This is a genomic window from Kitasatospora sp. NPDC053308 (genome assembly GCF_055585785.1).
This window is the reverse complement of record NZ_JBVJJY010000022.1, coordinates 57672-101758: the sequence shown is the minus strand read 5'-3', so window position 1 is coordinate 101758 and position 44087 is coordinate 57672. Positions and strand designations below refer to the sequence as shown.

General features: G+C 72.2%; 59 protein-coding genes and 1 pseudogene (1 of these 60 only partly in view). 7 read left to right on the top strand and 53 right to left on the bottom strand.

All coding sequences use genetic code 11. From position 1 onward, the window contains the following. Window positions 1–1141 (top strand): HEAT repeat domain-containing protein (locus ACZ6Y7_RS32950; RefSeq protein WP_465761609.1); only part of this gene is annotated, 1141 nt, incomplete at its 5' end. A gap of 315 nt (window positions 1142–1456) precedes the next feature. Next, window positions 1457–2239 carry an IS5 family transposase gene (locus ACZ6Y7_RS32945; protein ID WP_465761608.1) on the top strand — a complete coding sequence of 261 codons (783 nt, stop codon included), beginning with the start codon at window positions 1457–1459 and terminating at the stop codon, window positions 2237–2239. On the opposite strand, the gene ACZ6Y7_RS32940 is transcribed toward ACZ6Y7_RS32945, so the two are convergent. Both ACZ6Y7_RS32940 and ACZ6Y7_RS32935 read right to left on the bottom strand, forming a co-directional pair. Then, a complete protein-coding gene (locus tag ACZ6Y7_RS32940; RefSeq protein ID WP_465761607.1) occupies window positions 2205–2699 on the bottom strand; it encodes a hypothetical protein in 495 nt (164 codons plus the stop codon). The two genes, ACZ6Y7_RS32945 and ACZ6Y7_RS32940, sit on opposite strands and share 35 nt — an antisense overlap. A 417-nt stretch (window positions 2700–3116) precedes the next feature. After that, the gene (locus ACZ6Y7_RS32935; RefSeq protein WP_465761606.1) at window positions 3117–3659 is read right to left on the bottom strand and encodes a GNAT family N-acetyltransferase; all 543 of its coding nucleotides are present in this window, start codon (window positions 3657–3659) and stop codon (window positions 3117–3119) included. Between the two features lie 294 nt (window positions 3660–3953). Between ACZ6Y7_RS32935 and ACZ6Y7_RS32930 the strand changes: the two genes are divergently transcribed. Further along, window positions 3954–4661 carry an HNH endonuclease family protein gene (locus tag ACZ6Y7_RS32930; RefSeq protein WP_465761605.1) on the top strand — a complete coding sequence of 236 codons (708 nt, stop codon included), beginning with the start codon at window positions 3954–3956 and terminating at the stop codon, window positions 4659–4661. 57 nt (window positions 4662–4718) lie between these two features. Here the strand turns inward: ACZ6Y7_RS32930 and ACZ6Y7_RS32925 are convergent, their stop codons facing one another. The 6 genes from ACZ6Y7_RS32925 to ACZ6Y7_RS32900 form a co-directional block, all read right to left on the bottom strand. After that, on the bottom strand, window positions 4719–5135 hold the full coding sequence (locus tag ACZ6Y7_RS32925) for a sigma factor-like helix-turn-helix DNA-binding protein (RefSeq protein WP_465761604.1): 417 nt from the start codon (window positions 5133–5135) through the stop codon (window positions 4719–4721). 71 nt (window positions 5136–5206) lie between these two features. Continuing rightward, window positions 5207–6202 (bottom strand): helix-turn-helix domain-containing protein, encoded by a 996-nt coding sequence (locus tag ACZ6Y7_RS32920; RefSeq protein ID WP_465761603.1) that lies wholly within the window; start codon window positions 6200–6202, stop codon window positions 5207–5209. Between the two features lie 298 nt (window positions 6203–6500). Beyond that, window positions 6501–6662, bottom strand: a complete 162-nt coding sequence (locus ACZ6Y7_RS32915) for a hypothetical protein (RefSeq protein ID WP_465761602.1) — start codon at window positions 6660–6662, stop codon at window positions 6501–6503. An 867-nt stretch (window positions 6663–7529) separates the two neighbouring features. Beyond that, entirely contained in the window at window positions 7530–7781 is a 252-nt protein-coding gene (locus ACZ6Y7_RS32910) for a hypothetical protein (protein WP_465761601.1), read from the bottom strand. Between the two features lie 71 nt (window positions 7782–7852). Beyond that, window positions 7853–8569 (bottom strand): hypothetical protein, encoded by a 717-nt coding sequence (locus ACZ6Y7_RS32905; protein ID WP_465761600.1) that lies wholly within the window; start codon window positions 8567–8569, stop codon window positions 7853–7855. Next, window positions 8566–9171 (bottom strand): hypothetical protein, encoded by a 606-nt coding sequence (locus ACZ6Y7_RS32900; protein ID WP_465761599.1) that lies wholly within the window; start codon window positions 9169–9171, stop codon window positions 8566–8568. Before ACZ6Y7_RS32900 ends, ACZ6Y7_RS32905 begins: the two co-directional genes overlap by 4 nt. Before the next feature lie 100 nt (window positions 9172–9271). Between ACZ6Y7_RS32900 and ACZ6Y7_RS32895 the strand changes: the two genes are divergently transcribed. After that, on the top strand, window positions 9272–9472 hold the full coding sequence (locus tag ACZ6Y7_RS32895; protein WP_465761598.1) for a hypothetical protein: 201 nt from the start codon (window positions 9272–9274) through the stop codon (window positions 9470–9472). After that, window positions 9472–10425 carry an ATP-dependent DNA ligase gene (locus tag ACZ6Y7_RS32890; RefSeq protein WP_465761597.1) on the top strand — a complete coding sequence of 318 codons (954 nt, stop codon included), beginning with the start codon at window positions 9472–9474 and terminating at the stop codon, window positions 10423–10425. The genes ACZ6Y7_RS32895 and ACZ6Y7_RS32890 overlap by 1 nt, the downstream gene beginning before the upstream one ends. 13 nt (window positions 10426–10438) lie before the next feature. Here the strand turns inward: ACZ6Y7_RS32890 and ACZ6Y7_RS32885 are convergent, their stop codons facing one another. The 10 genes and pseudogenes from ACZ6Y7_RS32885 to ACZ6Y7_RS32840 form a co-directional block, all read right to left on the bottom strand. Further along, window positions 10439–10735, bottom strand: a complete 297-nt coding sequence (locus ACZ6Y7_RS32885) for a hypothetical protein (RefSeq protein ID WP_465761596.1) — start codon at window positions 10733–10735, stop codon at window positions 10439–10441. 60 nt (window positions 10736–10795) lie between these two features. Continuing rightward, entirely contained in the window at window positions 10796–11266 is a 471-nt protein-coding gene (locus ACZ6Y7_RS32880) for a hypothetical protein (RefSeq protein WP_465761595.1), read from the bottom strand. Between the two features lie 400 nt (window positions 11267–11666). Beyond that, window positions 11667–11774: pseudogene (locus tag ACZ6Y7_RS32875) on the bottom strand (dTDP-4-dehydrorhamnose reductase); the annotation flags it as partial. Between the two features lie 334 nt (window positions 11775–12108). Beyond that, window positions 12109–12570, bottom strand: coding sequence for a hypothetical protein (locus ACZ6Y7_RS32870; protein WP_465761594.1), 462 nt, complete (start codon window positions 12568–12570; stop codon window positions 12109–12111). 14 nt (window positions 12571–12584) lie between these two features. Then, on the bottom strand, window positions 12585–14186 hold the full coding sequence (locus ACZ6Y7_RS32865) for a restriction endonuclease fold toxin-2 domain-containing protein (protein WP_465761593.1): 1602 nt from the start codon (window positions 14184–14186) through the stop codon (window positions 12585–12587). A gap of 309 nt (window positions 14187–14495) precedes the next feature. Beyond that, window positions 14496–14930 carry a hypothetical protein gene (locus tag ACZ6Y7_RS32860; protein ID WP_465761592.1) on the bottom strand — a complete coding sequence of 145 codons (435 nt, stop codon included), beginning with the start codon at window positions 14928–14930 and terminating at the stop codon, window positions 14496–14498. A gap of 162 nt (window positions 14931–15092) precedes the next feature. After that, entirely contained in the window at window positions 15093–16124 is a 1032-nt protein-coding gene (locus ACZ6Y7_RS32855; protein WP_465761591.1) for a ParB/RepB/Spo0J family partition protein, read from the bottom strand. Further along, a complete protein-coding gene (locus ACZ6Y7_RS32850; protein WP_465761590.1) occupies window positions 16121–17275 on the bottom strand; it encodes a ParA family protein in 1155 nt (384 codons plus the stop codon). The genes ACZ6Y7_RS32855 and ACZ6Y7_RS32850 overlap by 4 nt, the downstream gene beginning before the upstream one ends. 262 nt (window positions 17276–17537) lie before the next feature. Then, window positions 17538–18401, bottom strand: coding sequence for an endonuclease/exonuclease/phosphatase family protein (locus tag ACZ6Y7_RS32845; protein WP_465761589.1), 864 nt, complete (start codon window positions 18399–18401; stop codon window positions 17538–17540). Window positions 18402–18493: 92 nt separating this feature from the next. Next, window positions 18494–19153 (bottom strand): ASCH domain-containing protein, encoded by a 660-nt coding sequence (locus ACZ6Y7_RS32840; RefSeq protein WP_465761588.1) that lies wholly within the window; start codon window positions 19151–19153, stop codon window positions 18494–18496. 125 nt (window positions 19154–19278) lie between these two features. Here ACZ6Y7_RS32840 and ACZ6Y7_RS32835 point away from each other — a divergent pair, with 125 nt between their 5' ends. Further along, window positions 19279–19854, top strand: coding sequence for an Imm21 family immunity protein (locus ACZ6Y7_RS32835; RefSeq protein ID WP_465761587.1), 576 nt, complete (start codon window positions 19279–19281; stop codon window positions 19852–19854). A gap of 44 nt (window positions 19855–19898) precedes the next feature. Here the strand turns inward: ACZ6Y7_RS32835 and ACZ6Y7_RS32830 are convergent, their stop codons facing one another. From ACZ6Y7_RS32830 to ACZ6Y7_RS32660, 35 genes are all read right to left on the bottom strand, one after another. Next, window positions 19899–20279 (bottom strand): hypothetical protein, encoded by a 381-nt coding sequence (locus tag ACZ6Y7_RS32830; RefSeq protein ID WP_465761586.1) that lies wholly within the window; start codon window positions 20277–20279, stop codon window positions 19899–19901. A gap of 85 nt (window positions 20280–20364) precedes the next feature. Continuing rightward, complete coding sequence (locus tag ACZ6Y7_RS32825; protein WP_465761585.1) at window positions 20365–20697, bottom strand: hypothetical protein; 333 nt, start codon at window positions 20695–20697, stop codon at window positions 20365–20367. A 734-nt stretch (window positions 20698–21431) separates the two neighbouring features. Further along, on the bottom strand, window positions 21432–21677 hold the full coding sequence (locus ACZ6Y7_RS32820) for a hypothetical protein (RefSeq protein ID WP_465761584.1): 246 nt from the start codon (window positions 21675–21677) through the stop codon (window positions 21432–21434). Between the two features lie 30 nt (window positions 21678–21707). Then, complete coding sequence (locus tag ACZ6Y7_RS32815; RefSeq protein WP_465761583.1) at window positions 21708–22241, bottom strand: hypothetical protein; 534 nt, start codon at window positions 22239–22241, stop codon at window positions 21708–21710. Window positions 22242–22313: 72 nt separating this feature from the next. Next, entirely contained in the window at window positions 22314–22592 is a 279-nt protein-coding gene (locus ACZ6Y7_RS32810) for a hypothetical protein (RefSeq protein WP_465761582.1), read from the bottom strand. Between the two features lie 83 nt (window positions 22593–22675). Further along, a complete protein-coding gene (locus tag ACZ6Y7_RS32805) occupies window positions 22676–23422 on the bottom strand; it encodes a hypothetical protein (RefSeq protein WP_465761581.1) in 747 nt (248 codons plus the stop codon). A 136-nt stretch (window positions 23423–23558) separates the two neighbouring features. Further along, window positions 23559–24041 (bottom strand): hypothetical protein, encoded by a 483-nt coding sequence (locus ACZ6Y7_RS32800; RefSeq protein ID WP_465761580.1) that lies wholly within the window; start codon window positions 24039–24041, stop codon window positions 23559–23561. 107 nt (window positions 24042–24148) lie between these two features. Then, window positions 24149–24760 (bottom strand): hypothetical protein, encoded by a 612-nt coding sequence (locus tag ACZ6Y7_RS32795; RefSeq protein WP_465761579.1) that lies wholly within the window; start codon window positions 24758–24760, stop codon window positions 24149–24151. A 46-nt stretch (window positions 24761–24806) separates the two neighbouring features. Then, a complete protein-coding gene (locus tag ACZ6Y7_RS32790) occupies window positions 24807–25055 on the bottom strand; it encodes a hypothetical protein (RefSeq protein ID WP_465761578.1) in 249 nt (82 codons plus the stop codon). Window positions 25056–25178: 123 nt separating this feature from the next. Further along, complete coding sequence (locus tag ACZ6Y7_RS32785) at window positions 25179–25562, bottom strand: RapZ C-terminal domain-containing protein (RefSeq protein ID WP_465761577.1); 384 nt, start codon at window positions 25560–25562, stop codon at window positions 25179–25181. 30 nt (window positions 25563–25592) lie between these two features. Further along, the gene (locus ACZ6Y7_RS32780; protein WP_465761576.1) at window positions 25593–26150 is read right to left on the bottom strand and encodes a hypothetical protein; all 558 of its coding nucleotides are present in this window, start codon (window positions 26148–26150) and stop codon (window positions 25593–25595) included. Between the two features lie 42 nt (window positions 26151–26192). Further along, entirely contained in the window at window positions 26193–26402 is a 210-nt protein-coding gene (locus ACZ6Y7_RS32775; protein ID WP_465761575.1) for a hypothetical protein, read from the bottom strand. Continuing rightward, window positions 26399–26731: a hypothetical protein gene (locus ACZ6Y7_RS32770; RefSeq protein ID WP_465761574.1), complete on the bottom strand. Its 333-nt coding sequence runs from the start codon at window positions 26729–26731 to the stop codon at window positions 26399–26401. The genes ACZ6Y7_RS32775 and ACZ6Y7_RS32770 overlap by 4 nt, the downstream gene beginning before the upstream one ends. 135 nt (window positions 26732–26866) lie before the next feature. After that, window positions 26867–27103: a hypothetical protein gene (locus ACZ6Y7_RS32765; RefSeq protein ID WP_465761573.1), complete on the bottom strand. Its 237-nt coding sequence runs from the start codon at window positions 27101–27103 to the stop codon at window positions 26867–26869. Between the two features lie 87 nt (window positions 27104–27190). Continuing rightward, on the bottom strand, window positions 27191–27943 hold the full coding sequence (locus ACZ6Y7_RS32760) for a hypothetical protein (RefSeq protein WP_465761572.1): 753 nt from the start codon (window positions 27941–27943) through the stop codon (window positions 27191–27193). A 99-nt stretch (window positions 27944–28042) separates the two neighbouring features. Further along, the gene (gene dnaN, locus ACZ6Y7_RS32755; protein ID WP_465761571.1) at window positions 28043–29239 is read right to left on the bottom strand and encodes a DNA polymerase III subunit beta; all 1197 of its coding nucleotides are present in this window, start codon (window positions 29237–29239) and stop codon (window positions 28043–28045) included. Window positions 29240–29309: 70 nt separating this feature from the next. Continuing rightward, window positions 29310–29843 carry a hypothetical protein gene (locus tag ACZ6Y7_RS32750; RefSeq protein ID WP_465761570.1) on the bottom strand — a complete coding sequence of 178 codons (534 nt, stop codon included), beginning with the start codon at window positions 29841–29843 and terminating at the stop codon, window positions 29310–29312. Window positions 29844–29985: 142 nt separating this feature from the next. Next, window positions 29986–30315 (bottom strand): hypothetical protein, encoded by a 330-nt coding sequence (locus tag ACZ6Y7_RS32745; RefSeq protein ID WP_465761569.1) that lies wholly within the window; start codon window positions 30313–30315, stop codon window positions 29986–29988. A 126-nt stretch (window positions 30316–30441) separates the two neighbouring features. Then, entirely contained in the window at window positions 30442–30804 is a 363-nt protein-coding gene (locus ACZ6Y7_RS32740) for a hypothetical protein (RefSeq protein ID WP_465761568.1), read from the bottom strand. A 123-nt stretch (window positions 30805–30927) separates the two neighbouring features. Continuing rightward, window positions 30928–31161, bottom strand: a complete 234-nt coding sequence (locus ACZ6Y7_RS32735; protein ID WP_465761567.1) for a hypothetical protein — start codon at window positions 31159–31161, stop codon at window positions 30928–30930. 26 nt (window positions 31162–31187) lie between these two features. Continuing rightward, window positions 31188–31826, bottom strand: coding sequence for a hypothetical protein (locus ACZ6Y7_RS32730; protein ID WP_465761566.1), 639 nt, complete (start codon window positions 31824–31826; stop codon window positions 31188–31190). A gap of 144 nt (window positions 31827–31970) precedes the next feature. Further along, the gene (locus tag ACZ6Y7_RS32725; protein ID WP_465761565.1) at window positions 31971–32462 is read right to left on the bottom strand and encodes an ATP-binding protein; all 492 of its coding nucleotides are present in this window, start codon (window positions 32460–32462) and stop codon (window positions 31971–31973) included. Window positions 32463–32550: 88 nt separating this feature from the next. After that, window positions 32551–34659, bottom strand: a complete 2109-nt coding sequence (locus tag ACZ6Y7_RS32720) for a hypothetical protein (protein ID WP_465761564.1) — start codon at window positions 34657–34659, stop codon at window positions 32551–32553. A gap of 24 nt (window positions 34660–34683) precedes the next feature. Then, window positions 34684–34836, bottom strand: coding sequence for a hypothetical protein (locus ACZ6Y7_RS32715; protein WP_465761563.1), 153 nt, complete (start codon window positions 34834–34836; stop codon window positions 34684–34686). A 57-nt stretch (window positions 34837–34893) separates the two neighbouring features. Then, on the bottom strand, window positions 34894–35268 hold the full coding sequence (locus ACZ6Y7_RS32710) for a hypothetical protein (RefSeq protein ID WP_402490347.1): 375 nt from the start codon (window positions 35266–35268) through the stop codon (window positions 34894–34896). Between the two features lie 38 nt (window positions 35269–35306). After that, window positions 35307–36443: a hypothetical protein gene (locus tag ACZ6Y7_RS32705; protein WP_465761562.1), complete on the bottom strand. Its 1137-nt coding sequence runs from the start codon at window positions 36441–36443 to the stop codon at window positions 35307–35309. Window positions 36444–36460: 17 nt separating this feature from the next. Then, entirely contained in the window at window positions 36461–37003 is a 543-nt protein-coding gene (locus tag ACZ6Y7_RS32700; RefSeq protein WP_465761561.1) for a hypothetical protein, read from the bottom strand. A gap of 217 nt (window positions 37004–37220) precedes the next feature. After that, a complete protein-coding gene (locus tag ACZ6Y7_RS32695; RefSeq protein ID WP_465761560.1) occupies window positions 37221–37490 on the bottom strand; it encodes a hypothetical protein in 270 nt (89 codons plus the stop codon). 218 nt (window positions 37491–37708) lie between these two features. After that, window positions 37709–39514 carry a DUF2637 domain-containing protein gene (locus ACZ6Y7_RS32690; RefSeq protein ID WP_465761559.1) on the bottom strand — a complete coding sequence of 602 codons (1806 nt, stop codon included), beginning with the start codon at window positions 39512–39514 and terminating at the stop codon, window positions 37709–37711. Window positions 39515–39546: 32 nt separating this feature from the next. Then, window positions 39547–40059 carry a hypothetical protein gene (locus tag ACZ6Y7_RS32685; protein ID WP_465761558.1) on the bottom strand — a complete coding sequence of 171 codons (513 nt, stop codon included), beginning with the start codon at window positions 40057–40059 and terminating at the stop codon, window positions 39547–39549. Between the two features lie 111 nt (window positions 40060–40170). Beyond that, window positions 40171–40431 carry a hypothetical protein gene (locus ACZ6Y7_RS32680; protein ID WP_465761557.1) on the bottom strand — a complete coding sequence of 87 codons (261 nt, stop codon included), beginning with the start codon at window positions 40429–40431 and terminating at the stop codon, window positions 40171–40173. Window positions 40432–40487: 56 nt separating this feature from the next. Then, window positions 40488–40739: a WhiB family transcriptional regulator gene (locus tag ACZ6Y7_RS32675; RefSeq protein WP_465761556.1), complete on the bottom strand. Its 252-nt coding sequence runs from the start codon at window positions 40737–40739 to the stop codon at window positions 40488–40490. Between the two features lie 123 nt (window positions 40740–40862). Beyond that, window positions 40863–41363: an ATP-binding protein gene (locus ACZ6Y7_RS32670; RefSeq protein ID WP_465761555.1), complete on the bottom strand. Its 501-nt coding sequence runs from the start codon at window positions 41361–41363 to the stop codon at window positions 40863–40865. Window positions 41364–41697: 334 nt separating this feature from the next. After that, window positions 41698–42105, bottom strand: a complete 408-nt coding sequence (locus tag ACZ6Y7_RS32665) for a hypothetical protein (RefSeq protein ID WP_465761554.1) — start codon at window positions 42103–42105, stop codon at window positions 41698–41700. A 137-nt stretch (window positions 42106–42242) separates the two neighbouring features. Continuing rightward, entirely contained in the window at window positions 42243–43100 is an 858-nt protein-coding gene (locus tag ACZ6Y7_RS32660; RefSeq protein ID WP_465761553.1) for a hypothetical protein, read from the bottom strand. A 335-nt stretch (window positions 43101–43435) separates the two neighbouring features. Here ACZ6Y7_RS32660 and ACZ6Y7_RS32655 point away from each other — a divergent pair, with 335 nt between their 5' ends. Further along, window positions 43436–44087 carry the 5' portion of a GntR family transcriptional regulator gene (locus ACZ6Y7_RS32655; RefSeq protein ID WP_465761552.1) on the top strand. 161 nt of this gene lie beyond the right edge of the window, so the window shows 652 of its 813 coding nt (coding positions 1–652); it begins with the start codon at window positions 43436–43438; its stop codon lies off the right edge, out of view.

The following is a 44087-nucleotide window of genomic DNA, read 5'->3' as shown; positions in this document are numbered from 1 at the left end:
GCGGTGGCCAGACCACCCGGACACCCACCACACCGTCCTGACCGCCACCACCGACACCACCCCGAACGTCCACAGTGCTGCCCTGCGAGTGCTGGCGGAGCGGTGGCCAGACCACCCGGACACCCACCACACCGTCCTGACCGCCACCACCGACACCACCCCGAACGTCCACAGTGCTGCCCTGCGAGTGCTGGGGGAGCGGTGGCCAGACCACCCGGACACCCACCACACCGTCCTGACCGCCACCACCGACACCCACCCATACGTCCGTGACACCGCCCTGCGAGTGCTCGGGGAGCTGTGGCCGGACCACCCGGACACCCGCAAAGCCGTCCTGACCGCCACCACCGACACCACCGACACCACGTACGTCCGCAGCACCGCCCTGCACCTACTGGCGGAGCGGTGGCCGGACCACCCGGACACCCGCAAAGCCGTCCTGACCGCCACCACCGACACCACCGACACCCACCCGGACGTCCGCAGCACCGCCCTGCGAGTGCTGGGGAAGCGGTGGCCGGACCACCCGGACACCCACCACACCGTCCTGACCGCCACCACCGACACCACCGACACCCACCCGGACGTCCGCGGCACCGCCCTGCACGTACTGGCGGAGCTGTGGCCGGACCACCCGGACACCCACCACACCGTCCTGACCGCCACCACCGACACCGCCCCGGACGTCCGAGACACCGCCCTGCACGTACTGGCGGAGCGGTGGCCGGACCACCCGGACACCCGCAAAGCCGTCCTGACCGCCACCACCGACACCACCCGGGACGTCCGAGACACCGCCCTGCGAGTGCTCGGGGAGCTGTGGCCGGACCACCCGGACACCCGCAAAGCCGTCCTGACCGCCACCACCGACACCACCCCGGACGTCCGCACCACCGCCCTACGAGTGCTCGCCGCGAACTTCCCCGACGTGGCATGGCCGCTGGTATGCGAGCATGCCAAGAGACGCTATCCAGCCGACATCAGGATCCAGGTGGTCAAGCTGCTCGCGTTGCTGTGGCCGGAGGAACCCGAAAGCCCTGCTCTCATCCGCGCCATGGAACAGCACGAGGACGAGGACGTGAAGCTAACGGCAGGGCAGGCCTTGACGCTGTTGGAGCGGCAAAGCTTCGTTCGCTTCTGACTCAAGTAACCGGGCCGGGTGGACACTGGGGACACGCTGTCTTAGTGGCCGTTGCTCTATCGATCTCGGTGAGCGTGAGTTCGACGTCGTCGACTCAGTTGGGTGATCTTCTGGCCGGCCAGGCATGAGAGTGGGGCCTCCCGCACAGCTCGTGGGTGTCGAATCCAACCGAGCAACAGGAGGCCCCTGGTGCTGCAGTCTTCCGCGCCCGTGCCCGAATCGTCCAACTCCACTGCCCTGACGTGTGATTGCCTCGCTCACCGGTTCGGGAATGCCGGGGACCGTCCGCACAGACGACCGAGGTATCCCTCCGACATGACCGACGCGGAGTGGGCCGTGGTGCGGAGCGCGATGCCGGTCCCGGGCTGGCTGGAGGGACGCGGCGGGCAGCCGGAGGGCTACTGTCACCGGCAGATGGTCGATGCGGTGCGCTACCTGGTCGCGGGCGGCATCGCCTGGCGGGCGATGCCCGCGGACTTCCCCGCCTGGGACCGCGTCTACGCCTTCTTCCGGCGCTGGCGGAACAAGGGCCTGGTCGCCGAGTTCCACGACCGGCTGCGCGACCGGGTCCGCGAGGCGGCGGGCCGCGACCGGGAACCGACCGCGGGCATCATCGACGCGCAGTCGGTGAAGGGGGCCACGTCGGTGCCGGCCGCCTCCCGGGGCTTCGACGGCGGAAAGAAGGTGAACGGCCGCAAACGGCACATCGTGGTGGACACCCTCGGCCTGCTGCTGGCGGTGATGGTCACCGCGGCGTCCGTCACCGACCGCGAGGCCGGCGGGACGCTGCTGGCACGGCTGCGGGAGCGGTACCGGCGCATCACGGTCGTGTGGGCCGACGGCGGCTACACCGGACGCCTGGTCGACCTCGCCCGTGATGCCTGGCGGATCACGCTGAGTGTGGTCAAACGCGGCGACGACACCACGGGCTTCGTCGTCCTGCCCAAGAGGTGGCTGGTCGAGCGGACGTTCGCGTGGCTGATGCGCTCACGCCGCCTCGCTCGCGACTACGAGACGCGCATCGACACCTCGGAGGCGGTGATCCGCTGGTCGATGAGCATGGTCATGAGCCGACGCCTCGCCCGGCGGGCACGCTGAACATCCCCGGCTTCCGCTCGTCCAGCCAGCCCCGCGCGGCCAGGCGTTTCGCCTTCGACCGCACCCCCTCGACCTTCCCGGGAACCACCTCCAGGCCAAGCGCCGCCGCGAGTTGGCGGCAGTCCATCGCCTCCCCGCCCACCCCGTTCCCGCCGACCAGGACATCCATGATCCGCCGGTAGTCCGGCGCCAGCGCCGTCGGAGCGAACCCCTCCCGCCAGTGCGGCACCACCAAACCGGGCACCGCCGCGGCGACCGGCCCCGGCCGCTCACCGTCCACCACGGCCCGCGGCACCTCCCCGCCTCCGGGAGATTCCGCCAGGACCTCGCCCACAGTCTCGCGGGCGATCACGAACCGCTCCCACACCGCCTGGGCCTCCCGCAGCTCGACCTGAAGGGCCTCCACCCGCTGCCGGGCGGCGCGTTCGCGCTCCTCCAACAACCCCATCACCGACGGCATCCCGGCACCTCCACCGAAGAGACGACACGACGCCTCCCCCCTGCCGCCGAAACACCGGCCCTATCCCTGACCAGCCACAACGCACCCGTCACTCTCGGAAAGACAACGGCTTCTTAGCCGCGCGGCTGGTCAGAGCTGAACCAGCGGGACCTCCTGGCGGCGTGCTCGGGATCGAGGAGGACCGGGGGCTCGCCGCCGCACGGGCGGTGGTTGCGGTGAAGCCGAAGGTGTTGCGCGCCGCCGCCGGAATCCGCAAGCGTCCGGGGTAGCGACGGCGGCGCTCGGGAACGGGGGGAACAGCGGAGCCAGCCGCTCCCATAGGTCATCCGGAACAAGATCAGCAGGAACCCGAACACACTGCCGACCACGATCGCCGGACGCAAGATCTGCGACCCAGCCGATATGTGGCCCCGAGCGCTACTCCGCGAGGACCACAGCAGTGACGGCCCAGCGCTCGTGGTCTCGCCATTCGCCATTGATGAGCTGGAATGCGGGCGAGTAGCCCTCTCGCTGGAAGCCGAGACGCTGGACGAGGTTGATTGAGGCGGTGTTGTCCGGCTGGATGTTCGCCTCCAGTCGGTGCAGGTCAAGCCGGTCGAAGGCGTGCTGGAGAACGAGCTTGAGACCGTCGGTCATGTAGCCGTGCCCGGTGGTTGAGGCGTAAGCGGTGTAGCCCAGAGAGCCGCTCTGGAGCGCGCCTCGGATGATGTGGCTGATGTTGGCGCTGCCGACGATAGCGCCGGTGCCGCGCAGGCAGATCACGAAGCTCTCGCGAGAGGGCTGCTCTGATTGCTCGATGTAGTGCTCGAACGCCTCTCGCGTGGTCTCGCGCGCACCGAACCAGCGGTGGAGCATCTCGGCGCTCTCACGAGACAGCCGGGCCACCTCCTCGTAGTCCTCCAGGCAGACGTGGCGAATCGCCACTCGGGGACCCTGCTGAAGATAGTCGTTGATCGCCATCCGGGGATCTTAAAGGTGGGGGGCTCGTGCGGCCTCCGTTGCCGGCATCAGATGTGACCATCGCCCTGGTCCTGGCCGACAGCGTCGTCGCTGTCTGCGCGACGTCAGGACGGGCGCGGAAACCGAGTGGTGATCGGCGGCCGGACGGGCGAACGCGGTGGTCGTCTGACCGTATCGATACGACTTCTCGCACGAGCGGGTGAACGCCTTGCCCATCCGCTTTCCTCTGCCCCTCGGTGGCCACTAGGAAGATCCACAACGACCGTTGATCGATCAGGAAGCGGACCAGCCCCGATGCGAACCAGCACCATCGCGCGCACGACCGCGCTCGCCGCCAGCGCCCTACTCGCCCTCACCGCCCTCTCCACGGCAACGCCGGCAGCCGCGGCCACACTCGCCAAGGACGGCCGCCACCGCTCCCCCGGGCAAGTCCTGACGATCCGGCTGCACGAGGCCATCGACGCCCTGCCCGTCGCCGACGAGAACCGCGAGGGCTACGAGCGCACCAAGTTCCGTCACTGGATCGACGCCGACAAGAACGGCTGCAACACCCGCAAGGAGGTCATCATCGCCGAGGCCGTCGACGCCCCCGAGGTCGGCCCGGGCTGCGCGCTCACCGGCGGTACCTGGTTCTCCCCCTACGACGGCCTCACCGTCACCGACTCCGCCGCCCTCGACGTCGACCACATGGTCCCCCTCGCCGAAGCCTGGGACTCCGGCGCCTACGCATGGACTCCCAAGGAGCGCGAGGCGTACGCCAACGACCTCGGCGACGAGCGGTCCCTGATCGCGGTCAGCGCCCGCTCCAACCGCTCCAAGGCCGACAAGGACCCGGCGGACTGGATGCCCCCCGCCCGCAACTACACCTGCACCTACCTCACCAACTGGACCACCGTGAAAACCCGCTGGTCCCTCACCATCGACCAGCGCGAAGCCGACACCCTGCACCAGATCGCCGCCGGCTGCCCCGACGAGACCATCACGGTCGAACTCGCCCGCTGACCCCAGCCACCTAACCACGGGGGCCGGTCGTCGCCTCGACGCAGGTCCTGCGCGACGTCACCGGGGGCGCCGGGTAAGGGCACGAAGCCGCACGTGGACAGCGGCCGGGTCCGTTCCGGTCAGTTCCGCCACCTCAGCGGCCGGCAGTTCCAGCACCAGGTGGAGCAGCAGAACGTCCTGCTGCGGGTCGGTGAGGTGGGCGACGGGTTCGAGGGGGCCGGCCATGGTGCGGACGTGGTGGCGGACGGTCTGCCAGGCACAGGCGGCGGGGCTGGGGGTGGCCAGGATGTGGAGCCAGGTGGCGGCGATCTCGTCGAAGGCGTTCTTGATGGCGTGGTGGGCGTCGGCGGCGGGCAGGTGAAGGGCGGCGTACTGGAGGTAGCGGTCGTAGTGGAGGTCGTGCAGGGCCCACGGCCCGATCTGGTCGGGTCGTGTCGGCCTGCGGGGTCGGTTGCCGTGCCAGGCTGGCGCCATGGTGCTTCCCCAGGGGTATGGGACGGACGGGTTGCGGGGCGGCGGCAGGGTGTGGGTGTCGCCGCCGGTGGTCAGAAGGACTCGGCGCGCAGGGTGGTGGTCTGGGTCTGCGACACCGGGGTCGGGGGTAGCGGGTTCTCCGGCGTCCATTCCGGGTTCCCCGCGAGCTTGAGGCACTCCCACAGGGGCCTGATGACCGCGGGCGGGCCTTGGAGGACCGTGATCACCGCTTCGATGTCCGGCCACGACGACAGCTCGCGGCCAGACAGGACAGCGGCGACCCGGGCGGCGGTGAGCGGCGGGCAGGAGTGCGCGGCGACGAACGGTGCGCTCGGGCGTCCCGCGGCGAGATGGAGACCCTGGATCGCGGAGGTGAGCTGGAACTTGGCGTGGTCCTGGGCGCTGGGCCGGCCCGCGAAGAAGGGCCGGGCCGTCGGTTTGCCGTTGGCCTCCTCCCACAACACGCGAAACTGCTCCGGGTCGGCCCCGCAGAAGCGGGCGAAGGCGGCCACCACGTCCCAGCGCGGCATCCGCTCCCCGCTGACCGCCCGCGAGATGTAGGAGGTGGAGACGCCGGAGCCCTTAGCGATCTCCCGCATGTACCGGCCCGAGGTCCGCTGGAGGTGGGACAGGGCACTGGCCAGACGAGTCTGGGCGTCGAGGGCGCCGACGGCACCGCGCCGATTGCGGGAGCCGCGCGGCCTGGGTGCGGAGCCGCGCGGGCGCGCGGTCTTTCGCCCGCGTTCACGGCGGCGGGCCAGCAGCCGGGCGGCCTTCGCCTCCTCCCACCGGGTGCGGGCGGTCTCGGTGCTGACTCCGAGGACCTCGGCGATCGCCGGCCAGCGGACCTTGCGCCCGCGCGCCTGGAGGACGACGGCGTTGACCAGCTCGTCGTACTCCTTGCCGAGCTCGGCGAGGATCATGAGCTCGGCGAAGTCGCCGAGCGCGGGATCGTTCGACTTCACGACGTTCTGCAGCCTGCGGGCGGCCGCCATCAGGCTGCCAGCGATCTGGACGACCACCGGGTCCATTGTCGGCAGCGGCTCCGGCTGGGGGATCTTCGTCATGCGGTGCGCAGCGGAGCGGCACTTATCGGTGCAGAAGCGGCGCCGTCGGCCACGGGTGCTGAGCACGAACGCCGTGCCGCAGTGTTCGCAAGCCTGGCTCGGCCCGGTGAGCTGGGTCATGTCCCGTTCCTGAAAGAAATTCGGGTACCGCGAACGGGTGACCCTGGACGGGGATTTCGTTCGCGGATGCCCGATGATCCAGAACAGCGCGTACGGATTGCATTTCAGCCGCGCAGGGGCGGTACAGGAGCCCGGCCGCCTCGCGTCGGTGTGAAGGCGGCCGGGCGGAAACACGCCGTTAGGTGCGACGGCGCAGGTAGCTGACGTGGGAAGCGTTCGCCACGGCCCCCGCGGCACCCAGAACGGCCGACACCCCCAACCCGGGGCCGGACCCCGTGCAGAGGGCGGCCATCGCGCCCGGGACGACCACCAGCAGGCCGCCCTTCAGATGTACCCACATGGCAATAGCCACGGAGGTTTCCCCGCCGGCCTGCGGAGGCATGTTAGGTTCGGTGCCACGCCCCAGCCGTTGCAAGGCGGCAAGGTACCGAATCCGGTCAGGACTCACGAGAGCTCCTCGATCGAAGTGTGTGTTGCGCAGAGCCCCGGCATAAACGGTTTCCAGGCCCGCCGGGGCTCTACGTATTCGGGAGATTACAACGCGATCACTCCACCGCGTTAACGGCTCATCCGCTTAACGGTCTCCCGGCAGAAAGAATTCGAACAGATCGATCAAAGTCGAAAGCAGCCGGTCAGATATCGACTGTGGGGGTTGCGGATTACGTCCGGTTCGTTCCGGCTCGATGATCGCGTCGAGCCCGTCCGGGTAAACGAAACGCAAGATCTGGTGCTCACAGAGCGAACCCCCGCAACCGGCCCCCTTCGCACGCCCCGAACACCCCTGCTGCCACCGGCCGACTCTCCCCGCGGGCCGGCTTTGTTCAAGGGTTGCCAACACCTCGCGGTGGTGAAGCGGCAACAGAAGCACCCGCCCGCAACACGCGTCGCCACCCCCTCCCGGGGGACACCTCCGCGCATCTCCGCGAGGCTGGCACGGGCCCCAATGGCGCCAGCCAGGTCCGTGGGCCACGCGGCGGTGTGCTGCGGCGAGGTGTCATCAGGCGGCACCGCCAGAGCCAGACCAACCGGTTCACCCCGCCGCTGGGAAGCTTCTCGAGCGCCGTCCGGTCGATCAGCAGCGGGCCGCCGCAGGCCGGTCCGTCCTGGTCGGTGCGGCTAACGTGATCAAGTGCGTCATCAGCTCGCGGACGGTGTCCTGGGTCGCTCGGGGAGCTGGGCCCACAGTTCGGGTCGCTCGGGGGCCCAGCTACAGGCCGATGTCCTCGGTGGCGGCGTCCTCCCAGGCCTTGGCGTCGCGGACATAGCCCTCGAACACCGGGCTGGAGGGAGCGTGCCCGGACTGGGCGCGGACCTTGTCGGGCCGCTTGCCGGCCTTGATGCTCGTGGTGATCAGCCCAGCCCGCTGGGAATGGCCGGTGAGCCGGACCTCCAGGCCGGCGCGCGCCGCCGCCGCCCACCGCCTCGGCGTCCCCCTCTTCGCCACCGACCTGCTGCCCACCGGGCACACCGGCTGACCCCGCCGAACCCGGCATGGCCGCTGAGCTGCGAACCACGACGGCGCCGACTTTCTTAGGCGGACGCGGACGCGGGCGATCCGGCCGCCGCCGCGACGGACTCCGTCCGGGTACTCACGCCACCGTCCCCGTCGGGCAGCCACAACTCCATCCGGCGCTCCCGTCCGGCGGAGCCCCGGCCGACGGCCCGCAGCTCGACCCGACGGCGGTCCAGTTGCCCCCATCCGTCGCCCAGCCCTTCCCAGCCGCTCGACCGCGTTTCCACCCGCAGGTGGGCGCCCGGCCACGGGCCCGGCGTGAGCACGACCGTCCCGGCCCGGCGCAGGTGGGCGGCGAGGCGGTCGACCGTCCGGGGCGCGAGGTGCCGGTGCCCCGCCGCGATGATCACCGGGCAGGCGGCGGCGAGCGTCGACACCACCTCGGCGTAGTGATCGCCGGGCTCGTCGACGACCAGGAGGCGGCGCAGGTCCAGTCCGTACCCGGCCGCAGCGGCCAGCCCGAGGTCAGGTAGCCCAATCACCGAGGTGTAGCCGTACCGGTCGGCGCCGGCCGGACCGGCGGCGAGCGCCAGCAGCGTGCCGAGGTCCGGGACGACCGTGACCGTCCCCCGGGCCAGACCTCCATTCGGCAGCAGGGGACGCAGCGGCTCCAGCACCGGCAGGATTTCCGTGCTGGCCTGGCGCGACCGGGCCGTCGGCGAGGTCACCTCCAGCAGCTCTGCCAGCCGGTCGCTCCCTTCCTCGGCCGCTCTCTGGACGACGGTGAGCGTCACGGGCGCGATTCCCCGAGCTGGGATGAGTCCTGCGGAGCGGGAGCGGGCGCGGCGGCGCGAAGGGTGCGGCCGTCGGCGACGACCCAGGCCGAGGCCTTGTCCTCGCCCCACCGCACGGAGGCGATCCAGGGCAGGCCGGGGCCCGGCCGGCGCTGCTCGGTCACCAGGGCGGAGCGCCAGCCGCCGAGGTGGAGCCAGGCCAGGCGCCAGCACCGGCCCGCGTCGTCGGGCTCGGGAGCGCCGGCCATCTCGGAGGGGACCAGCACCGCGTCACGCAGCCCCACGCTGTCGTCCGGCTCGGGCAGGGGGCGGATCGTCGCGTCGTCGTAGAGCAGCCAGGCCCAGGGCTCCTCGCCCGGCCCCGGGCCGTCGGGGCCCCAGCGGACGTGGACCACCCAGCGGGTGCTGCCCGGCGGGCGGCGCCAGGAGGTCAGGATGGCCGGCCGCCACCGGCCGCCGAGGCGGACCTCCACAAGCCGCCACCGGCGCACCTCCCGGTGCACGCCGGGCAGCGTCATCAACTCCCGAGGCGGGCACTCGGCATCCCCCGGCGCGTTGCCAGGCTGCCGGGACGAGGCGGAGAACGGTACGGCTGCGGTCACACCCTCATTATTCGATCGCTTGTTCGACTGATCAAACGTCATCGGTCTCCGGCCCGCCGACGCTCTACCGTGGAAATGACCAGTTCAGCGGAGGTGGACCATGCCCGAGACCGCCGTGATGCGCTGCGAGGCCTGCGGCCGCACCAGCGACTGGACCCCCTGGGGACGCTGCTCCTGGGCGTGCTTCGCGCTGGAGCGGGAGACCCCCGAGCAGCAGCGGGCGGCGCAGGACGCCGCACCCGAGGCGTTCGCCTTCTACATGGGCCTGGCGCCGGGGCGGCGCGCCGACGGCGGTCCGTGATGATCCCCTTCGACCTGCCGGTCGAGGTCGCCGCCGCCCGCCCGGTCCCAGATCCGCCCGCCGGCCCCGGTCTGAGTCTGGAGCCCAAGCTCGACGGCTGGCGGGCCCTGCTGCGCACCGGGCCCGCGGCCCGGGTCTACAGCCGGCACGGCACCGACCTCACCGCCGCGATGGCCGACCTCGCGGGCACCGCCGGGCGGCTGCCGGAGGCCGTGTACGACGGCGAGCTCCTCGCCGTCACGGAGTCGGGCGAGGTTTCCTTCGCGCTCCTGCAGACCCGCGCCGGGAGGGGCCCGCGGCCCGGCGCCGGGTTCACCGTCCACTTCGCGGCCTTCGACGCCCTGGCCACCGCCGACACCGACCACCGCCCCCAGCCCTACAGCGAGCGCCGCCGTCTCCTGCTGGACCTGCTGGCCGACGCGCCCGCCGCGATCCGGCCCGTCCCGGCCACCCGCGACCCGGCCGAGGCCATGGCCTGGGTCGGCGCGCTGGGCTGCGCGGTCGAGGGCATCGTCGCCAAGCCCGAGCCGCTCCCCTACCTGCCCCGCTACGGCTCCGCCTGGACGAAGTGGCGCCGCCGCCACACCGTGGACGCGGTCGTCACCGGCATCACCGGCCGAACCCCCGCCACCCAGGCCGCCGTCCTCTCCCGCCCAGGCCACGACGGCCGACTGCGACCGGTGGCCGTCTCCCTCCCCCTCGGCCAAGACCTACGCCGCGCCCTGGCACCGCTCCTGCACCCGGCCGGCGAGCCAGCCGAGCTGCCCGGCACCGTCGGCGGGCTGCCAGGCAGCCCGCCGATCGCCTACCTGCCCGTGGAGCCGGAGGCCGTCGTCGAGATCGAGACCGACCAGGCCGAGCCCGAGTTCGGCCGCTACCGCCACCGCCCGCGGATCACCCGAGTCCGAGCCGACCTGACTGCCGACCAGGTCCACCCGCCGCTGGTCCCCTAACCGCGCGCAGTGCCTACCGGCGGAGCCAGGGCCGTTCCTTCCAGGCCTTGGCCGCCGGGCTGTCCCGGGTGATCGTTCCGTCCCGCCAGGCGGCCTCGTACATCGCCTCGATGTCGTCGCCGATCGGGTCGTCGGGCCATTCCTTCGGCTGTTCGTAGGAAGGATCGGCGAACGGGTCGGGCTCGTACTCAAGGCCGTAGCCGTAGTCGAGCTCGGGCCGGTGGTTCTCCTGGTCGTTCTCGTCGTCCACCATCGCTCTCTCCTGGTCGATGCCGGCGTTGCCCTTGAGGGTGTCAGCGTTCGCGACCATCCGCCCGCAGATTGGCGAAGACGGTCGCCATTCCATCAGTCAGGCAATCGCTTCTCTCGTTCAGCTGAGCGCAGTGAGGTTTCCGCAGAAGCCAACGACTACCCCGAGGAGGAGCAGAGCGGGACCCCGGTAGTTGACCGTGGCTGTCTGCAAGCCACCCTCCAGGTACTCGCTGACCTGGAGCAGCTGCGTCTGAACGGAGGTTCGGGCGGCGTCGATGTCGCCTTGCAGACGGGCTTCCAGGCGGGCAACCACCTCCCGGTCGCGGCGGTCGAGCTCTCCGGGGATGCTGCTCTGCCACGTCTCCAGTTGCCAGACACGCTCTTCGAGAGTCTTCGGTGGCCCGCTCGTCAGGACGGAGGCGTTGGCCGCGTCGACTGCGGCCGCTGCGTCCGAGACGTACACGTGGTGCGGGCGCCTGATGAAGTCGCGCAACTTCCCGCGGGCTGCTCGGATGTCCAAGACCGTCAGGGTGATGCCCCCGAAGTCCAGCAGAGCCGAGATCAGATAGAGGATGGCGGCCGCAGACATGTCCGGAGGCTACTGCCAAGGCGAGCGGAGAGACCTTGGGGCCGCGGTCACTCGGTCAGCTTCACCCACCCGGCGGACCGTCGGGAAAAGGAAGGATAATGACCGTTATCCTTCCCTCCCCCGGGTACGCTGACGGCCCCGTCCGGCGGTCCTCGTCGGACGGACGGGGAGGCACACCGTGGACTGGAACATGACCGCCGCGATCGCCGCGGCCGTCTTCGGCGGTGGATCGGCCGTCGCCGCGTTCTGGCAGGCAAAGATCGCCCAAGGTCAGGCGAGGGACGCCCGGGCCGGCGCGGCAGCCGCGGAGGCCGCCGCCGAGGTCGCCCGGCGCCAGGCCGCTGCCGCCGAGCAGCAGGCCCGGGCCGCCGAGGACCACGTGCGCGCCGCCGAGGAGCAGGCCGCGCTTTGTGGCGAAGGTCGCGGCCACCGGGGTGCCTGCCGATGCCGCCTGGCGGGCCAGCTCGGTGCCCAGGAATCCGCTGCCGCCGATGATGAGGACTGTCACGCCATGACGGTAAAGCAGAGGCAGGTCCAACTCCGCCAAGGCCGGCCCGACTTCACCGAGACGAGAGCGCCCGCGCGTTCGCCTGGCGGTCGTGGGTGCAGCGACGGTCCCCGGCCAGGAGCACCCCACCCCCTCACCGGCCACGTAGACGATTCGGCGGCCGGCTCCCCGCCGGCCGCCGCTAACTCAGCCCAACCGAGTTACACCGTGCACTGACCTATCCGCGCAGGTTGTCCTTCTCGTCCACAAGGTGGCCAAGCTCTCCGCCGAGCTCCGGAGGTTGTGGCCAGCTGTTTCCCGCCGAAGTCGTGCCCCTGGGGCGTGGCCGACGGGGTCACAGGTCGCTCAGGTGCTCGCGGAAGATGGCTTCGAATCCGGCGACAGTGTGCTCGGCGAGGATCTCGTCGGGCAGGCCCGCCTCCATGCCGGCCCTGGTGTTGAAATCGACCTGGCCGTTCGCGGGCACGAGTTCCTGGATCAGCCAGGCGGCGAACTCCGCAGCGGCACCGGCGGTCGCGTTGCGCAGGGACAGGCCTTCGTCGCCCGAGGCGCCGGATCCGATGCCCTCGTAGGTTGTCCCGGCTGCGGTGAAGTCGAACCACCAGTCGTTCTCGTCGCTCGGTCCGTAGGCTCCGCCGTCCGCCTTGGTGTGCACGAACGCCTGCTGCTCCCCTTCCCTTCGCCGGAGCGCCTGGGTGAAGGCGTCAACGGTCAGGTTCCAGGTCGTGCCAGGGGCGGGGGTAAAGATGAACAGGGTGCTGGGTTCGCCGAACTCGGGGACGGGCTGGGAGGTCATGGCTGGTCCTGGTCCTAGGAGAGCGTGGGGTTGGTGAGGGGGCCTGACGGAACGTAGCGGGCGTAGCCCTTGGCGCCGTAGAGGGCCATCATGGTGCGCCAGTAGGGCACGGTGATGGGGTCGTTGGTGTCGATCTCCAGTCCGCGGACTTGCTGGTTGCGGGGGTCGTTCATGGCGACCGCGTACTTCTGGAGTTCCTCTTCGTCGTCCTTGAATAGGAACGGGGGTTTCGCGCCCTTCTCCTTCTTCTGGGTCTTCTCGTACTCCTCGAGAGTGCGGTAGCACTTCGCGGGGTCGCGGACGTACTTGGCGTCGACGATCATGCCGTCGGTATCCCGAAGGCCGTCCGCCATGATGTACGGCTCCCTGTTGGGTTTCAGCGGTACCAGGGGCAGCTGGTACTCGGGGTACCCGGCCACGTCCCACTGGTAGCGCTTGTCGGCGTCGATGCCGCCGGAGAAGTCGCCGGTGACCAGACCCGACTTCCACTGCCGGAACGTTGCCAGTTCGGTGGGCGTCAGCGGGGGGTAGCCCGGCATCGGCGGGTTGGGGGGCGCGACGGGGGTCCGGACTTGCACGTTCGGGTTGACCGGCCTGTAGGCCGCGGGAACCAACGGCAGAGGAAGGGGAAGCGGCGCAGGGAAGGGCAGGACCCAGGGGAACCCCGGACCGGACGGCTTCGGCGCGGGCTGGCCCTGGGGAACCGGCACCCGCTTCTGGGTGTCGTCGAGCGCGTGCGGCGTGCCGGCGAGCGACAGGATCTGGGTGTCGCCGAGCAGCTTGGATTTCAGGCCACCGTCGTCCCCTTCGCCGCCAAAGACTGGGTCGTCCCAGGGGGCGACGAACCAGTTGTTGAAGAAGCTCGCGGAGTCGTCGATGTGCTTGGCATAACGGTCGCAGGCGTCGCCGAGCTGCCGACAGGCGGATGCCAGGTTCGCCAGCAGTGTGGAGCCGCTTTCCGGCTTCGCCGGGTAGTCCTGCCGGCCGACGAAGGCGGTGAAGAACTCGGCGATCGCCTTGGCCGTCTGGCCTTCATGAACTTCGTCGACAGTGCGCCAAGCGTCCTGCGCGCCGTGGAGGACCTGCACGGTGAGCCGGTGGGCGGCCTGCCAGCTCCCAGCGACCTTCCTCAGCTTGTCCGAGTCTCCGCGGAAGCGGTCTCCCCACACCCACCGGTCCATGCCGCTGGTCTTGCCAAGAGCCTCCGGCAGCGTCTCGCCGATCCCCCGTGGATCCGGCGCGCACTGCCCGGCGGCCGTCCAGGGCTGAGCCAGGCCGGCAGTAGCGTCGCCAGCCGGGTCAGCGTTCGTGTCCAGCAGCTGCTTCGCCACCGCGTCCTCGGCCGCCAGATAGTTGTTGGCGTTCGCCAGCAGGGTCTGCGAGCCCTGACCCATGAAGTGGCAGGCGTTCGCCATCTGGTTCAACGTCGTCTTCGCCGACGGCTTGTACACCGACGCGAAGAGCTTCCCCGCCTCGTCGTCCCCGATCATGCCGCCGGACGCGGACAGCTCCCGTGCCAGCAACGTCACGATGTTCAGCAGGTCCTCGGAGACCTGATGCATCTGCCACGAGCCGTTGACCAGCGCGCGCACGTCGACCTTGTAACCGCCGTCCATCCACCCCACCCCCTTGTCCCAACTGCCCCCATGCTAGAAGGCCGAACGCCGCCGGTCGGCAAACCATCCGCCATGCCGCGGTTGCCCTGCGGGCGCAGGCTGGTCCGGGCGGCGCCGCCCGTGACGCGGCCGGAAAGTTGGCGTCACCCGGTGAGGACCGCGGTACGTTCCGAGAGCGGCATCCTCCCTTGTGCGCTGAAGGCGTTCAGGCGCGCAGGGGTTGAGGCGGGCCGCTGGCCGCTGGCGGTGCTACCTGCCAGCGACCGCCCGCACCGGCCCTTCTGAGCACCTCGCCGCCCGAGGCAGTGCTCAGCGCTCGTCCGGCTCGCCCAAGCTCCAGCCACTGACCGCCGCGATCGGACCGCGCCAGCTCGGCAGCCTGCGTTCGGTCCGGCCGGACCGAACGGTGACGTCCCGAAGGTGGAGGAATCGCGAATCGACCTCGCGGCGCCGGCGCCCCTTCTCGGCAGCCTCGTCCAGATACCCGAGGGCCTCCCGCAGAACCTTCCGCAGGTCGTAGTCGTGAGCACCAAGACGGTCGACGTGCAGACGCTCCCACGTCGCAGCTGAGACCACCGCCCCCGTGACCAGCGCGCCGTCCACCACCAGGGTCACAGTGAGGTTCTCGGCTGCGACATCCCGGTGCTCAACACCAAGGCGTAGCAGCTCCAAGTGCGGGTCCAGGTAGTCGTCCCCCTGGAGCAGCACCCGCAACGCCGGCTGCACGGCATCTCTCCAGGACACTGCGCTGCTCCCTTCGCCGTGGGCAGGTCCGGTTGAGCATGCCCTGCCGGACGTGCCGGTATCCGGACTCTCGGTGATCCCTTAGCCCACGCCGACGTCCCCCGGAAACGCGTGCGACGCCCGGCTGAGGCCAGGCGTCGCACAGGATGCAGAGTGGGTGTGTCAGCGCTCCACGTGCTTGGGCTCGGCCTCGCGCTTCAGGATCTCCAGCAGCTCGGAGGCCACCTGGACCGCCTGGCGGCGGTCCATCGCGTCAACGAGGAGCTGCGCGGTTGCCCTGGGGTCGGATGGGATCAGCCGGACTGTGACTGCGGCAGAGTCGCCATGGGCTTCCCGCTGATCCGGCAGGGGCGGGGTGGAAACGCCGTTTCCACCCTCTTCTGTTGCCGGTGGTGCAGGGTCGGTGACTCGCGGGGTGGAAACGGCGTTTCCACGCGTGGCACTGCGCGATCGCTTGGGGGCCGCCCGTTCCTCGACAGCCTTTTCGACTGCGGCTTGCTGTTGGTCCTGAGGGAGCCGGCCTGCCGCGCGGGCGATCTCGACCGGCAGTTGCTTGGTCTCGACGGCTTCCTTGAGTTCTGCGGTCAGGTTGAGCAGGGAGAGCCGTTGGGAGACCCAGACGTGGCTTTTGCCGAGCCGCTTGGCGACCTCTCGCTGTGACCCGTGGACGGCGACGAGCCGTTCCAGCGCCTTGGCCTGGTCGAGCGGCTCGATCTCGACGTGCTGGACTGCTGCGACGAGCGCGGACTCCAGCATGTCGTCTGCGGTGTGCGCCAGGCTGTCGTCGACGTGGACAGGAAGCTTGTCCAGCCCGGCCAGACGGGCGCCGGCGAGGCGGCGGTTGCCGTCGAGGACGACGAAGTCCGCGGGGCCGATCCGTGCTTCGTGCCCGGGGTGAGCGGCCGCGAACGCGCTGCGGGTGACCACGGTCAGCACCTGGATGATGCCCCGGGTTTCGAGGCTGTCGGCCATCTCCTTGATCTCAGTCAGGGTCTCGCGCGGGTTGAACGGGTTGTGCGCGAGCTGGTCGAGGCTGACTTCGTTCCGCGGAGCGGCGGGGGCTGTCGGTTCCGGGGTGGTGGGCTTGCCGTCGAGCGCGGCGAGCGCCCGTCCGCGGGCGCTGATGGGCTGCGGTGCGACGGCGTCGAAGGTGCTGGAGCCGCTGAGCATGGCGGCCTTGCTACGACTGCTCACGAGGCGAGCTCCCTGATGATCTGACGCATGGTGTGGGCCTGCTCGCTGTCGGGGGCGTAGGCGAGCAGGGGCTGGGTGACGCGGACCGCCTCGCGCTGTTCACGGAGGTCTTTGTTGACGGCCAGGACCCGCGGGGTTCCGAGGCTCCGCCACTTTTCGAGAGAGGAAGTGGCGATGAAGCCGCGGCGGGAGTCGTACTTGCTGACGACGAGCCCGAGCTGTTCGAGGTGCAGGTCGTAGTCGGCCATGAGGGCGTTGATCTGTTTGACGAGCATCCCGTAGGCCTTTGCGGAGCTGTCCTCCGCCTCCACCGGGATCACGACGCCGGAGCGGCCTTCGTGCTCCCCATCACGCTGCCGGCCGTAGAAGAGGGCCGCGTCCATGGCGAGGCCGAGGCTCGGCGGAGAGTCGATCACGATGACGTCGTAGTCCGCCTCCGCGGCGCTGAGGGCGCGCTCCAGTACGGCGTGCCGGGGTCCGCGGAACATGGCGAGGCCCGCGTCGAGGAGGAAGGCGTCAAATGCAGCGGGCAGGACGTGGAGCCTGCCTCCGAACCGCTCGCCGGGGATGGCGACCGCCAGGTCCTGAATGGTCCTGCGGGCTTTCTCACGCTCCAGCATGTGGGTGACGAGGCTTTCTTCACCTGCGTCAATGGCGGGGATGTTCAGCTGGTGGCTGAGGTGTCCCTGCGGGTCGTAGTCGATGAGGAGTACCCGCTGACCGTCCTCCGCGTAGGCCTGAGCGATGCCAGCAGAGAGGGCGGTCTTTCCGACGCCACCCTTCTGGTTGGCCATGACGATCCGTCGGACCGGCTGGGGCTGGACCTGCGCTTCGTCGGTCGCGTGCTGGTCGAGCCACAGCTGGACTGCCTGGGCGAGCCCCTGGATGTAGGACACCCCACGTGGGGCGCAGTCCTCCCGGAACGCGTCGTAGAGGCCTACGGGGAGCCAGGTGCCGAACGAGTCGGCCCCGGACGTGTCGATCAGCGGCAGGGGCGTGGTGTGAGCCCGCCAGGCGATCACGCCGTCGGTGACGGCGTCCTGGAGGTCGATGCCCAGCTGGGCCGCGCGCACCTTGATGCTTTGACGGAGGGACGCGGGCAGCTTGGACGTCAGCTTTTCCCGGTCGACTCCCGAATTGGGGGATGCCATGGCGTCAGCATACTGACGCGAAGGGGTTGGTCATACAGTGAGGCAGCCGTGTCGGCAGATCATGGGCCGCTTGGTGGACGAGGGGGTGGAAACGGCGTTTCCACCCCCTCGCGGAACGACGAAGGCCTGCGTCCGGGGACCCGGACGCAGGCCTTCGTCGTTGTGGCAGTGCCTACTGGTCAGGTGAGGGAGAGGAAGCCGGTACTCGGCCTGCATACGGCGGTTGGGGCTTGGTCCGCGGGAATTTGCTCGGTCGGAATGATCAGCGGTAGGTCCACGGCCGGCTGGTGTCGATCCGGTCGGTGTCGAGAACGACGGCCAGGCCGTGGTGGTCGCTCGCGTCGGCCGGGGTGTCGAGCAGGGTGTAGGAGACGATGGCCGGGGCGAGCGGGCCGGAGACCCAGAGCTGGTCGATCCGGTCGTCCGTGCCGGTATGGCGCAGCAGGGTGTCGTCGTCGGTCTGCTGGTGGAGGTGCCAGGCTGAGTCGATGAGGCCGTTGGCTGTCAGCTTCCAGGCGACTCGGCGGTCCGGTAGGGGAGCGATCTGCTGGTGGAGTGCCGGGTCGGTGAGGATGGTGCGGGCGCCGCGGTTGTAGGGGCGCATGCGGTCCCAGGCCGGGTCGGGTCCGGCGGCGGGCGGGTAGTTGATGTCGCCGCCGAGGATGCAGTAGGGGCCGTGCCGGTAGGCGCGGCTGGCGGCGAAGTCGGCCTCGGCGATGGCCTTGTCCGCACTGTAGGGGGTGAGGTGCACGCTGGCGACGGCGAGCGGTGCGGGCAGGCCGGGGATGGTGAAGCCGGCGACGCCGAAGCCGTGGTGCATCTCGGTGTCGGTGTAGTCGGTGTTCCAGGCGATGCGTCGGCCGAGGGTTTCGCGCCGGTAGAGCAGGGCGGTTCCGCGGCCGGAGCGGGAGGGGGCGAGGAGTCCGTCCATGCCGAGGTCGTGCTCGGCGCGGACGAGTTGGCGGTGGCCGGCGTCGGCCCATCCCTCGGCTTCCTGGAGGAGGACCAGGTCCGGGTCGATGGCGGTGATGCGTTTGGCGAGGAGCGGCCATCGGTCTTCGCGGCTGCCGTCTGCGTCGGACAGGCCACCTCGCTGGAGGTTTTGGACGGCGATGGTCAGGATCACGGTTCTGCCTTTCGTCGGGCGGTGCGGTGGTGCCGGAAAGGGAGCACCCGCCCGGCGTCAACCGGGCGGGTGCACGGCCGGGGCCGGGCGTATCAGCCGTGCGCGAGCGCCGACGGGGCGGCGGCCTGGTGGCGGTGGAGCATGGCGTGTTGGCCGGGGTCGAGGCGCCAGAGGCCGAGGCGGCCGGCGGCGGGGATCGGGTCGGCGAGGGCATGGACGTCGGTGAGGGTCCAGTGCCACCGGCCGGGCAGGCCCCAGGGCCGGCAGCATCCGGTGTCGCGGTGGCAGTCGGTGACGCGGGCGGTGGCGACCAGGGCGCCGGTCGTCAGCGCGGGGGCGCCGGGGCGGGCGAGGACGGCGCGGACGTGCGGGTCGGTCTGGCCGTCGCGGGCGAGGGCGCGGGCGGCGTGCAGGACGACCGGGCCGCGGTGGCGGGTCGGCCAGGACCGGTTCTCGGTCGTCTTGTCTCCGGCGAGGATCGCGGCCAGCCACGGCTGGCGGATCGTCAGCGCGGGGAGGTCAGCGGCGGGCTGTGCCGCCGGGTCGGGAGGCTCGCCGATGCGGCGCAGCGCTTCGGGGAGGGCGGCGGTCCAGTCGCCGGTGAAGGCGAGGGCGCGGTCGTCGATGTAGAGGGCCGCGCCCAGCTTCTTGTTGGTGACGAGGAGCCGACCGCCGTCGTCGGTCCAGTAGGCGCGGTCGGGGTCCTCGTCGACGACCGCGGGGATGCCGTGGCGGTTGAACCAGGCCGCCACGGCGGGGTGGTAGCGGCGGTGGCGGGCGGTGACGTTATGGGGGTCTTTCAGTTCTGTCCGTTGTCCGCCGTGCAGGTGCTCACCCTGGTTCCCTGCTTGTCACTGATCAGCGGCACACTGCGTACATGAGTACTGATCCACATGCCGTCCGGATGACCCTCGATCTGACCTGGGTCGAATCCTTGGGTGGTCCTCTGATCGTCGTCCCGGTGTACGCACTGCAGTACTGGGGTGGCTGCACTGAGGACGGCATGATCATCGGTGACAGCGACCAGCCAGACGACTACGACCGGGCTTGCGGGGTTGAGGGCCTGGCCGAGGTGATCGGCCTGCGCGGCCGCAGCGACGTCTCCGCGCTGGTGCTGGGCGACGAGCCCGCCACCACCTGCTACCTGCCCGAGCAGAGGGCCTTCATGCGCTGGCTCGCCGCCGACTCCGACGCCGAGCTGCTCTCCGCCACCGAAGCGGCGCTGAACGACCCGGCGACGCCGTGGGAGGAGTGCGGTCTCTGGGAGACCGACGGACCGGCGGTCCTCATGGACTCCGCCGAGGCCGGCAAGAACCTCGGAGTGCCCTACCCGGACGGCAGAGGCGAGCCGGACCAAGCCCCCGTCCACCTGCCCGCAGGGCGCTGGAGGGTCCGCGCGTTCCAGAAGACCGGCGACTCCCCTTGGATCAGCTTGGTTCAGCTCCTTCTATAGGTCGACGGCCAGTCGACAACGGCTCCTTGACTCGCACACGGTCCTCACAGGTTCGACCTGCGTGCTGTCCGGAAGTCCTGGTACTCGTCGCAGACGATGCCGTCGTTGACCCAGCGCTGCGGGTCTGCGGCGAGTTCCTGCTCGGACAGATGCAGGGCCTCGTCGGGGGTGGGCAGGACAGCGATTTCCCGTCCCCAGGTCTCGTCCTCGGGGTCCAGGGATGGGAACTCGGTGATGTCGAGGAAGGCGTCGGTGCCGACGTCTTCGACCTCGCTCAGGTAGATGGTGATGCCCGCACGGCCGGGGCTGAGAGCGATCCAGCGGAGCCCGGGCCGGCCGTCGATTTCGATGGCGCCGAGGAACTGCTCGATCTGCTTCCCGCGTTGGAGGGCGCTGAGGGCAAGGGCGGGGGTGAGGTACCGCATGTCGGCTCCTCTGATAGGTGCTGGTCGGACAGGCATCCCGGACAGTCAGCCTGAAAGGATTTGTCGAGCGGCCAGCTCACAGGAATCAGCAGTCGTAGCGGTGGGCCGTGGGCCAGTTGGGGCAGGCACGGCAGACGAAGACGTAGATACCACCGGCGTCGCCCATCACCATCCCGTGGCTGGTGTGCTGCCGGGCGTCGGACACCTCCCGGCCGGAGCCGGGAGGTGTCCGCTCCTCGACCGGCAGCCATCGGCCGCATGACTCGCTCGCTGAGACGGTCAGGAGGTGCTCCATCCGTTCGCCGCAGACGCACTCGGGCCAACTCGGCTCCTGGGTCCAGCCCGGATAGCCGCCGACCTTGCTCTGCCTGGTGGTGAACGCGTCGAAGTAGGAGATGCCCGTGGTCTCCTCAATCACGTCGCTCCACTCCCCGACGCGCTCGCACAGATCGTCCGGCAGGTCCCAGTTCGGGTACTCAACGGCCTCAGTCGGGTGAACAACGCAGGGCCGAGGCACGTACTCGTCGTCGAACTCGTACGGCTTCGGCGCTTCCTCCCGCAGCTGCCCGCACGCGACTTTTGCGGCGGATCGCCAACGCAAGACGGGCACAGGCGACCACTGGTCGTGCGCGGAGTGGACCAGCGGGCACCAGAGCACCTGGAGCACATCAGTGCCGGTCGGAAACATCAGGGCCGGAACATCCTTGGCGAAGAGTTGAACCACAGGCACCATGGCCACGGGGTCCGGCCCGACCACCGCACGTCCGCGCGCAGGGTTGTAGTGGTCCGGCGCGACACATGTCGGCCACGGCTCGTCAGCCGGCCACAGCAGCGGTCCACCAAGCGAGCTCTCCCCCCGACCGGGGGCACCTGCACGCGGGTACAGCAGAGTGGTGGATCGAGCATGTGGCACCAGGTCCGGGAAGCAGGCCGCTATATCGAGGGGCGGCGGCGGAACGGTGAAACGCATGAGACCTCCAAATCGCCGCATGGTAGCGCGGGCCCCAGACACCACCTGGCGGGTGATCAGCCCGGGGCGACTGGTACGCAAGACGGCCAACACTCACCCTCCCGGGCGATGGCACCACAGCTGTTGCATTCGCTAGGGTCACCTTCACCGCTGCTGACCTGCACTGATCTACCCGCCACGCGTCACCAGCCCCAGAGAAAGGTGACCCAATCAGCAACCTCGGGCAGCCAGATCCTCGGCCTGGCGGTGTAGACGAAGACCGCCCTGTGGCGCGCGAGGGTGCGCAGCGCGTCCATGGCGCCGGGCTGGGGGAGGCCGATGCGGCCTCCCTGCCATCCGTTGTCCACCGCAAGGGTTCCGTCCAGGTCGAGGCCGACAGCGTGGGAGGCGGGGCTGTCGGGGCGGGGGGCGATGACGGGTCGGTGCATGCGGTCCTCCATTCGGATGCTGGGGCTGGCCTACAGGAAGGTGAGCTGGTTCTCGTCCGGCTCGGCGCCGTCGTTCTGGGGGAGCGCCTGGGCACGGGCCTCGTCGTGGGCGTCGTCGCTGCGGTCGCAGACGAGCCGGCCGTCGGGGCGCTCGTGCCACTCGCGGCCGGCGGCGTCGTTGGCGGCGGCCTCGGGGGTGGTGTGGTGGGGGATGTACTCGTCTTCGACCTGGTCGCCGCACACCGAACAGCAGGCGGTCCAGCACAGCGACGGGACGGCGATGCCGGCACCCGGGCGGGCTGCGCCCTCGCGGCGCCAGGCGTAGCCGTGGTGGAGGACCAGGGCGTACGTGACGGGCTCGAGCGGGGAGCCGTCGTCGAGCTCGGCGGTCAGGGCGTTGTGCTCGGCGGCGGCCATCAGGGCGGTGGCGAGGTCGGGCATCGGCAGCAGGGCGTTCGGGCCGGTGAGCCACAGCTCCCAGGCGGCGGTGGGGGTGCCGGGGCGCAGGCGCTCGTTGGGGTCGGCGGTGAACAGGCCGCGGCGGGGGATCGGGGCGAGGGTCATGTCTGGGGGTCTCCTTCGAGGTGGCCCGGGCCGCTGCGGTGCGGGCCGGGCCAGGGTTGTGGTGGCGGGTGGTCAGGCGCGGTGGGCGGCGGCGCGGTGCAGGAGCAGCTGGAGGGCGGCGGTGAGGTTGGGGTGCTCGGTGGTGGCGGGTCGGCCGCAGTTCCAGCAGTCGGCTTCCGCGCCGGCCCAGGTGGTCTCGCAGGTGTCGCAGGCAAAGTGCGTGCGGCCGGCGGGTCCGGCGAAGGGGTCTTCGCTGACCTTCGGCAGGGCGAGGAGCGGGGTGGTCTTCGTGTCGTGGTTGCGGACGGGGGCGGGGCGGCGGGTGTGCAGGCGGGTGGTGGTGCGGGCCATCGCGGTGACTCCCTGATCGGTGCGGACGGGGTGGGGCCGGGCGGCCGGGTGCTGGGCGAGCCGACCGCCCGGTTTGGTGCCGGTCAGGAGCGTGTGTCGGTCCGGGCTTCGGTTTCCTGGCCGCGGTGGTCGTCGGCCTGGTCCTCGTCGGACTCGGGGAGGTCGTCCGTGCTGGCCTGCGGGGTGGTGTTGTCCTGGCTGACGTCCGCCCACGGGTCGTCCTCGTCGCTGCCGTCCAGCGGGCGGCCGTCGGCGTGGCGCTGGAGGAGGTCGGCGAGCTGGGTGACGGTGGTGACGACGATCGGGTGCTCGCCGTCGGCGACCAGCTCGTAGTAGCGCGGCCGTCCGCTGTACTCGGCGAGTCCGCTGTCCGTGCCGGACGGCTGGTAGAGCAGGTGCGCGGCGGGGGTGAGCTCGCAGGTGGCGGTGCCGTCCGGCTGTCCCTGCCAGTTGCGCGGGTTGGTGAGGCAGCCGGAGCTGAAGTCGAGGTGGATCGCGCCGCTGGCGGCCCGCGCGGCGGTATTGGCGGTGGCGTCCTGGGCGAGCTGGGCCAGCGAGGGCACTGCGGTGGTCGGTGCGGGGTGGCGCTCGATGCCGAGGCGGGCGCGGAGCGGGGTGAGGAGGTGGTGGGTGTGCTGGTCGGTGAGGGCGGCGGCGAGGCCGGCGGTGGCCAGTGCGAGGGTGGTGCGGGTTTCGGCGGGGCGGGCGGTCAGGGCGCGGTAGGCGGTGAGGCCAGCCGCGGCCGCGGCGGCGACGGTGGCGGCCGGGTCGGCGAGGTCGAAGAGGGCGCGCAGCGCGCGGGTGCGCAGGTCGGTGGTCTGCTGGGTCATCTCGGTTTCCTTCCGGTGGGTGCGGGGCTGGTGGGTGGTCAGGTCCAGGCGCCGGTGGGGTCGTCGCTGAACGCCTCGGACACGGTCGGCGCTGGGGCCGGTGCGGCTGTTCGGCGGGGCTGTGTCTGGGGTGGTGTCAGCGGGCCAGGACGGCGGCGGCGATGGTCTCGAAGGCGTGGTGGACGGCGCCGTCCATGCAGTACGCGCCGTTCATGCCGTGGTCGGCGAGGCGGTAGAAGTTGCCCTTGCCGGTGGCGTCGGCGAACCGCTGGAGGAGCCCGTCCGGCACCCTTCGGTCGATGGCGTAGTGCGTCAGGCCCGAGATGGCGAGGGCGGCAGCGATCTGGCCGGGGCGCAGGCGCAGGCCGAGCGCGCGGGCGCCGAGGAGGAGGGCGGCGGCCTGGGTGGCCGAGTAGGTCAGGCAGTGGACGGCGCACGCCTTGCGGCCGGCGGCGGTGCCGTGGAGGGTGCCGTCGTCGCCGGTGACGGGGGCGGCGTCGGTGGCGCCCTTGGTGCGGGCGCAGTGGTCGGTCTGGACGAGGTGGTCACCGACGTCCGCTCCGGCGCGCAGCAGGGCGTATGCGGCGGCGAAGCGGGCGGTGCGGGCGGTGGTGTTCACGGGTGCCTCCGTGGTGGTGGGGTTGGCCGGGCGGCCGCGCCGCGCGCCACCGCGCCCCGCCGCCGCGGCCTGGTGGGCTGGACGGTGGGGCGCGGTGGTGGGCAGCGTCACTGCCCGGATGACTCGACGCACCCGCACGTGGGGGCGTGCTGCCAGCCGTCGGGGGTGTGCCGGCCGATGGGCCCGGCGCCGGGGATGCCGCTGCCGCCGCAGGTGGGGCAGGTGATGTCGGCGCCGGGGTCGAGCGCCCATTCCAGGCGGCAGGCCGGGCAGCGGGCGCAGTCGGCGTAGTCGTCGGTGCCGGGGATCGGCTCGCGGTACTCCTCGACGCCCTGGTGGTGGCAGCGCGGGCAGGTGATCCTGTGTCGCCGGGTGCGAATGGCGTGGCCGAGGGGGTCGGCGATCACGCCGAACAGCACCTGGTGGGTGATGGCTTCGTACTCGGCGGCCCGGCGGGCGAGGGCCAGGGCCTGCTCGCGGGTGTGGCGGTAGGCGGCGGCGCGGCCGATGTCGCTGACCGGCCGCCAGCCGCCGTCCTCGCCCTCGGTCCAGGCCCGCAGGCCGACGAGGGCGCCGTCGGTCACCGCCCAGCCGTCGCTGGTCTCGTCACGGCGAACGACGATCTCGCCGTACCCGCCGCCCGGCTTCATCTGGGGGATCGGCACGCGGAACTCGACGGCGAGTGCCAGCTGCTGCTCCGTGGTCAGGGTGCTGTCCATGTCTCTCCTCTTCTTGCAGGGCCGATCCGGGCTGGTTGGGCGGGTGTCAGTCCAGTCCGGCGCGCAGCTCGTCGGCGCGGGCCTGGGCGAGGCGGGCGGCCTCGGGGTTGGCGGCGCCGCCGCGGGCGGCGGCCTCGGTGAGGATGCGGATGAGGGCCTTGCGGCTGTCCGGGTCCAGGGCGGGCATGGGCCAGCCGTCGCGGGCGGCGGCGACCCGGGCGGCGAGCGGCTCGAGGTCGCGCAGGTCGGCCCGGTGCTGCGGGTCGGCCGGGGCGGGGTCGTGGGCCTGGGCCATGGGGGAGTCCTCTCCGTGGGTGGATCCGGCCGGGCGGCCGCGCCGCGCACCACCGCGCCCCGCCACCGGCTGGGCAGCCGGGACGGGGCGCGGTGGTGGGCAGCGTGAGCGCCGGGACGGCGGTCAGCGCTCCACGACGGCCTTGTCGATGTCGCGGTGGGTCACGTGCACGTCGTGGCCGGCGGCGGTGAGGCGCTCGCCGAGCTGGTCGGCGAGATAGCCGGCCCGGTGTTTTCCGCCGGCGCAGCCCACGGCGATGGTCAGGGGCGCGATGTCGGCGGCGGGGCCGGCGGCGAAGGCCTGGGCGGCGGCGACGGTGGCGTCCAGGAGCTGGGGGATGCCGGGGGTGGTGGCGACCTTGTCCTGGATGGTGGGGTGGCGGGCGGTCAGGTGCCGGGTGTTCTCGTCGCGGTGGGGGTCGTGGAAGTGGGCGCGGACGTCCAGGGAGAGGTGAGCGGCGGGAGCGGGGCCGTGGAGGTGGCCGAAGGAGGTGATCTCGATGACCATGGGCGGTGGTCCTTCCTGGCGTGGTTGCTGTCAGTGGGCGTCGGGGCAGGCGGCGGGGGCGGGCCTGGCGGAGCAGTCGCGGGCGTGGTCGGTGGCCTCGATGCGCATCAGGTCCAGGTCCTGCGCGAGCCTGCCGCTGGACATCCGGCAGCCCGTGCAGCGCCACCAGGCCGGGCCGGGGGCCTGCTGCTGGTAGTCGGGCCACGGGTCGGCGCCGACGATCTCGACCTCGGTTCCCCGGCTGGTCTCCAGCCGGATCCAGGTGTGTTCGGGGCCGCCGTCGCTGGGGGCGTCGGAGCGCAGCAGGATGTGGCCGGTGGCGGTGATGCGGATCTCGCGGTCGGCGGCGGCGTTGCGCAGCAGGGTGCGCAGGGTGCCGCGGCCGCCGAAGACGTGGCTGCCGTCGAGCTGGTGGATGGCGGTGTGGAGTTCGTCGGCGGTGGTGCGGGTCTGGCCGATGGTTCGGGCGTGGGCGAGGACGCGTAGCAGGACGTCGTAGGCGTCGTCCGCATCGAGCAGGCCGGAGTGGCGCTGGGCGGTCAGTCCGGCGAAGACCTGCTCGATGTCGCTGGTGGTGTGGGTGTTCACGGGGTTCCCTTCTGTGGGTAATGGCGGCCGGGCGGTGGCCGGTCAGGCGTAGAGGTCGTGGGTGCGGGTGGTGGGCCGGGCCGGCCATTGCGGGGTGTTCCAGGCGGCGCCTGGGCCCCACTCGTACTGGCAGCTCGCGCAGCGCCAGAAGGCGGGCGGGTGGTGTTCCAGGTCGTGGCCCCAGCAGTGCGGGCAGACGATGCGGGGGCGGCGCAGCCGGGTGGCGGCCCGTTGCAGCAGGGTGTGGATCACCGGGCGGCCGGGGCGGTCTGGGCCGGGGCCGGGGCGGGGATGGTGGCGTTGGCGGCCCAGCGCAGGGCGGCGAGGGAGGCGACGGCGAGCATCACGCCGACCAGGAGCAGGACGAAGAACCGGGCGTCGCGCCGGACCGCGGCCCGGACGGCGGCGACGTCGGCCGCGGTGGGCTCGCTGCGGTCGGCGAGCGGCTGGTCGGCGGGCAGCTGCACGATGATGACCCGCTCGCCAGGACCGGCCTGGCCGGTGTACGGGGCGGGCTGCTGCGCCCGGTAGGGGACCGGGGTGTGCGCGCCGGGCTGGTGCTGCTGGCGGGGGAGGGACACGGGTTTCTCCTTGCGGTCGACGGGATGCCCGGCCGGGTGGCCGCGCCGCGCACCGGAGCGCCCCGCCGCCCCGGCCTGGTGGCGGGGGCGGCGGGGCGGCCGGTGCGCGGCGTCAGTGCCCGGAAGGGTGGACGGTCAGCGGGCGGTGAGGATGACGATCAGGACGAGCACGGTGATGGCGATCAGCACGGCGGGGGAGCAGCTGGCGGAGTTCTCGAGCTTCTTGATCTCGGCGTAGATGGCGTCGCATTCGGCTTGCAGGCCGGTGTGGGCGGTGGTGCCGGGGGTGAGGTTGGCGAGGGTGGCGGAGCGCTCGTGCAGGAGCTGGCGCAGTTCGGCGAGTCGGGCGTCGCGGGATATGGACCAGGACATGCGGCGGGGTCGGCCTTCCGGTTCGGCGGTGCGGGACAGGGAGGGTGGGGCCGCCCGCCCGGTGCGGAGCGGCCCTGAGGGGTGGGGTCAGGCGTGCTGACCGTCGTCGCCGGTGAGGCGGCGGCCGTTGATGTCGACCTGGAGCTGCTGGACGTCGACGACGACGGCCTCGATCCGCGGTTCGGGCACCTCGACGGTGACCGGCACCGTCACGGGCGGCGCCGGGACCGGAGCGGGGGCGGGCGGCGCGGCGGGGGGCTCGTTGATGACGGTGGTGTGGATCCAGGAGCCGGTCAGGGCGAGGGCGGCGACCACGGCCCACGCGAGCGCGGCCAGGCCGGCGGCCACCGGCTTACCGGGGCCCTCGGTGCCGGACCAGACCATGGCGACCGTCAGTGCGCCGAAGACGAAGGCGCCGAGCTGGACACCGACGGTGGCGCCCTGGCGCAGCGCCCGGATCAGGATCACGGCGCCGGCCAGGCCCCAGAAGGTGAACAGGGTCCGCGCTCCGGCGGGCAGGCCGACGGAGTGGACCTGGAGGTAGTGGTAGATCGGGTCGTTGACGGTGTGCCACAGACGCCAGGCCGGGGCAGTCGAGTGCTCGGGCTTCGCGATCCACTGGAGGGCGTGGAGCACGTAGGGGCCGACGGCGAGGACGAGCACGGTCAGCATCAGCAGTGCGAAGCAGGCGAGGGCGACGGTCGCCTTCACGCTGGGCGTGCCGTAGATGTCGTGGATCATCCATCGCGGGGTGCGGCGGGGGGTGCGCCAGATCAGGTCCGGGTCCTCGGTGTCCGGCTCGGTGACGGCCTGGTCGAGCAACGGGTTGGGCTGGTTCACGGCGATCTCCTGCGCTCTCTGTGTGGGTTGTGGGTTGGTGATGCGGACGGCCCGGCCGCGTCGTGCGGCCGGGCCGGGATGACTGGTGATGCGGCGGGTTCAGCCGTCGAGGCGGATCGGCATGAGCAGGTGCTCGTAGTCGGGCTCGGCGAGGTCCCCGGCCCGGCCGGTCAGCAGCGCCGGCTTGTGCTGGTGGGTGATGTGGAATGTCGCTTCGGGGGCGGCCAGGGCCTTGAGCGCGTCCACCAGGTAGGCGGGGTTGAACGCGATGGCGGCGCCGCCCTCCAGGCCGCCGTCGGCGTTGCAGGGGATGCGGTCGGTGGCGTGGGCGTCGTCGCCGTGCCCGGCCTCCAGCAGCAGCTCGGTGCGGCCGTCGGACGCGGTGGCGACGGTGAGGCGCACCGGGGTCTTGGCGGAGGCCACCAGGGAGACCCGCTTGAGGACGGCGAGCGCATCGTCCACGGCGACGGTCAGGGTGAGAACGGCGTCCTCGGGGGTGGGGAAGACGTGGCGGAACTTGGGGAACTCGCCCTCCAGGGGCCGCGTGCCGAACGAGTTGCCGGGGGTGGTGAGGGTGAGCTGCCCCTCCGACCAGCCGAGGCCGATCGGGTGCTCGCCGGCCATCGCCTTCGTGGCCTCGAGGAGAAACTTCGCGGGGACCAGGACGGTACGGCCGTCGTCGACGATGTCGTCGGTGGCCTTCTTCTTGCCGCGCGCGGGCTTCGTCGCGGGCAGGGTTCCGGTCGGCTTCACGGTCAGCTCGCGAACCGCGAAGCGGTAGCGGTCGGTGCCGGCCAGGGTGAGCCGGTCGTCGTCCAGGGTGAGGTGCACGCCGGTCAGCACCGGCAGCGAGGCGTCGGTGCTCGCGGCGATGGCGACCTGGGCGACGGCGTCGGCGAGCGCGTCGGCCTGGACGGTGAGCACGGTGTCCGGTGCGGCGGGCAGCTGCGGGTACTCCTCGACCGGGAGGGTGGGCAGGGTGAAGCGGGCGGTGCCGCAGGTGAGCAGCAGGCGGGCACCGGGCACCTCGATGTCGACCTCGCCGCCCTTGGGCAGGGTCTTGGCGATGTCGTTCAGCAGGCGGCCGGAGACCAGCGCGGTGCCGTCGTCGGCGATCTCAGCGCCGGTGCTGGTGGTCGCGGCGACCTCGTAGTCGAACGCGGACAGGGTCAGGCCCTTGTCGCCGGTGGCGAGGAGGATGCCGGCCAGGACCAGCACCGGCGGCCGGGCGGGCAGGGCGCGGGCGACGTAGGCGACGGCGTCGGCGAGCGGACCGGCGAACAGGCGCAGCTTCATGAGCACTTCCTTCGGGTGTGGTGGCGCGGGTTGCGGGTGTGGTTGGGGGCGGGCGAGCGGGGACGGACCGTCAGTCCTCGTTCTCGTCCTCGTCCTCGTCCTCGTCGTCTTCGTCGAGGGCGCCGGTGTACGGGGTGTGCAGGTTCAGGTCGCCGTCGTAGTCGGTGTCGGTGAGCACCTCGCCGTCGGCGGTGACCGGCGCGAAGTCCGGCGCCTGGGCGAGGCGCTCGCGCAGCTCGCCGACGGCGAGCAGCCGGGTGCGGGTGCTGCGCCACACCGACGCGGGGGCGACCGGGAGGCCGGCGCCGGGCACGGGCGGTGCGGTGCGCGCGGTGTGGAGGTGGACGGTGCCGTCGTAGGTGGTGTCGGTCAGCGGCTCGCTGTCGACCATCACCGGGGCGCAGTCGGGCAGCTCGGCCAGGCGCTCCAGCAGCTCGCCGGCGGTCATGCGGTTGCTGCGCCAGGACGCGGTGAGCAGCGGACCCGCAGGGGCGGTGCGGCGCCTGGCGGCGGCCTGGACGGCCTTGGTGATGGCGGTGACGGCGGCTTGGGCCACGTCACCGGGCTTGGTCGGGTCGGCGGTGACGGTCACGGTGACGCTCACTGGGTCCTCCGGACGGGGTGATGGGTGCGGCCGGACGGCCGGTGGCGCCACCAGAGCGCCCCGCCCACCTGGCAAGTTCAGGGTGGGCGGGGCGCGGCTGGGGACGGGACCGGTGGTCCAGTTCAGGAGGTTCGGCGGCGGGTCAGCAGCTGAGCGCGAGGTCCTGGGCCGCGGGCTCGGCGACGTCGATGCAGTTGGCCGCCTTGGCGAGGAGGGCGTGCTGGACGGGTCCGGGCTCGGCGGTCAGCGCGTCGTTCAGGTAGATCGCGGCCTGGTGGAGCTCCTCGGCGTAGTCGAAGTACGGGGAGACGGGGATGCGGTCGAGGTAGGCGGCCGCGTCCTCGACGAGCTCGGTGAAGCGCTCGGGGGTGAAGCCTTCCTGGGGCACGTTCAGGGGGCCGTCGTCGCCGCCGGCGAGGTAGGCGATGTCCTCGGAGTAGCGGCGGATGAGGGTGTCGAAGGTGACGTCCACGGCTGGTTTCCTCTCGGCTGCGGGTTCGGCCGGTCGGCCGGCCCCGCCCCCGGAAGCACTCCGCCCGCCCCGGCCTGGGTGGCGGGGGCGGGCGGAGTGCGGCCGGGGGCGAGACTGGTCGGCCGGTCAGGCGTGATCGCGGCGGTGCGCGGCGAGCCAGGCACCGGCGGCGGAGAGTGCCTCGCCGCCGTCCAGGGCGGCCAGGGGCGCGGTGTCGATGTCGTGCATGATCTCGGACGGGTCCAGGACGCGCAGGTAGGCGACCGGGACGCTGGGGATCGTCTCCCGGGTGCGCAGGTCCAGCACGGAGGAGCGGGCGGTGAGGTAATCGGCGGGGTGGTCGACCACGCGGCAGGCCCGGGTGTGGTCGGGGTGGCCGGCGAGGTAGCGGTCGGCGTCCCGGTACAGCACGTACGTGCCGACAGGCAGCGCCGGGCCCAGGTCGCTGGGGGCGGGGTTGGTCAGGTCGATGCGCAGCGGCTCGAACATGGGGCTTTCTCCTTCTGCTCGGTGTCGGCCGGTCGGCCGGCCCCGTCCCCGGGCACGCCGTCCCCGCCCGGCCGGATGGCGGGGCGGGCGGCGTGCGGGCCGGGAGCGGGGCAGGTCGGCCGGTCAGGAGTCCTCGGTGGCGGCCTGGAGCCGGGCTTCGTGCTCGTCGTCGGCGGCGACGAGGAGTTGCTGGACGGCGGGGTCCTGGCGCCAGGTGCACCAGTCGGGTTCGCCGTCCGGGTCGGGGGCCGGCGGTTCGGCGCCGGCAGGCAGGTAGACGCTGGGCAGGTCGTCGTCTTCCCACAGCGGGGCGGGGCGGCGGTTCAGGAACCGCATGAGGCGACGGGCGGCGTTCACGGGTGGGTCCTCCGGTCGGGTGTCGGTCAGCCGTTGTTGTTGGTGATGGAGCCGCGCCACCCGGCGGACTGCTTGCCGATGGTGGTGTGGTGGGTGCGGTGGACCAGGGCCAGGACGGTGCCGGTCGCGCTGGAGCCGTCGCCGCCGGCGCTCGCGGACGCCCCGGTGCCGGCACCGGCGGCGACGGAGCGGAGCTTGCCGAGCAGGGCGGCCACCCCGATCACCACGGTGGCCACGGCGATCGACGCCCACTTCAGGACCGTGCCGAGCTGGTCGGCGTGCGGGGCGACCTCTCCGACCGCCGCGCCGACCATCCACATCAGCCCGCCCGCCGCCAGCGCCGCAGCCGAGCCGTACAGCACGCACTGGCGCACCGCCAGCGGCAGACCGGGGTCGGCAGCCGGCTGCGCCGGGGCGGACGGGGCCGGGGCGGGCTGCGCCTGCGCGGCGGCGGTGGCGAGGGGGTTGTGGACGGGGACGGCGATGACCTTGCCGTCGACCAGGGCGGGGATGAGGGCCGGGGTGGTGGGGGTGGGGTGGAGCGGGACGGCGACGACCTGGCCATCGAGGGTGGCCGGGACGAAGCCCTCCTGGAGGAGGTAGGCGTTGAGGTCGACCGCCGTGTCGGCGGCGGGGACGGCGGGGGTCTCGTAGACGCTGCTCACGGCAGCCTCCAATCCGTGCGGGAAGCGGGCGGGGAATGGGTTGTGCGGGGCGCCGCGGCGCCTTCTGGGGCCGCCGGGCCCGCCCTGCGGTGGGGCGGGTCCGGCGGCCCCCGGAGAGGCCGGGAGACGGGTTGTGAGGCCTGGTCAGTCCTCGGTGCAGTGGCGGCACTGGAGCGTGGTGACGGCACCGTTGTAGAAGCGGCGGCGCAGGGCGGGCGGCCAGACGTCGAGGCGGGTGTCGGTAACGGCGAGGACGGTCTCGATGCCGGTCTTGCGGCCGACAGTGACGAGGAACTGGAGCAGCCCGGCCGCCTCGGTGTCCCCCAGCAAGGGCTCGGCGCCGTCGATGACGACCTGGATGCGGGGCTCGTCCGCGGTGGGCTCGTAGTCGTGCTCGTGATCGCGGGCGTGGGCGAGGCGGCGGCCGGCGATGGCGGCGGCCTCGGTGAGCAGCTGCACGGCCTGGTCGGCGTCGGCGGCGCGGTCCAGGCCGGTGAGGCGGCCGGGGCAGGCCGGCTCGATACCCCAGGCGGCGACGGCGGGGCCGGAGGCGAGCTTCTCGGCGGCGATCAGCTGCTCGATAGTGAGGGTCTTGCCGGAGCCGTTGGGGCCGACGATCAGGTGGGTGACGGGCATGGGTGCCTTCTTCCTGGTGGGTGCGGACGGTTGTGCCCGCCGCCCAGGGGGTGCGGGGCGGCGGGCACGGGTTGCGGCGCAGGGTTGGTCAGGCGGCGGCCATGGCGGCGGGGGAGGCCCAGGCGCCGTGGCCGAGGTCGGCGACCTCGTTCTTCTCGGCGGCCCGCTTGAGGGTGGAGGAGACGGTGGACAGCGGCATGTTCAGCCGGGCGGCGATGATGCCGGTGGTGGCCTGCCCCTCCGTCTCGAGGAAGGCGAGGATCGCCTTCTTCTTGTCGCCGCGGGCCGGGGTGCTGCCCGCGGTGGCGGTGGTGGTGAGCTGCTGCTCGAAGCCCGGCCCGGCCTGGGTGGGCAGCTTGCCGAAGGAGACCTTCGCCGGGGCGACGGTGCCGCCGACCTTCTTCTGCGGCTTGGCCTTCGAGGCCGGGGCGGCCTGGGTGGTGGTCTCGGCGTCGTCGGTGACGCCGGGCACCGCCGGGAGCTCGCCGCGGCGGCGGGCCGCCAGGCGGTCGCGCCACTCGGTGTAGGCGGGGCCGATGTGCTCGGCGGCCTCCTCGGAGACGACGGCGGGGGTGCCGCGCTTGGCCCAGCGGGTGGCGATGCCGGCCCGCTCCGGCGCCCAGCCCCGGAACATCGCGGCGCGCTCTTCGACGCCCTTGAGGTAGCCCATGCCGGAGGTCGGAACGCCGGGCTCGTCCGGCCAGGTGGCGGGGATGTCGTTCGGGTCGGCGGGCAGGTTGATGACGTACCCGGCGGAGCGCTCCGTGGTGCGGAAGGCGATGTTGTTGCCCGCCGTGAGCGGCTGGCGCAGCTTCGGCGTGCCGAGGGAGTCGAGGGTGGGCAGGTGGGTGACCAGGCGCAGCTTGATGCCGACCTTGCGGCCGAGGATCGCGATGCGCACGGCGTAGTCGAGGGCTTCGGGGTAGTTGCCCCAGACGTCCTGCCACTCGTCGATCGTCACCGAGATGAGCGGCTCGGCGGGGGTGGGGGACCAGTCGGTGTCGCCGTACATCAGGTCGCCGTCCTCGTCCTCCCACACGGTGAGCGCGGAGGCCTTGGAGCGGCGGGTGAGCTCGGCGTCGGCGGCGATCAGCATGCCCATGCACTCGTCCACGCCGGGGGCGAAGTAGGACAGGTAGTCCTGCCAGAACCCGAAGGACTTGCCTTCCTGCGGGTCGCCGCCCCAGGAGGTGACGAGGCCGGAGTGCCGCTCGATGGCGAACAGCGAGCGCAGCAGGGCGGACTTGCCGGAACCGGTCGCACCCGAGATGTGGGTGTGCACGGCGCCCCAGCCGGGCCGCCACATCTGGTACTGCGCCGGTCCGCCGTCGATGTGCAGGCCCAGGCGGGCGATCCCGGTCTCCACGTCCAGCGCCTCCGGCCCCGGGAAGACCGGGACCCGCTTGAGCGGGTTCTTGTCGTAGACCAGCAGCTTCGCCTTGTCCGCAGCGCCGCCGGGGACGCCGTCGACGGCGATGGAGGAGATCGGCAGCCCGTAGGCGGAAGCGATCATCGTGGTCGCGGCGATCGCCGATGCGGTGGTCTGCCGGCCGCCGTCCAGCTCGATCAGCGCCTCCCACGCCCCGTCGCCGGTGTCGACCGGATCCACCAGGCGGGAGCCGGGCAGGGCGCCGCGGCCGGCGCCGACTTTCTCCTCCCAGCGGGCGATCCGCTCCTCCTGGCCGAGCGGCTCGGCGGCGGCGCGGATGCGGCGGCGCCACCACCACGGGATCGCCGTGGCGGGGGTGAGGGCCAGCCACCACAGCCCGGTCATCGGCGCCTCGAACGGGCCGGTGCCGGTGACGGGCATCGCGGTCAGCAGCGCGCCGGCCGCGACCGCCGCGGCCGAGGTCCGCACCAGTTCGGCGCGGCGCATCGGCCGGTTCGGCGGGGTCGGCAGCACCCGGTGCCGGTTCAGGAAGCGGGCCGTGCGGCCGGTGTAGGGCTGCTTGGCACGCCAGGCGCGGGTGGCCAGGACGGCGGCCGGCAGGGCGGCGTCGACGGCGAGCGCGCCGACGATGCCGTGCTGGGCGGCCGTGAGGGCCTGGCCGTAGCCGGCCAGGGCGAGGGAGGCGGCGATGGGCGGGAGGTGGCGGCGGTTGCGGTGCAGCCGGCGCCAGGCGCCGCGCGCGACGCGGCTTCTGAGCGTGCCGCCTTCGGCGGCGTGGGCCCCGGCCGGGGCGGGCTTCTTCATCACGGCGGTCGTGGGTCCTTCCGGGTGTCAGCGGGCGAGCAGGACGAACAGCAGGGCGATGACCGGCCCGAACATGCCGAGCGGGTAGATCAGGTCCATGGGGTCGCGGCGCATCGTGCGCCCCCCCTTTCCGTGGTCGACGGGCGTTCGGGCACCGGGTGCGGCACCTCGGCCGGGCACCGAACCGCCCGCCCCGCGGCAGGTCGCGGGGCGGGCGGGCGGTGCCTGACCGGGAGGTCACATGCGGTTGTTGTAGGCCTCGCGCTTGGCGGCCGGCACCGGGGCGGAGGCGACCGCCCGGTCGAAGCCGCCGTGCCGGCGCTCGATCGCGAGCCCGGCGGCGCGGGCCATGCCGTTGAGTTCGATCGCGGAGTTCGCGGCGGCCGCGACCGCCTGTGCCTGGCCGACCAAGGCGCCGCCGACCTGCTGGAAGTCGTTCAGCGTCAGCGGGTCGAAGCCGAGCTCGGTGATGGCGTGGTAGTTGCGCTCCGCCTCGACGACCTTGGCGTTCAGGCGCTCGAAGCGGTCGCGGGCGGCGGCCTCCTCGGCGGCCGTGGCGGACGCCAGCTGCACCAGGTTCTCCTGGATCTGGCTGTAGGTGATCTCTGCCATGCAGGTCCTCGCAGTTCTTCTCGGGTGCTGACCGGTGGTCAGTCGCCGTAGGTGGTGGTCTCGGCCATGTCGACGTCGGAGGCGTTGCGGGCCTCCTGGATGCCGCCGTGGCGGCCCCACACGTTCGCCGACGCCTGGGTCGCGTTGCGCTCGGCGAGGTCGGAGGCGCGCAGGTCCTCCTCACGGGCGCCCTTCAGCTCGGTGAGCTTCTCGACGATCGCGGCGAGCTCGCCGAGCGTCGCCTTGTCGTACTTGGCGGTCGCGGCGGCGTTGTAGGCGTGCTCGGCCTTGGCCCGCAGCTCGGTCAGGCGGGTGACGGCGGCCGTCGCGTCGTCCTTCTCCATCCGCGCCCAGCGGGAGAGCTGGGCGAGGTACTGCATCAGGGAGTCGACGCCGGTCACCTCGGTGACCCGCGTCGCGGCGGTGGGCAGGTTGCTCATGCTGCTCCTCGGGGTGCTGGCGGCCCCGCCGGCGGCGGGGGCCGTGGGTGAGCTGCCGTCGTCCTTGACGACCCGCAGCGGCGGGTACTTCCGCGGTTCGGCCTCGGACGGCGGCGCCCCCACCGGCGCGGTGTCGGTGGGGGCGGTCCTGGGGGGAGGCACCGGACGCGATCCGGTGCCTCCGTCGGCGCCGGCGGTCGGCGGGCTCTCCGGCACCGGGGGCGTCGGGGGCGGCGGCGGGTCGGTGGTGACGTGGACGTGGACGGTGGCGTCCGCCTTCGCGGCCGTCTCCGCCGCTTCCTTCGCCTCGGCGGTCTTCTCGGCGGCCGGGGCCTTCGGGCCGCCGGTGTTCACCTCGTCCTCGACGATCTCGGCGTCGATGATCCCCTCATCAGCCGCCTCCGGCCCGCCCACCCCGGCCGCCTTGCCGGCCTCGGCCTTCGCGCGGGCGGCCTCCCGCTCGGCCTTGACGGCCTTCACCTTCGCCCGGCGCTCGGAGACCGCCGCCTTGGTCTCCGGCCACGCCTTGCGCCAGCCCTCGATCGCGCCGGAAGTGAAGGTGTAGACGCGGGCCACCGAGTTGATCGCGCCTTCGGCGACCTTTCGGCCGGTGTCCGTGCGGTCGATCGGCTTCGGCGGCTTCGGGGTCTTGGTGTGCTTAGCCGCGCTCTCGCGCCCGGCCGTGACCCCGCCGCCCAGCGCGTACGCGAGCGCCATCGCGATCAGCAGCTCCATCGCGGTGTCCCCTTCCTCTACTGCATGCCGAAGGCGGAGGCGACCAGGTGGCCGATGAACCGGGCGACCGCCGTGATCGCGGTGGCGGCGCCCTCGCCGACCTTGCCGGGGATCGCGGTGATGAAGAACGGCATGCAGGCGGCGAGGGCGAGGGTGCGCGGGGTGCACTTGTCGTCCCGGATGTCGATCAGCAGGATCACCGCCGCGCCGAGCGAGATCAGCCAGCCCAGCCCGACGCCGACCCAGTCGGTCATCAGGTGCGCCGCCGTGTCGTTGGCCCACGTGGTGCAGGTGGAGATGAGGTGACCCAGGCCGGTGCCGGCCAGGCCGACCCCGCCGGCGGTGAACATCGCGATGTGCAGGCGGGGCATCTCCAGCTTCGACAGCGCCCCGTTGATCGCCCCGGACACGCCGCCGCCGCTGCGGCCGCCGGTGCGGTGGCGCCGGCCCGTGCCAGCGGTGACGGTCTGCCCGCCGCTGGCGAGCACCTGCATCGCCACCGACAAGGCCATGCTCGCGACGCCGACTCCGGCGCCGACAACGGCTTCGATGACAGCCATGATCGTCCCCTCCCAAGGGGGTGTAGTGGATCACCAAACAGGGGTCGCGGGCCGCCTCGTGACGGCCCGGAAGATCGGGTGCGCCGCACCTTGCGGTTACGCACCGTGGGCGGGTACTCTCGCGCGCGCCCGCGCGCCCGCCTACGCGTTGGGGGCGGGCAGATACGCGTACTTGCGAATGCGCGATGCGAAATTCGCGATCAGGATCGGCGTCCCGTCACTTGCTGTGACGCTTGGCCAGGTTCGTCGACAGGTTCTGCAGGGCGGTGGCGATCTGCATCCACTCGCCGTCCCGGGCGGCCTCCGGCAGGCGGCCGATCACCGACCGCAGGATGTTCCACTCGGCCGCCGCGAGGGTCGACGGGCCGCCCGACGCCGCCTCGCTGCGAAGCTGCGCCGCGTGGGCGCCGACCCTGCGGGCCCGCTGTTCGCTGCGCTTCTCGGTCCTCTTGCGCCGCCAGGCCGGCGGCTGCGCGGTGCTGCTCACCGCTGCCTCCCTCTCGTGGGGTCCCTTCTGGATTCGCCGGCCGGACGGCCGTGACCGCCCCCGCACCCACCCGCATCGGGTGGTCGGGGACGGCTACGAACAGCCGGACGCGAGTGGTGTTGTGACGTGCCGTTTTGCCGCGCGGCGGGCCGCTCAGGTGGTTGGATGGAGGCCCGGACGGGGGCGGTAGCAACGCCCCCGTCCGGTCCTGTGTCCGCTCACTCCTGGGTGCCGGCCTCGCCGCGCCGCTCGGCGAGGATCTGCCGGGCCCGCTTGCGCCGTTCGCTCGCCGTGGTCTGCGAGACCCCGAGCTCGCGCTCGATGTAGGAGAGCGTCACCACGCCCTCGCCCTCGGCCTCGATCCAGTCGGCGACCTTGCGCGCCTCGCGCTCCGCCGGAGTCAGCCGCGCCTTCGCCTCCGCTTCGGCAGCGGCCTCCCGCGCTTCGGCGGCCCGAAGCTCCGCCTGCGCGGCCTCCTCGGCGGCCTTCGCCGCCGCCAGACGCTCCTGCTCCGCCAGGCGCTCGGCCTCGGCCTTCGCGGTGGCGCCGGCGGCCTGCGCTTCGGCGGCCTTCCGGGCGGCTTCGGCGGCCCGAAGGTCCGCTTCGCCAGCCCGGAGCTTGGCTTCGGCCTTGGCCCGATCGGCCGCCGCCGCGGCCGCCTCGGCCTCCTTGCGCTCCTTCTCCGCCCGGGCCTTGTCCGCCTCGGCGCGGGCCGCCGCGGCGGCGGCCTTCGCCTCCGCTTCGGCGGCCCGGACCCGCTCCTGCTCCTGCTCGTCCCAGCGGGCGATGCGCTGCTCCCGCTCCCAGCTGAGCTGGGCTTCTTCCGCCTCGCGGCGGGTACGGGCGAGAGCGGCCTCGGCGTCGGCGGCCACCTTCAGCGCGTCCGCGTCGGCCTGCGCGGCGAGCCGCTTGGCCTCCGCCTCGGCCTCCGCTTCGCGCAGCCGAAGCGCCGCTTCGGCCTTGCGAAGGACCTCCGAAGCGGCCGATTCGGCCTCCGCCTTGGCGATCTCCAGCGCCGCCTTCGCGGCCAGCTCGTCCGCCTGGGCCTTGGCCTTCGCGGCGTTGATCTGGGCCTCGGCTTCGACCCGGCGAAGCTCGGCTTCGGCTCGGCGAAGCTCCTCCGCCGTTTCCGCTTCGGCCTTCCGAAGCTCGGCTTCGGCTTCGCGAAGGCGCTCGGCGGCCTCCTCGGCGGCCGGCTTCTCCAGCGCCTCCTCGACCGTGAGCCCGTACGGCGCCAGCGTCAGCGGCAGCAGCTCGTTGGCCCGGGCCTTCTTCTTCCAGCCGCGCTTGCCGTACTTCTGCTTCAGCCGCTGCCGGTACACCTGGCGGGCCTGGAGCAGCTCCAGGGCTTCGGCGTAGGAGGTGATCTCCCACAGCTTCATCTGCCGGGAGATCGCCGCCGTCGCGAACGGGGCCAGGATCCAGCGGGAGAACCTGATCCCGTCCATCCGCGTCCGGCCGTTCACCGCGCCGATGTGCGCGGCGTAGATGTGCGCGGCAACCTCGGAGAACACGACCCAGAGGAAGACGAGCGCGGCGTGGCCGAGCTGGCTGGGCAGCGTCGCGGCGGCCTGCCAGTTCAGGTAGACGGTGGCGGCCGCGCCCAGGCGCGGCACCCACTTCACCCAGGCCAGCTCACTGTCGGCCTTGATGAGCACCAGGTTGATGATGGAGAACGCCAGGATGCTCAGGTCGAGGCCGACCGGGAGCATCCACGGGTCCTCCCACGCCCAGCCGCCCTTGGCCACCGGCAGGGCGGCCTTGCGCTCCAGCGCCTTGTAGGAGGCCATCAGGCCGATGGTGGACACTCCGGCGGCGAGCAGGCCGCCGATACCGGCGAGCGTCCAGTCGCCCTTCCCGAAGTCCAGGCCCTTCTTCTTTCCGGCCTCCGGCGCCGCCCCGGTCGCCGCCGGGGCGGGGTTGCGGTCCTGGACCGGCAGGCCCAGCGTGTTCAGCGGCCGACTGCTGCCGTTCACCGCGGCCGGCGGGGCCAGCGGCGGCGGGCTCTCGTACGTCGTGCTCATGCGGATCCGTCCTCTCGGGGAAGCGTCCGGCGTCAGGCCGGCTGGCCCACGCGCGGGGCGCGGTAGTCGATGTAGTGGGCGCCGAGCCGCTCCAGCAGGTCGGGCAGGCTGGCCACCGGGTACAGGTCCCGGCGGTGGCTGTCGAGCAGGCAGATCCGCTCCGACTCCGGGAAGGAGTGGGACCGGCTGGTGCGGAGCTTGGTGCGGCCGGGGTGGTAGTGCAGCCACCGGCCGTCGCCGAGGTAGTGGACGGCGCCGCCGTCCGGGAAGCCGGTCCAGCGCTCGGCCAGCGCCAGGCCGAGCACGTTCTCCTGGTCGAGGTGCTGCTCGGCGAAGTCGGCGGCCCGGCAGACGGCCTCGTCGCGCACACCGGCGTCGACGTACCGCAGGACGGCGGCCCGGTCGCCGTCGACCGGCGGCTGTGGCGGCGTCCAGCCAGCGGCCTGCGCAGCGACGATGGCGCCAACCTCCTCCAGCTCGTACTCGATGCTGGCCAGACGGCGCCGGGTCGCGGTCCAGGTGCTGGTGCGGATCAGACGGAACACGGGGTCCTCCTCGTGATCGTGGGGCAGTGCGTCGGGCACCGTCGAACACCGCCGCGCCCGCCCCCGGTTCCCGCTGGGGTGGGCGCGGTGGCGGACGACAGCAACCGACGGTCAGACCGACGGGGCCATGAGGGCGAGGCGCTGGAGCGCGGCGACGGTCTCCGGGTGGGCGGCCTCGTGCAGAACGTGCCGCTGCTCCAGGAGCGCACCACCAGTGGCCGGCGTTTCGAGGACCGGGTCGGCCCAGCGCGCGATATCGCGGGCGTCGAGCTCGTCCAGCCAGGCGACGTACTCGGCCTGGTCGGCCTCCTCGTAGTCGCGGTTCATCTGCTCCAGCCCGGCCTGCCAGGCGTCGTACTCCTCGGTCGTCATCACGGGCGGTCCCCTCTTGTGTCGTGGCTGATGCTCTTGCCTCCGGCCGGTCTGGATCAGGTGGTGCGGGCGCGGTTGCGGGCGGCGCGGCGCTTCAGCGCCCGCCGCTCGCCCTCGCTCATCCCGCCCCACACCCCGTGGTCCTGGCCGGTCTTCAAGGCCCAGGTGAGGCACTGCTCCATGACGGGGCAGCGGCGGCACACGGCCTTGGCCTCCTCGGCTTGCAGCAGAGCCAGCCCGGTCTCGCCGATCGGGAAGAACAGCTCGGGGTCCTCTTCGCGGCACACCGCGCGGTGTCGCCAGTCCATGTCTGTCTCCTTCTGTGTCGTGGTGCGGTCAGCTGATCTGGGCGGTGTGGGCGCGTGGCCGCTGCACCTGCCGGGCCGGGGGCGTGGCCAGGCAGGTGCAGCGGACGCCTGGGGGCGGGTTGGTCAGCCGGCCGCGCGGACGCGGCAGGAGATCTGCTTGCCGATCGGCGAGGGCTGGACGGTCCAGCCGGGGGCGAGGACGTCGAGCAGGGTCAGGCCGCGGCCGGACTCCGCCTCACCGCTGTCCGCCGGGGTGCCGGTGCGACGCGGGATGGCGTCGGTGAGCGGGTCGTGGACGGTGACGACCGCGTCCGTCACCCGGGAGCGGTAGACCTCCACGACCAGCGGAACGTGGGGGCCGCCAGCCCGGACCGCGTTGCCGATCAGCTCGGACAGGACCAGCTGCGCGGCCTCGGCGGTCTCCAGGTCGACGCCGTGGGCGACCAGGACGGTCAGGGCCAGGGCCCGAACGGTGTGCACGGTGTCCTGGTCGGCCGTCAGGTGGGCGGTGATCCCACCGGAGCGGGGGACCAGGTACAGGCCGGGGCGCGGGGCGGGAAGGATCGGCTCCAGCGCGGTCAGGTCAGGCGCGGTGCCGGTACCGAAGACCGTGGGCGAGGTCATCGCTTACCGCCCTTCGGCTTACCGGGCTTGGCCACCGGCGTGCCGCCGGCGAAGCTGCGGCCGGCCATCACCGGCCCCCGCCCCGGACGCGACGCAGGGCCTCGTCCATGTCCGGGTCACTGTCCCCCGGGGCGAGGTTGAGGGCGGGGCGTGCAATCATGGTGTTCAGCAAGGTCGTTGCCTCCAGTTCAGGCGACGGCTCGAAGGCCTCGGGGCGCAATCCCGGGGCCTTCGGCTATTTCAGGGGCGGCTCCTGCCGTCCCCCCGCCGTCCCCGCACCGGCAAGCCGGGGCGGAGGCGACGGGCAGCGTCGCAGGAGAAGACACGCCGCTGGTCAGGCGGCAGAGCGCAGCGCGGTCAGGTACGCGAAGGCGGGGCGCTGCGGGCGGGGGACCGGCCGGTAGTCGGTGTCGTCGATGGCGTTGGTGACGAGCTCGGCGATGTCGGCCGGGTCGGCGGCGGTACCGAGCCGGCCCGCGGGGGTGGGCGCCGACTGGTCGCGCAGGCGGTTCACCAGGAGGCAGGCGTTCCTGTCCAGGAATTCCAGGACCTCGGTGAAGGAGAGGCTGCGGGTCGCGGTGAGCTCCGCCGCGTGCAGCCACAGCTCTCCGCACAGGTCGTCGACGGTGTCGCTGCCGGTGCCCAGGCCCGTGTCATCCAGGAGGTCCTGCACCCGGTCATGCAGGCCAGTCGAGTACCAGGCGTAGGCGTCGGCGAGCAGCTGGTTGAGGGTGCTGGGCATCTCGGTCTCCTCAGAACGGGTGACGCTGCTGGTGGCGTGTTCGGGCATGCGAAACGGCGACCCGGGATTCCGAGCCGCCGCAGGCTGGTGGGGTGCTGTTCGGTTCTGGAACCGGGCCGGGCCCGGCGTGGCGCTGGTCAGGCGGAAAGCTGCTGCTGGCGCTTCCGGATGGGGTTCTCGGCCAGCACGTCCTCCGCGCTGCGCACCTCGCCAATCGGGCGGGCTCCGACCGGCACCGCCGCGCCCTGGACCGGCTCGACGAGACGGCCAGTGATGTGCTGGGCCCGGCGGCGCTTCGCGAGCAGGAAGTCCACCTGCGCCTCCGGCCACTCGGCGGCCCGCTGCTTGGCCTGCTCCTTCGCCTGGCGGCGCTCGGCGAGCTGCTGCTCCTCCTGGGCCCGGGCCTGGGCGGCGCGGCGCTCCGGCTCCTGGCGCAGCAGCTCGAGGTAGGTGGCGGCCAGGCGCTCGCCGTCGGGGCAGTGCACGACGCGGAGCTTGCCGTCCGTCTTGCTGGTGGTGCATGCCGCGCACCGGGTGCGGTGCGTCTCGTAGGTGCGGCGCGCGGTGTCGGCGGTGGGCGCGGCCGGGGTGAGCTGGTGGAGCGCCGGCGGCTTCGGGGTCGGCACCTTGCGCAGGACCTTGGTGGGCCGGCGGGCGGCGGCGTCGACGCTGGCCTCGACCCGCTGCTCCTGCCACCGAACCAGCGTCACGTCGATGGTGACCAGCCGGTTGGAGTTGCTGCAGCGGCGGGCACCAGGGGTGCCGGCCTTCGTGGTGTGGTGCGGGGAGAGCTTCCAGCGCTTGGTGCCCTTGTCCAGGGTCAGCGGGCACCAGGTGTCGCAGGCCGGGCAGGCCAGGACCTCGGCGCGGTGGGTGAGCTGGACCATAGCGGGCGGGAGCTGCGACACGAGGATCGGCGGCTTGCTGGAGACGTTCGTCGTGCGGGTCCGGCGCTTGCGCTCCCGGGCCGTGGGGATCGCGGTCGAGGTGGTCATCAGGTACTCCTCGTCTGTGCGGAGGGAGGTGAGGGCCGCATTGCGGTGCTCTCTCCGCTCCCCAGGCCGCGCGGAAATCCCGGTGCCCTGGGGAACGGACAGCGCATCAGCGCTGCTGTGCGGCAGTCGCATGGGTTTGGTGGAGCTACCCGGCACCCGAACTGTGGGCGGCGACTACCTGCGGTTCTGTACTGCGCAGCAAACTTCACCAACTTCACTGGTGAAGTTCGTCACGGAATGAAGGTACGCAGCGACCCTCAGTCGAGTCAAGGGCTTCACTGTGAAGTACCCGTTGCATCACTGGTGAACTGCCAAAAGTGAGCTAACCTAGCGCCATGACCACACCGCCCGACCCGCGCCCGGCATCCCAACGGATCGCCGACGACCTGCGGGCTGCCATCGACTCGGGCGACATCGCCCCCGGCGAGAAGTTGCCGACAACCAAGCAGCTCGTCGCGCGCTACAGCGTCACGGCGGAGACGGTGCGGCAGGCTGTCCTGCGCTTGAAGTCGGCTGGCGTCGTCACGAGCCGCCAGGGCGGCGGCGTTTATGCACGTGAACGACTGCCACTGAAGCGCCTCGGCATCCAGCGCTACGACAAGGCCAAGTGGCGCGATCGCGGCGAGGTGGCCTTCATCGCCGATCGGGTTGCCAGTGGCCGCGAGTACAACCGGAACGACCAGACACAGGTAGTTTCCCGCCTGCCAGCATCCCGGGCCGTCGCGGCAGGACTCGGCGTTCCTGAAGGGACCGAGGTAGTCAGTCGGGCCCGCCTGGTCAAGGAGGCCGGAGTCCCTACGCACACGCTGACCAGCTACTACAAGGTGCAGCATGTCGAGGGCACGCGGCTGGAGGACCCCACTCCGGGTCCGGCGGGCAAGGGCGGCGGTTTCGGAGTCTTTCTCGAACTGGGCCTGGAACCGCACCAGATGACCGAGGAGCTCTACGCACGGATGCCGACGCCGGCCGAATCTGCGGAGCTCGAAC

Bases quoted from the DNA above. Each gene is read 5' to 3' on its own strand.
- ACZ6Y7_RS32915 (WP_465761602.1), bottom strand. From the start codon at position 6,662: ATGTGGGTACATCTGAAGGGCGGCCTGCTGGTGGTCGTCCCGGGCGCG.
- ACZ6Y7_RS32940 (WP_465761607.1), bottom strand. From the start codon at position 2,699: ATGCCGTCGGTGATGGGGTTGTTGGAGGAGCGCGAACGCGCCGCCCGG.
- ACZ6Y7_RS32925 (WP_465761604.1), bottom strand. From the start codon at position 5,135: ATGGCGCCAGCCTGGCACGGCAACCGACCCCGCAGGCCGACACGACCC.
- ACZ6Y7_RS32830 (WP_465761586.1), bottom strand. From the start codon at position 20,279: ATGCGGTACCTCACCCCCGCCCTTGCCCTCAGCGCCCTCCAACGCGGG.
- ACZ6Y7_RS32740 (WP_465761568.1), bottom strand. From the start codon at position 30,804: ATGTTCGAGCCGCTGCGCATCGACCTGACCAACCCCGCCCCCAGCGAC.
- ACZ6Y7_RS32895 (WP_465761598.1), top strand. From the start codon at position 9,272: ATGCCCGAGACCGCCGTGATGCGCTGCGAGGCCTGCGGCCGCACCAGC.
- ACZ6Y7_RS32690 (WP_465761559.1), bottom strand. From the start codon at position 39,514: ATGAGCACGACGTACGAGAGCCCGCCGCCGCTGGCCCCGCCGGCCGCG.
- ACZ6Y7_RS32945 (WP_465761608.1), top strand. From the start codon at position 1,457: ATGACCGACGCGGAGTGGGCCGTGGTGCGGAGCGCGATGCCGGTCCCG.
- ACZ6Y7_RS32705 (WP_465761562.1), bottom strand. From the start codon at position 36,443: ATGGAGCTGCTGATCGCGATGGCGCTCGCGTACGCGCTGGGCGGCGGG.
- ACZ6Y7_RS32815 (WP_465761583.1), bottom strand. From the start codon at position 22,241: ATGACCCTCGCCCCGATCCCCCGCCGCGGCCTGTTCACCGCCGACCCC.
- ACZ6Y7_RS32700 (WP_465761561.1), bottom strand. From the start codon at position 37,003: ATGGCTGTCATCGAAGCCGTTGTCGGCGCCGGAGTCGGCGTCGCGAGC.
- ACZ6Y7_RS32795 (WP_465761579.1), bottom strand. From the start codon at position 24,760: ATGGACAGCACCCTGACCACGGAGCAGCAGCTGGCACTCGCCGTCGAG.
- dnaN (WP_465761571.1), bottom strand. From the start codon at position 29,239: ATGAAGCTGCGCCTGTTCGCCGGTCCGCTCGCCGACGCCGTCGCCTAC.
- ACZ6Y7_RS32805 (WP_465761581.1), bottom strand. From the start codon at position 23,422: ATGACCCAGCAGACCACCGACCTGCGCACCCGCGCGCTGCGCGCCCTC.
- ACZ6Y7_RS32930 (WP_465761605.1), top strand. From the start codon at position 3,954: ATGCGAACCAGCACCATCGCGCGCACGACCGCGCTCGCCGCCAGCGCC.
- ACZ6Y7_RS32890 (WP_465761597.1), top strand. From the start codon at position 9,472: ATGATCCCCTTCGACCTGCCGGTCGAGGTCGCCGCCGCCCGCCCGGTC.
- ACZ6Y7_RS32810 (WP_465761582.1), bottom strand. From the start codon at position 22,592: ATGGCCCGCACCACCACCCGCCTGCACACCCGCCGCCCCGCCCCCGTC.
- ACZ6Y7_RS32820 (WP_465761584.1), bottom strand. From the start codon at position 21,677: ATGCACCGACCCGTCATCGCCCCCCGCCCCGACAGCCCCGCCTCCCAC.
- ACZ6Y7_RS32865 (WP_465761593.1), bottom strand. From the start codon at position 14,186: ATGGACGGCGGTTACAAGGTCGACGTGCGCGCGCTGGTCAACGGCTCG.
- ACZ6Y7_RS32660 (WP_465761553.1), bottom strand. From the start codon at position 43,100: ATGACCACCTCGACCGCGATCCCCACGGCCCGGGAGCGCAAGCGCCGG.
- ACZ6Y7_RS32885 (WP_465761596.1), bottom strand. From the start codon at position 10,735: ATGGTCGCGAACGCTGACACCCTCAAGGGCAACGCCGGCATCGACCAG.
- ACZ6Y7_RS32785 (WP_465761577.1), bottom strand. From the start codon at position 25,562: ATGGTCATCGAGATCACCTCCTTCGGCCACCTCCACGGCCCCGCTCCC.
- ACZ6Y7_RS32835 (WP_465761587.1), top strand. From the start codon at position 19,279: ATGAGTACTGATCCACATGCCGTCCGGATGACCCTCGATCTGACCTGG.
- ACZ6Y7_RS32790 (WP_465761578.1), bottom strand. From the start codon at position 25,055: ATGGCCCAGGCCCACGACCCCGCCCCGGCCGACCCGCAGCACCGGGCC.
- ACZ6Y7_RS32710 (WP_402490347.1), bottom strand. From the start codon at position 35,268: ATGGCAGAGATCACCTACAGCCAGATCCAGGAGAACCTGGTGCAGCTG.
- ACZ6Y7_RS32665 (WP_465761554.1), bottom strand. From the start codon at position 42,105: ATGCCCAGCACCCTCAACCAGCTGCTCGCCGACGCCTACGCCTGGTAC.
- ACZ6Y7_RS32935 (WP_465761606.1), bottom strand. From the start codon at position 3,659: ATGGCGATCAACGACTATCTTCAGCAGGGTCCCCGAGTGGCGATTCGC.
- ACZ6Y7_RS32850 (WP_465761590.1), bottom strand. From the start codon at position 17,275: ATGGCATCCCCCAATTCGGGAGTCGACCGGGAAAAGCTGACGTCCAAG.
- ACZ6Y7_RS32880 (WP_465761595.1), bottom strand. From the start codon at position 11,266: ATGTCTGCGGCCGCCATCCTCTATCTGATCTCGGCTCTGCTGGACTTC.
- ACZ6Y7_RS32920 (WP_465761603.1), bottom strand. From the start codon at position 6,202: ATGACGAAGATCCCCCAGCCGGAGCCGCTGCCGACAATGGACCCGGTG.
- ACZ6Y7_RS32765 (WP_465761573.1), bottom strand. From the start codon at position 27,103: ATGTCCTGGTCCATATCCCGCGACGCCCGACTCGCCGAACTGCGCCAG.
- ACZ6Y7_RS32870 (WP_465761594.1), bottom strand. From the start codon at position 12,570: ATGACCTCCCAGCCCGTCCCCGAGTTCGGCGAACCCAGCACCCTGTTC.
- ACZ6Y7_RS32675 (WP_465761556.1), bottom strand. From the start codon at position 40,739: ATGGACTGGCGACACCGCGCGGTGTGCCGCGAAGAGGACCCCGAGCTG.
- ACZ6Y7_RS32680 (WP_465761557.1), bottom strand. From the start codon at position 40,431: ATGACGACCGAGGAGTACGACGCCTGGCAGGCCGGGCTGGAGCAGATG.
- ACZ6Y7_RS32670 (WP_465761555.1), bottom strand. From the start codon at position 41,363: ATGACCTCGCCCACGGTCTTCGGTACCGGCACCGCGCCTGACCTGACC.
- ACZ6Y7_RS32725 (WP_465761565.1), bottom strand. From the start codon at position 32,462: ATGCCCGTCACCCACCTGATCGTCGGCCCCAACGGCTCCGGCAAGACC.